General features: G+C 71.3%; 50 protein-coding genes and 2 tRNA genes (1 of these 52 cut by a window edge). 40 read left to right on the plus strand and 12 right to left on the minus strand.

The window, feature by feature from the left end:
- The first annotated feature begins 8 nt into the window (after positions 1–8).
- Positions 9–671, plus strand: a complete 663-nt coding sequence (locus tag ACIGO8_RS26565) for an ATP-dependent Clp protease proteolytic subunit (RefSeq protein ID WP_399735568.1) — start codon at positions 9–11, stop codon at positions 669–671.
- Positions 672–827: 156 nt separating this feature from the next.
- A complete protein-coding gene (gene clpX, locus ACIGO8_RS26570; protein ID WP_399735571.1) occupies positions 828–2,111 on the plus strand; it encodes an ATP-dependent Clp protease ATP-binding subunit ClpX in 1,284 nt (427 codons plus the stop codon).
- 79 nt (positions 2,112–2,190) lie between these two features.
- Here the strand turns inward: clpX and ACIGO8_RS26575 are convergent, their stop codons facing one another.
- Complete coding sequence (locus ACIGO8_RS26575) at positions 2,191–3,186, minus strand: hypothetical protein (RefSeq protein WP_399735574.1); 996 nt, start codon at positions 3,184–3,186, stop codon at positions 2,191–2,193.
- Between the two features lie 138 nt (positions 3,187–3,324).
- On the opposite strand from ACIGO8_RS26575, the gene ACIGO8_RS26580 reads away from it, so the two are divergent.
- The 19 genes from ACIGO8_RS26580 (at position 3,325) to obgE (ending at position 29,083) form a co-directional block, all read left to right on the plus strand.
- Positions 3,325–5,946 carry a valine--tRNA ligase gene (locus ACIGO8_RS26580; RefSeq protein WP_399735577.1) on the plus strand — a complete coding sequence of 874 codons (2,622 nt, stop codon included), beginning with the start codon at positions 3,325–3,327 and terminating at the stop codon, positions 5,944–5,946.
- A gap of 160 nt (positions 5,947–6,106) precedes the next feature.
- Entirely contained in the window at positions 6,107–7,243 is a 1,137-nt protein-coding gene (locus ACIGO8_RS26585) for a sensor histidine kinase (protein WP_399735580.1), read from the plus strand.
- A 123-nt stretch (positions 7,244–7,366) separates the two neighbouring features.
- Complete coding sequence (locus ACIGO8_RS26590) at positions 7,367–8,878, plus strand: bifunctional folylpolyglutamate synthase/dihydrofolate synthase (protein WP_399735583.1); 1,512 nt, start codon at positions 7,367–7,369, stop codon at positions 8,876–8,878.
- 5 nt (positions 8,879–8,883) lie between these two features.
- On the plus strand, positions 8,884–9,264 hold the full coding sequence (locus tag ACIGO8_RS26595; protein ID WP_399735586.1) for a DUF4233 domain-containing protein: 381 nt from the start codon (positions 8,884–8,886) through the stop codon (positions 9,262–9,264).
- Between the two features lie 65 nt (positions 9,265–9,329).
- A complete protein-coding gene (gene ndk, locus ACIGO8_RS26600; protein ID WP_399735589.1) occupies positions 9,330–9,743 on the plus strand; it encodes a nucleoside-diphosphate kinase in 414 nt (137 codons plus the stop codon).
- A gap of 281 nt (positions 9,744–10,024) precedes the next feature.
- Positions 10,025–11,044, plus strand: coding sequence for a rod shape-determining protein (locus tag ACIGO8_RS26605; RefSeq protein ID WP_356700707.1), 1,020 nt, complete (start codon positions 10,025–10,027; stop codon positions 11,042–11,044).
- Positions 11,045–11,155: 111 nt separating this feature from the next.
- Positions 11,156–12,238 carry a rod shape-determining protein MreC gene (mreC, locus tag ACIGO8_RS26610; RefSeq protein WP_399735592.1) on the plus strand — a complete coding sequence of 361 codons (1,083 nt, stop codon included), beginning with the start codon at positions 11,156–11,158 and terminating at the stop codon, positions 12,236–12,238.
- The gene (gene mreD / locus ACIGO8_RS26615; protein ID WP_399735595.1) at positions 12,235–12,903 is read left to right on the plus strand and encodes a rod shape-determining protein MreD; all 669 of its coding nucleotides are present in this window, start codon (positions 12,235–12,237) and stop codon (positions 12,901–12,903) included. Before mreC ends, mreD begins: the two co-directional genes overlap by 4 nt.
- Before the next feature lie 19 nt (positions 12,904–12,922).
- Complete coding sequence (mrdA, locus tag ACIGO8_RS26620) at positions 12,923–15,187, plus strand: penicillin-binding protein 2 (RefSeq protein WP_399735598.1); 2,265 nt, start codon at positions 12,923–12,925, stop codon at positions 15,185–15,187.
- A 4-nt stretch (positions 15,188–15,191) separates the two neighbouring features.
- Positions 15,192–16,391 carry a rod shape-determining protein RodA gene (gene rodA / locus ACIGO8_RS26625; protein WP_399735601.1) on the plus strand — a complete coding sequence of 400 codons (1,200 nt, stop codon included), beginning with the start codon at positions 15,192–15,194 and terminating at the stop codon, positions 16,389–16,391.
- Positions 16,392–16,410: 19 nt separating this feature from the next.
- Complete coding sequence (locus tag ACIGO8_RS26630) at positions 16,411–17,946, plus strand: CHAD domain-containing protein (protein ID WP_399735604.1); 1,536 nt, start codon at positions 16,411–16,413, stop codon at positions 17,944–17,946.
- A gap of 52 nt (positions 17,947–17,998) precedes the next feature.
- Positions 17,999–19,930 carry a TIGR03960 family B12-binding radical SAM protein gene (locus tag ACIGO8_RS26635; RefSeq protein ID WP_399735608.1) on the plus strand — a complete coding sequence of 644 codons (1,932 nt, stop codon included), beginning with the start codon at positions 17,999–18,001 and terminating at the stop codon, positions 19,928–19,930.
- Between the two features lie 69 nt (positions 19,931–19,999).
- Positions 20,000–20,635 carry a hypothetical protein gene (locus ACIGO8_RS26640; RefSeq protein WP_399735611.1) on the plus strand — a complete coding sequence of 212 codons (636 nt, stop codon included), beginning with the start codon at positions 20,000–20,002 and terminating at the stop codon, positions 20,633–20,635.
- A 230-nt stretch (positions 20,636–20,865) separates the two neighbouring features.
- The gene (locus ACIGO8_RS26645) at positions 20,866–21,657 is read left to right on the plus strand and encodes a TIGR03936 family radical SAM-associated protein (protein ID WP_399735614.1); all 792 of its coding nucleotides are present in this window, start codon (positions 20,866–20,868) and stop codon (positions 21,655–21,657) included.
- A gap of 237 nt (positions 21,658–21,894) precedes the next feature.
- The gene (locus tag ACIGO8_RS26650; RefSeq protein WP_399735617.1) at positions 21,895–25,707 is read left to right on the plus strand and encodes a ribonuclease E/G; all 3,813 of its coding nucleotides are present in this window, start codon (positions 21,895–21,897) and stop codon (positions 25,705–25,707) included.
- A 92-nt stretch (positions 25,708–25,799) separates the two neighbouring features.
- Entirely contained in the window at positions 25,800–26,756 is a 957-nt protein-coding gene (galU, locus tag ACIGO8_RS26655; RefSeq protein WP_399735620.1) for a UTP--glucose-1-phosphate uridylyltransferase GalU, read from the plus strand.
- 184 nt (positions 26,757–26,940) lie between these two features.
- Positions 26,941–27,261 (plus strand): 50S ribosomal protein L21, encoded by a 321-nt coding sequence (gene rplU, locus ACIGO8_RS26660; RefSeq protein WP_046905603.1) that lies wholly within the window; start codon positions 26,941–26,943, stop codon positions 27,259–27,261.
- Between the two features lie 14 nt (positions 27,262–27,275).
- Positions 27,276–27,530, plus strand: coding sequence for a 50S ribosomal protein L27 (rpmA, locus tag ACIGO8_RS26665; RefSeq protein ID WP_030494090.1), 255 nt, complete (start codon positions 27,276–27,278; stop codon positions 27,528–27,530).
- Positions 27,531–27,643: 113 nt separating this feature from the next.
- On the plus strand, positions 27,644–29,083 hold the full coding sequence (obgE, locus tag ACIGO8_RS26670) for a GTPase ObgE (RefSeq protein WP_399735628.1): 1,440 nt from the start codon (positions 27,644–27,646) through the stop codon (positions 29,081–29,083).
- 354 nt (positions 29,084–29,437) lie between these two features.
- Here obgE and ACIGO8_RS26675 read toward each other — a convergent pair whose 3' ends face one another.
- The 8 genes from ACIGO8_RS26675 to rfbB all read right to left on the minus strand — a co-directional run bounded on the left by ACIGO8_RS26675 (position 29,438) and on the right by rfbB (position 38,684).
- Positions 29,438–30,997: a hypothetical protein gene (locus ACIGO8_RS26675; protein WP_399735630.1), complete on the minus strand. Its 1,560-nt coding sequence runs from the start codon at positions 30,995–30,997 to the stop codon at positions 29,438–29,440.
- 60 nt (positions 30,998–31,057) lie between these two features.
- Entirely contained in the window at positions 31,058–33,325 is a 2,268-nt protein-coding gene (locus ACIGO8_RS26680) for a CDP-glycerol glycerophosphotransferase family protein (protein ID WP_399735633.1), read from the minus strand.
- Between the two features lie 48 nt (positions 33,326–33,373).
- Positions 33,374–34,282, minus strand: a complete 909-nt coding sequence (locus tag ACIGO8_RS26685; protein WP_399735636.1) for a glycosyltransferase family 2 protein — start codon at positions 34,280–34,282, stop codon at positions 33,374–33,376.
- Entirely contained in the window at positions 34,279–35,013 is a 735-nt protein-coding gene (locus tag ACIGO8_RS26690) for a glycosyltransferase family 2 protein (protein ID WP_399735639.1), read from the minus strand. The genes ACIGO8_RS26685 and ACIGO8_RS26690 overlap by 4 nt, the downstream gene beginning before the upstream one ends.
- Entirely contained in the window at positions 35,010–35,402 is a 393-nt protein-coding gene (locus ACIGO8_RS26695) for a DUF2304 domain-containing protein (RefSeq protein ID WP_399735642.1), read from the minus strand. The genes ACIGO8_RS26690 and ACIGO8_RS26695 overlap by 4 nt, the downstream gene beginning before the upstream one ends.
- Positions 35,403–35,554: 152 nt before the next feature.
- Positions 35,555–36,823 carry a lipopolysaccharide biosynthesis protein gene (locus ACIGO8_RS26700; RefSeq protein ID WP_399735644.1) on the minus strand — a complete coding sequence of 423 codons (1,269 nt, stop codon included), beginning with the start codon at positions 36,821–36,823 and terminating at the stop codon, positions 35,555–35,557.
- Positions 36,820–37,698 carry a dTDP-4-dehydrorhamnose reductase gene (rfbD, locus tag ACIGO8_RS26705; RefSeq protein WP_399735647.1) on the minus strand — a complete coding sequence of 293 codons (879 nt, stop codon included), beginning with the start codon at positions 37,696–37,698 and terminating at the stop codon, positions 36,820–36,822. The genes ACIGO8_RS26700 and rfbD overlap by 4 nt, the downstream gene beginning before the upstream one ends.
- Positions 37,695–38,684 carry a dTDP-glucose 4,6-dehydratase gene (gene rfbB / locus ACIGO8_RS26710; RefSeq protein WP_399735650.1) on the minus strand — a complete coding sequence of 330 codons (990 nt, stop codon included), beginning with the start codon at positions 38,682–38,684 and terminating at the stop codon, positions 37,695–37,697. Before rfbB ends, rfbD begins: the two co-directional genes overlap by 4 nt.
- A gap of 115 nt (positions 38,685–38,799) precedes the next feature.
- On the opposite strand from rfbB, the gene rfbA reads away from it, so the two are divergent.
- The 8 genes from rfbA (at position 38,800) to ACIGO8_RS26750 (ending at position 46,532) form a co-directional block, all read left to right on the plus strand.
- Positions 38,800–39,705, plus strand: coding sequence for a glucose-1-phosphate thymidylyltransferase RfbA (rfbA, locus tag ACIGO8_RS26715; protein ID WP_399735653.1), 906 nt, complete (start codon positions 38,800–38,802; stop codon positions 39,703–39,705).
- A 27-nt stretch (positions 39,706–39,732) separates the two neighbouring features.
- On the plus strand, positions 39,733–40,338 hold the full coding sequence (rfbC, locus tag ACIGO8_RS26720; protein ID WP_399735656.1) for a dTDP-4-dehydrorhamnose 3,5-epimerase: 606 nt from the start codon (positions 39,733–39,735) through the stop codon (positions 40,336–40,338).
- A 100-nt stretch (positions 40,339–40,438) separates the two neighbouring features.
- Complete coding sequence (galE, locus tag ACIGO8_RS26725; protein WP_399735659.1) at positions 40,439–41,428, plus strand: UDP-glucose 4-epimerase GalE; 990 nt, start codon at positions 40,439–40,441, stop codon at positions 41,426–41,428.
- A 77-nt stretch (positions 41,429–41,505) separates the two neighbouring features.
- The gene (proB, locus tag ACIGO8_RS26730) at positions 41,506–42,627 is read left to right on the plus strand and encodes a glutamate 5-kinase (RefSeq protein ID WP_399735662.1); all 1,122 of its coding nucleotides are present in this window, start codon (positions 41,506–41,508) and stop codon (positions 42,625–42,627) included.
- 176 nt (positions 42,628–42,803) lie between these two features.
- Positions 42,804–43,307: a hypothetical protein gene (locus ACIGO8_RS26735; RefSeq protein WP_399735664.1), complete on the plus strand. Its 504-nt coding sequence runs from the start codon at positions 42,804–42,806 to the stop codon at positions 43,305–43,307.
- Positions 43,308–43,406: 99 nt separating this feature from the next.
- The gene (locus tag ACIGO8_RS26740; protein ID WP_399735667.1) at positions 43,407–44,690 is read left to right on the plus strand and encodes a glutamate-5-semialdehyde dehydrogenase; all 1,284 of its coding nucleotides are present in this window, start codon (positions 43,407–43,409) and stop codon (positions 44,688–44,690) included.
- Between the two features lie 77 nt (positions 44,691–44,767).
- Positions 44,768–45,316 (plus strand): hypothetical protein, encoded by a 549-nt coding sequence (locus ACIGO8_RS26745; RefSeq protein WP_399735670.1) that lies wholly within the window; start codon positions 44,768–44,770, stop codon positions 45,314–45,316.
- Positions 45,317–45,443: 127 nt separating this feature from the next.
- Positions 45,444–46,532, plus strand: coding sequence for a hypothetical protein (locus ACIGO8_RS26750; protein ID WP_399735673.1), 1,089 nt, complete (start codon positions 45,444–45,446; stop codon positions 46,530–46,532).
- Here ACIGO8_RS26750 and ACIGO8_RS26755 read toward each other — a convergent pair.
- Positions 46,517–47,668 (minus strand): M48 family metallopeptidase, encoded by a 1,152-nt coding sequence (locus tag ACIGO8_RS26755; RefSeq protein ID WP_399735675.1) that lies wholly within the window; start codon positions 47,666–47,668, stop codon positions 46,517–46,519. The genes ACIGO8_RS26750 and ACIGO8_RS26755 overlap by 16 nt on opposite strands.
- A gap of 130 nt (positions 47,669–47,798) precedes the next feature.
- Here ACIGO8_RS26755 and ACIGO8_RS26760 point away from each other — a divergent pair, with 130 nt between their 5' ends.
- The 7 genes from ACIGO8_RS26760 (at position 47,799) to ACIGO8_RS26790 (ending at position 52,025) form a co-directional block, all read left to right on the plus strand.
- Complete coding sequence (locus tag ACIGO8_RS26760) at positions 47,799–48,002, plus strand: hypothetical protein (protein WP_399735850.1); 204 nt, start codon at positions 47,799–47,801, stop codon at positions 48,000–48,002.
- 110 nt (positions 48,003–48,112) lie between these two features.
- Positions 48,113–48,277, plus strand: coding sequence for a hypothetical protein (locus ACIGO8_RS26765; RefSeq protein WP_046905622.1), 165 nt, complete (start codon positions 48,113–48,115; stop codon positions 48,275–48,277).
- A 53-nt stretch (positions 48,278–48,330) separates the two neighbouring features.
- Positions 48,331–48,951 carry a nicotinate-nucleotide adenylyltransferase gene (nadD, locus tag ACIGO8_RS26770; protein ID WP_399735679.1) on the plus strand — a complete coding sequence of 207 codons (621 nt, stop codon included), beginning with the start codon at positions 48,331–48,333 and terminating at the stop codon, positions 48,949–48,951.
- 19 nt (positions 48,952–48,970) lie between these two features.
- On the plus strand, positions 48,971–50,689 hold the full coding sequence (locus tag ACIGO8_RS26775) for a LytR C-terminal domain-containing protein (protein ID WP_399735681.1): 1,719 nt from the start codon (positions 48,971–48,973) through the stop codon (positions 50,687–50,689).
- Positions 50,690–50,769: 80 nt separating this feature from the next.
- Positions 50,770–51,207 (plus strand): ribosome silencing factor, encoded by a 438-nt coding sequence (gene rsfS, locus ACIGO8_RS26780; RefSeq protein ID WP_399735684.1) that lies wholly within the window; start codon positions 50,770–50,772, stop codon positions 51,205–51,207.
- Positions 51,204–51,857 (plus strand): histidine phosphatase family protein, encoded by a 654-nt coding sequence (locus tag ACIGO8_RS26785; RefSeq protein ID WP_399735841.1) that lies wholly within the window; start codon positions 51,204–51,206, stop codon positions 51,855–51,857. The genes rsfS and ACIGO8_RS26785 overlap by 4 nt, the downstream gene beginning before the upstream one ends.
- Before the next feature lie 95 nt (positions 51,858–51,952).
- Positions 51,953–52,025: transfer RNA gene (locus ACIGO8_RS26790), tRNA-Ala, on the plus strand.
- 47 nt (positions 52,026–52,072) lie between these two features.
- On the opposite strand, the gene ACIGO8_RS26795 is transcribed toward ACIGO8_RS26790, so the two are convergent.
- Positions 52,073–52,933, minus strand: a complete 861-nt coding sequence (locus tag ACIGO8_RS26795; RefSeq protein WP_399735686.1) for a helix-turn-helix transcriptional regulator — start codon at positions 52,931–52,933, stop codon at positions 52,073–52,075.
- Between the two features lie 101 nt (positions 52,934–53,034).
- Here ACIGO8_RS26795 and ACIGO8_RS26800 point away from each other — a divergent pair, with 101 nt between their 5' ends.
- Positions 53,035–54,468, plus strand: coding sequence for an MFS transporter (locus tag ACIGO8_RS26800; protein ID WP_399735689.1), 1,434 nt, complete (start codon positions 53,035–53,037; stop codon positions 54,466–54,468).
- Positions 54,469–54,645: 177 nt separating this feature from the next.
- Positions 54,646–54,879 (plus strand): hypothetical protein, encoded by a 234-nt coding sequence (locus tag ACIGO8_RS26805; protein ID WP_399735691.1) that lies wholly within the window; start codon positions 54,646–54,648, stop codon positions 54,877–54,879.
- On the opposite strand, the gene ACIGO8_RS26810 is transcribed toward ACIGO8_RS26805, so the two are convergent.
- On the minus strand, positions 54,858–56,219 hold the full coding sequence (locus tag ACIGO8_RS26810) for a glycosyltransferase 87 family protein (RefSeq protein WP_399735693.1): 1,362 nt from the start codon (positions 56,217–56,219) through the stop codon (positions 54,858–54,860). The genes ACIGO8_RS26805 and ACIGO8_RS26810 overlap by 22 nt on opposite strands.
- A 146-nt stretch (positions 56,220–56,365) precedes the next feature.
- Between ACIGO8_RS26810 and ACIGO8_RS26815 the strand changes: the two genes are divergently transcribed.
- Positions 56,366–56,438, plus strand: a tRNA-Ala gene (locus ACIGO8_RS26815).
- A 263-nt stretch (positions 56,439–56,701) separates the two neighbouring features.
- Positions 56,702–57,671 carry the beginning of a leucine--tRNA ligase gene (gene leuS / locus ACIGO8_RS26820; protein WP_399735696.1) on the plus strand. It continues 1,901 nt past the right edge of the window, so the window shows 970 of its 2,871 coding nt (coding positions 1–970); its start codon is at positions 56,702–56,704; its stop codon lies off the right edge, out of view.

Genomic DNA, 57,671 nt, shown 5'->3' on the forward strand with positions numbered 1-57,671 from the left:
ACACCCAGATGCAGAACAACCTCTCCGCGAGCGGCCTCTACACCGGCGCGCCGATGGACAACCGCTACGTCGTCCCGCGCTTCGTCGAGCGCACCTCGCAGGGCATCCGCGAGTACGACCCGTACGCGAAGCTCTTCGAGGAGCGCGTGATCTTCCTCGGCGTGCAGATCGACGACGCCTCGGCCAACGACGTCATGGCGCAGCTGCTGTGCCTGGAGTCGATGGACCCGGACCGCGACATCTCGATCTACATCAACAGCCCCGGTGGCTCCTTCACCGCGCTGACCGCCATCTACGACACGATGCAGTTCGTGAAGCCGGACATCCAGACGGTCTGCATGGGCCAGGCGGCCTCCGCCGCGGCCGTGCTGCTCGCCGCCGGCACGCCCGGCAAGCGGATGGCCCTGCCGAACGCCCGGGTGCTGATCCACCAGCCGTCCGGCGGCACCGGCCGTGAGCAGCTCTCCGACCTGGAGATCGCGGCCAACGAGATCCTGCGCATGCGCAGCCAGCTGGAGGAGATGCTGGCCAAGCACTCCTCGACGCCGATCGAGAAGATCCGCGACGACATCGAGCGCGACAAGATCCTGACCGCCGAGGACGCCCTCGCGTACGGCCTGATCGACCAGATCGTCTCGACCCGCAAGAGCACGGCCGCCGCGGCAGCCTGACGCTCGACCTTCCCGCGTCGTGGTGGGCATGGCCGAATCCCGACCATGCCAACCACGCCAAGGGGGGCCCGAACGGGGGGCCCGGCAAGGTACCGTCGAATATGAGGCACCAGGAGTCGCTGAACCAAGCGCTCCCAGGCGAAGGGGAAGCACCTCGTGGCACGCATCGGTGATGGCGGCGATCTGCTCAAGTGCTCGTTCTGCGGAAAGAGCCAGAAGCAGGTGAAGAAGCTCATCGCGGGACCCGGTGTGTACATCTGCGACGAGTGCATCGACCTCTGCAACGAGATCATCGAGGAAGAGCTCGCGGAGACGAGCGAGGTGCGGTGGGAGGAGCTTCCCAAGCCGCGCGAGATCTACGAATTCCTCGAGGGCTACGTCGTCGGGCAGGAGCCCGCGAAGAAGGCCCTGTCGGTCGCGGTGTACAACCACTACAAGCGCGTCCAGGCCGGCGAGAACGGCGGCGCGCAGGGCCGGGACGACGCCATCGAGCTGGCGAAGTCCAACATCCTGCTGCTCGGCCCGACCGGTTCCGGCAAGACGCTCCTGGCGCAGACCCTGGCCCGGATGCTCAATGTGCCGTTCGCCATCGCCGACGCCACCGCGCTGACGGAGGCGGGCTATGTCGGCGAGGACGTCGAGAACATCCTGCTGAAGCTGATCCAGGCGGCGGACTACGACGTCAAGAAGGCCGAGACCGGGATCATCTACATCGACGAGATCGACAAGGTCGCCCGTAAGAGCGAAAACCCGTCGATCACCCGCGATGTCTCCGGAGAGGGCGTGCAGCAGGCCCTGTTGAAGATCCTGGAGGGCACCACCGCCTCCGTCCCGCCGCAGGGCGGCCGGAAGCACCCGCACCAGGAGTTCATCCAGATCGACACGACGAACGTGCTCTTCATCGTGGGCGGCGCCTTCGCCGGCCTGGAGAAGATCATCGAGTCGCGGGCGGGCGCCAAGGGCATCGGCTTCGGGGCGACCATCCGCTCCAAGCGCGAGATCGAGGCGAGCGACCAGTTCCAGGAGGTCATGCCGGAGGACCTGGTGAAGTTCGGGATGATCCCGGAGTTCATCGGCCGTCTCCCGGTCATCACCTCGGTGCACAACCTGGACCGCGAGGCCCTGCTGAAGATCCTCGTCGAGCCGCGCAACGCGCTGGTGAAGCAGTACCAGCGCCTCTTCGAACTCGACGGCGTCGAGCTGGACTTCGACCGCCCGGCCCTGGAGGCCATCGCCGACCAGGCCATCCTGCGCGGCACCGGCGCGCGCGGCCTGCGCGCCATCATGGAGGAGGTCCTCCAGTCGGTGATGTACGAGGTCCCGTCCCGCAAGGACGTGGCCCGCGTGGTCATCACGGCGGACGTGGTCCGCGACAACGTCAACCCGACGCTGGTCCCGCGGATCGTGCCGAACGACGGCCGGCACGAGAAGTCGGCCTGAGCCGCACGCGACGACGAGAAGGGGCGCCCCGGTCACCGGGGCGCCCCTTCTCGTGTGCGGTCGAACCGTGGCCGGGCGATCAGGCCTTGGTGCGCGCGGTGTTGTACAGCTTGGCGGTCAGGTCGGCCACCTCGGAGCTCGGCAGGGCCGCGCCGCCGGTCATCAGCGTCGACAGGTCGAGCAGGTTGGTCGCGCCGAGGGTGGAGTAGTCGGCCCAGATGCAGGTCGTGGCCTCCATCGACTTCGGGGTGAGGGCCGAGGAGCCGCTGCTGGAGGGCTTCTCGTTGGTCATCCTGATCTTCTGGCACTTCATCAGGGCGCCCTTGAAGCCGGCCGGCTCCATCGTCTCGGCGCTGCCGACGAGTTCGTACTTCACGCCCAGCTGCTTGGCCTCGGGGTTCTTGCCGATGCCGTCGAGGTAGTTGTCGATCGCCTGGTCCGGGTCGGCGATCTCGCCGTACAGACCGGTGAAGGTCAGCTGCTTGCCCTTGAGCGTGTCGGGGTTGTTCTTGTACTGGCGGCCGGCCTGGCCGGCGTTCTTCACGCCGATCGCCTCGGCCCGGGCCTTCTGCTCGCTGGTGAGCTGGCCGTTCTTCTCGTTCGGGTTCGGCACCTTGGCGTACTCGCCGACGTTCTCCGGAGCGGCCAGCTTGTAGCCCTTGGTGTCGTCGCCGACCGCGCTGTTGCCGCCGCCGAGGCCGCCGCCGTCGCCGAAGACGAAGTACGCGCCCGCGCCCAGCGCCGCGACCAGCACGACCGCGCCGATGACCAGGCCGGCCTTCGACTTCTTCGGGGCCGGCGGGTGGGGCACGTAGCCGCCGGGGCCCTGCGGGGCGCCGTAGGGCGGCTGCTGGGGCGGCTGACCGTAGGGGCCGGGCTGCGGGGGCTGCTGGGGATAGCCGTACGGTCCGGGCTGCTGCTGCGGAACGCCCTGCGGGGCCTGCGGGTAGCCGTACCCGGGCTGCGGGGCCTGCGGCTGCCCGTACGGACCCGGCTGCTGCGGCTGGCCGTACGGCCCCGGCTGCCCGTACGGGTTCGGCTGGCCGCCGTACGGGCCCGGCTGGTTGTAGCTCATCGACAGGTTCCCCTCACAAGATGTTTATGCGTAGCGAACATCCTGGCGGAAGCCGTGTCCCGCCGGGGCGCTGGGGGTCACACCGTTACGGAACAATCGTGTTTCAGGACCACCCCGTGACACCTCTAAACTGGCCCCGTGACCGAGAACACTCAGCAGCAGACAGCAGCCACCACCGAATTGCCGACCCAGTACACGCCGGCCGAGGTAGAGGGGCCGCTGTACGAGCGCTGGGTAGAGCGGGGCTACTTCGAGGCGGACGAGAAGAGCGACAAGCCGCCGTACACCGTCGTCATCCCGCCGCCGAACGTCACCGGCTCGCTCCACCTGGGCCACGCCTTCGAGCACACGCTGATCGACGCCCTCACCCGCCGCAAGCGGATGCAGGGCTACGAGACGCTGTGGCAGCCCGGCATGGACCACGCCGGCATCGCCACCCAGAACGTCGTCGAGCGCGAGCTCGCCAAGGAGGGCAAGTCCCGCCACGACCTGGGCCGTGAGGCGTTCGTCGAGCGCGTCTGGAAGTGGAAGGCGGAGTCCGGCGGGCAGATCTCCGGCCAGATGCGCCGCCTCGGTGACGGCGTCGCCTGGTCGCGCGAGCGCTTCACCATGGACGAGGGCCTGTCGCAGGCCGTCCAGACCATCTTCAAGAAGCTCTACGACGACGAGCTGATCTATCGCGCCGAGCGCATCATCAACTGGTGCCCGCGCTGTCTCACCGCGATCTCCGACATCGAGGTCGAGTACCAGGACGACGACGGCGAGCTCGTCTCCATCCGCTACGGCGAGGGCGACGCGTCCATCGTCGTCGCCACCACCCGTGCCGAGACGATGCTGGGTGACACCGCCGTCGCCGTCCATCCGGACGACGAGCGCTACCGTCACCTGGTCGGCACCGAGATCGAGCTGCCGCTGACCGGCCGCCGCATCCCGGTCGTCGCCGACGCGCACGTCGACCCGGAGTTCGGCACCGGCGCCGTCAAGGTGACGCCCGCCCACGACCCGAACGACTTCGAGATCGGCCAGCGGCACGACCTCCCGTCGATCGCCGTCATGGACGAGCACGCGGTCATCACCGTCCACGGCCCCTTCCAGGGTCTGGACCGGCTGGAGGCCCGTTCCGCCATCGTCGCCGCGCTGCGCGCCGAGGGCCGGATCGTCGCCGAGAAGCGGCCGTACACCCACTCCGTCGGCCACTGCTCGCGCTGCAAGACCACCATCGAGCCGCGCCTGTCCATGCAGTGGTGGGTCAAGGTCGGCCCGCTCGCGAAGGCCGCCGGCGACGCGGTCCGCGACGGCAAGGTCAAGATCCATCCTCAGGAGATGGAGAAGCGGTACTTCGACTGGGTCGACAACCTGCACGACTGGTGCATCTCGCGCCAGCTGTGGTGGGGCCACCGCATCCCGGTCTGGTACGGCCCGAACGGCGAGATCGTCTGCGTCGGCCCCGACGAGGAGCCGCCCGCCGGCGACGGCTGGCACCAGGACACCGACGTCCTCGACACCTGGTTCTCCTCGGGCCTGTGGCCGTTCTCCACGATGGGATGGCCCGAGCAGACCGAGAGCCTCGCGAAGTTCTACCCGAACTCCGTCCTGGTCACCGGTTACGACATCCTCTTCTTCTGGGTCGCCCGGATGATGATGTTCGGTCTGTACGCGATGGACGGCACCCCGCCGTTCCACACCATCGCCCTGCACGGCATGGTCCGTGACCAGAACGGCAAGAAGATGTCGAAGTCCTTCGGCAACGTGGTCAACCCGCTGGACTGGATGGACCAGTACGGCTCCGACGCCGTCCGCTTCACCCTGGCCAACGGCGCCAACCCGGGCGTCGACGTCCCGATCGGCGAGGACTGGGTCAAGGCGTCCCGGAACTTCGCCAACAAGATCTGGAACGCGACCCGCTTCGCGCTGATGAACGGTGCGACGATCGAGGGCGAACTGCCGCCGGTCGAGCGGCTGTCGGCGACCGACCGATGGATCCTGTCCCGTCTGAACGAGACGGTCGCCCAGGTTGACGCGCTCTACGAGGACTACCAGTTCGCGAAGCTCAGCGACGCGCTCTACCACTTCGCGTGGGACGAGGTCTTCGACTGGTACGTCGAGCTGTCGAAGACGACGTTCTTCGCGGGCGGCGAGCAGGCCAAGGTCTCCGGCCGGGTCCTCGGCGAGGTCCTGGACGTCATGCTGCGGCTGCTGCACCCGATCGTCCCGTTCGTCACCGACGCCCTGTGGACCACGCTCACCGGGCGCGAGTCGCTGGTCGTCGCCGAGTGGCCGAGCGACAGCGGCTTCCGCGACGAGGCCGCCAAGGCCGAGATCGAGAACCTCCAGCAGGTGGTCACCGAGGTCCGCCGCTTCCGCGCCGACCAGGGTCTCCAGCCCGGCCAGAAGGTCCCCGCCCGCCTCGAGCTCGACGGCACGCCGCTCGCCGCGCACGAGACCGCGATCCGGCAGTTGCTGCGCCTCCAGCCGGAGGGCGAGGGCTTCGCCGCCACCGCCTCCCTGCCGGTCGCCGGCGCCACGGTCTCGCTCGACCTGTCGGGCACGATCGACGTCGCCGCCGAGCGCAAGCGCCTGGCGAAGGACCTCGCGGCGGCCGAGAAGGAGAAGGCGCAGGCCGAGGCCAAGCTCGGCAACGAGGCCTTCCTCGCCAAGGCTCCCGACAACGTCGTGGACAAGATCAAGGGCCGGCTGGCCAAGGCGGACGAGGACATCGCCCGCATCCAGTCCCAGCTGGAGCGCCTGCCGCAGGCGTGACCGCCTGAGACACGTGCGGGAGGCCCCCGGAACCCGTCCCGGTTCCGGGGGCCTTTGCCGTCTCGCCATTCGGGCATTTCGCCCATAAGTGCCCGATCTCACATCAGACGGGACTTCAGGTCCGTCCACCCGGGACCAAGGACCCGGGATGATGGAGGACATGCTCCGCCTCCCCGCCCCGCCCGCGCTGCGCCGCCGCGTGGACCGGTGGGCCGGGTCGCCCCGGGCCATGGACGTCGTCGCCGCGCTCGCCGCCTTCGGCCTGATGCTCCTGGACGTCCCGGGACTCGCCCGCGCGGACAACTCGCTGACCGGCGTCACCGCGACGCTCGTGCTCGCGGCCGGCGCCGCCACGCTGGTGCCGCGCCGCAGGGCGCCGTGGCTGCCGTTCGCGGTGGCGGTCGTGCTGATGGGCTGGCTGCACGAATTCACCATGATCCAGTTTGCGCTGTACTCGCTGGGTCGCTTCCGGGGCCGGCGGACCGCCGTCCTGGCCACCCTGCTCTACGTCGCCGCCGCCTACGCGTACTTCAACACGCCCGGCTGGCCCGCCCGGCACGGCGACACCCTCAGCGACTTCCTCAGCCTCGTCGTCCCGATCGGCGTGCTCGCGGCGGGCGTCGGCATCGCCGCGTACCGCCATGACCTCGTTCGCGCCCTGGAGGCCCAGCGCCGCGAGGCGGCCGCCCGGCAGGCCGTCCAGGAGGAGCGGATCTCGGTCGGCCGGGACGTGCACGACCTGGTGGGACGGGAGCTGACCGTGCTCGCGGTGCGGGCCGAGGTGCTCGCCGTACGGGCCAGGGGAGAGGCGCACGAGAAGGACTTCGAGGAGCTCGCGGACACCGCCCGGCGCGCCCACCGCATGCTCAACGAGACCATCGTGCGGCGCGGCGACGAGCAGACGGCCACGCCGGGACTCGACGGGCTCGCCGCGCTCGCCGCGCAGAGCGAGCGGATGGGCAGCCCGGTGGACCTCACGGTCGCCGCGGCGGCGAAGGCGCTGTCGCCGCTGCGGCAGACGGCCGTGCACCGGGTGGTGCAGGAGTGCCTGACGAACGCCGCCAAGCACGCGCCGGGCCTGCCGGTGACGGTCGCGATCACCGTCGACGGCCCGTCCCTGCGCATCGAGGTCCGCAACCCGCTCGCCGCGGCCCCGCCGGACCGGGCGCCCGTGTCCACCGGCACCGGCCTGTTCTCCATGGACGAGCGCGTCACCAGCATGGGCGGCACCCTGAAGGCCCGCCGCGAGCACGGCGCCTACGTGGTGACGGCGACCCTCCCGTCGGGCCTGCGCTAGCCGCGCCCTCGAGGTCCCGCCTCCCGCCGGGCGGCCCCGCCCGGACCAGGGCGGGACCTGGGGCGAAAGTCCCGAAAGGGGTGGGTCCGCGGTCGTGTCGGTACGGCTCCGTAGACTGGGTGCGTGAGTGAGCCGAGCGATCCGCGCGACCCGAGCGACGACCTGTTCGACGACATCGTCGACAACGAGACCGACCGCGACCCCGACCTGGCGGTGATCGAGGCCGGCAGCCGCACCCTGCGCGCCGTGGCCGGCCCGCCGCAGGGCGACCCGGTGCCCTCCCGGCCCGCCGACCCCGAGGTCGACAAGGCGCTGCGCGAGGTCGAGACCGAGCTGTCCACCCGCTGGGGCGAGACCAAGCTGGAGCCTTCGGTCCGCCGGATCGCGGCCCTGATGGACGTGCTGGGCGAGCCGCAGCGCGCGTATCCGTCGATCCACATCACCGGCACCAACGGCAAGACCTCCACCGCCCGCATGATCGAGGCCCTGCTCGGCGCCTTCGACCTGCGCACCGGGCGCTACACCTCGCCGCACGTGCAGACCATCACCGAGCGGATCAGCCTGGACGGCGCCCCGATCGACCCGGAGCGCTTCGTCGAGACGTACCGGGACGTCAAGCCGTACGTGGAGCTGGTCGACGCCCGCGAGGAGTACCGGCTCTCCTTCTTCGAGGTCCTCACCGGCATGGCGTACGCGGCCTTCGCGGACGCCCCGGTCGACGCGGCCGTCGTCGAGGTCGGCATGGGCGGCACCTGGGACGCCACCAACGTCATCGACGGCTCCGTCGCCGTCGTCACGCCGATCGACCTGGACCACACCGACCGGCTCGGCGGGACGACCGCCGAGATCGCCGGCGAGAAGTCCGGGATCATCAAGCCGGGCGCGACGGTGATCCTCGCCCAGCAGCCCGTGGACGCGGCGCAGGTCCTCCTGAAGAAGGCCGTCGAGACGGACGCGACCGTGGCCCGCGAGGGCATGGAGTTCGGCATCGTCTCGCGCGAGGTCGCCGTCGGCGGCCAGCTGCTGACCCTGCGCGGCCTGGGCGGCGAGTACGACGACATCTTCCTGCCGCTGTACGGCGCGCACCAGGCGCACAACGCGGCCGTGGCGCTCGCCGCCGTCGAGGCCTTCTTCGGCATCGGCGCGCAGCACGCCCGGACCCTGGACGTCGAGACGATCCGCCGGGCCTTCGCCCAGGTGGCCTCGCCCGGCCGCCTGGAGGTCGTGCGTTCCTCGCCGACGGTGATCCTGGACGCCGCGCACAACCCGCACGGCGCGCGGGCCACCGCCGACGGCATCACCGAGTCGTTCGGCTTCTCGCGGCTGATCGGCGTGGTGTCCACCAGTGCCGACAAGGACGCCAAGGGGCTCCTGGAGGCCTTCGAGCCGATCCTCGCCGAAGTCGTGATCACGGCGAACTCCAACCCGCGGGCCACCGACGTCGACGCGCTCGCCGCGCTCGCCGTCGAGGTCTTCGGCGAGGAGCGCGTGGTGGTCGAGCCGCGGCTCGACGACGCCATCGAGGCGGCGATCACGCTCGCCGAGGAGCAGGACGAGTACGCCGGCGCGGGCGTCCTCGTGACCGGTTCGATCTTCACGGTCGGCGACGCCCGGCTGCTGCTCAAGAGGGGCTGACCTCGATGCGCGTGCTGTGTTCCTCGACGCTGATCGGCGAGTTCTTCGTCATCGGCTTCGCCGGTCTGGTCGCCATGAAGGACGACTCGCTGGCGACGGCGACGGTGTGGACGGTCTGCGGGATCGCGATGCTCCTTTCGGTGCTGCTGTGCGGGGCGATCACCCGTCCGGGCGGCGTCCAGCTGGGCTGGGCCCTGCAGATCGCCCTGGTGGCCAGCGGTTTCTTCGTGCCGGTCATGTTCTTCCTCGGCGCGGTCTTCGCCGTGCTGTGGTGGGCCTCGGTGCACTTCGGCCGGAAGATCGACACCATCAAGGCGGACTGGGCGGCGCGCCAGGCCGCCGAGCCGGCCGGGGCCCAGGGCTCCGTAGGGCCTGACGCTGCGTGATGAGGCCTGGTGCGGGCCCTGTAGATTCGTCAGTCCCGCACACCGTTGTTCCGAAGGAGTTCCCCGTGAGCCAGCGATCGCTCGTCCTGCTCAAGCCCGACGCCGTCCGCCGTGGCCTGATCGGCGAGATCATCGGCCGTATCGAGCGCAAGGCCGGCTGGACCATCAAGGCCCTGGAGCTGCGCGAGCTGGACCAGGAGACGCTGGAGCAGCACTACGGCGAGCACAAGGGCAAGCCCTTCTACGAGCCGCTGATGGGCTTCATGCAGTCCGGCCCCGTCGTCGCGCTGGTCGTCGAGGGCGAGCGGGTCATCGAGGGCCTGCGCACCCTGGCCGGCCCGACCGACCCGATCGCCGCGGCCCCGGGCTCCATCCGTGGCGACTTCGGCACCATCGTCCGCGAGAACCTGATCCACGCCTCGGACTCGGAGGAGTCCGCCATTCGGGAACTGAAGCTGTTCTTCCCGGGTCTTTCCTGACCCGGCGTCAGCCGATCAGCTCACGACCTGGGGGCGACCGAAGGAATTCGGTCGCCCCCAGGCATATGAACGCCGATCCCGGGAACGGATCGCCGCGTCATTCCGTCACCTATACAGAGGTGGAACGGGGTGGTCCGCCGCGCGGTATCCGGGCGGGCGGCACTACGATGGGAAAACTCCACGCCGCACCACCTTCCGCCACCACCTCGCCGACCTGAGAAGCCGTCAACGCTCCGCTAGGGAAGGCCCGACGCATCCTCATGGGAAACAAGGGGAACTCAATGTCGTTCATCGGCCGTGACATGGCTGTCGACCTCGGGACCGCCAACACGCTGGTGTACGTCAGGGGTCGAGGCATCGTTCTGAACGAGCCGTCCGTCGTCGCGATCAACACCAACACCGGCGGCATCCTCGCGGTCGGTGCCGAGGCGAAGAAGATGATCGGCCGGACACCCGGCAACATCGTCGCCGTCCGCCCGCTCAAGGACGGCGTCATCGCCGACTTCGAGATCACCGAGCGGATGCTCCGCTACTTCATCCTCAAGATCCACAAGCGCCGCTACCTGGCCCGCCCGCGCGTCGTGGTCTGCGTGCCCTCCGGCATCACCGGAGTCGAGCGCCGCGCCGTCATCGAGGCCTCCACCCAGGCCGGCGCCCGCCAGGTGCACATCATCGAGGAGCCCATGGCCGCCGCCATCGGCTCGGGCCTGCCGGTCCACGAGGCCACCGGCAACATGGTCGTGGACATCGGCGGCGGCACCACCGAGGTCGCCGTCATCTCCCTCGGAGGAATCGTCACGGCACAGTCGATCCGGGTGGCCGGCGACGAGCTCGACAACGCGATCATCCAGCACGTCAAGAAGGAGTACTCGCTCCTCCTCGGCGAGCGCACCGCCGAGCAGATCAAGATCACCATCGGTTCGGCCTACGACCTCGACCAGGACGAGCACACCGAGATCCGCGGCCGCGACCTGGTCTCCGGCCTGCCGAAGACCGTCGTCATCTCCGCCGCCGAGGTCCGCAAGGCCATCGAGGAGCCGGTCAACGCCATTGTCGACGCGGTGAAGACCACCCTCGACAAGTGCCCGCCCGAGCTCTCCGGTGACGTCATGGACCGCGGCATCGTTCTCACCGGTGGCGGCGCCCTGCTGCGCGGCCTCGACGAGCGGCTGCGCCGGGAGACCGGCATGCCGATCCACATCGCCGAGGACCCGCTGGACTCGGTCGCACTCGGCTCCGGCAAGTGCGTCGAGGAGTTCGAGGCGCTGCAGCAGGTGCTCGACGCGCAGCCGCGCCGCTGACCGTACGCACCGCCCCACCCGACAACTCCACACACCGTCACCACCCCCCGGGCTCCGGCCCGGGGGCCCCGCCACAGCCACGTCACAACCCGAAAGGCACGGCCGCCGCACGTGAGGGACACACGAGAGAGCCGGCTGCTCCTGGTGCTGCTGATCGCCATCGCGTTCGCACTGATCACGGTGGACATCCGAGGAGGCCAGGAGTCGCCGGTCGACGGTGCCCGGCAGGCCGCGGCCGCGGCCTTCGGCCCCGTCGAGAACGGAGTCGCCTCGGCGGTCGACCCGATCGGCAACGCGATAGGAGCGGTCCGCGACTCCGGGGAGCGGCACAACCGGATCGCCGTCCTGGAGCAGGAGAACGCCGCACTCAAGGCGAAGCTCGGCAGCGACGACCGCAACCGCAACCGGCTGCGCGAACTCGACGCCATGCTGAAGACCGCGGGCGCCGGCCAGTACGGCATCAAGGGCGCCGAGGTCATCGCCATAGGAGCCGCCCAAGGCTTCTCCTGGACCGTCACCATCGACGTCGGCGCCCGCGACGGCATCCGGCGCGACATGACCGTCCTCAACGGCTCCGGACTCGTCGGCCGCGTCACCACCGTCGGCCCCTCCACGTCGACCGTGCTGCTCGCCAACGACCCCGACTTCACCGTCGGCACCCGCATGGAGAAGACCGACGAACTCGGCTTCGCCACCGGCCAGGGCGACCGCCCGCTGCTCGTCCAGCTCCTCAACGGCAAGGCCAAGGTCAAGCCCGGCGACCGGCTCGTCACCTTCGGCTCGCAGGCCGACAAGCCCTTCGTGCCCGGCGTGCCGGTCGGCGAGGTCGTCCGCGTCGACCCGTCGGGCGGCGGCCTGACCCGTAACGTCTACGTCCGCCCGTTCGTCGGCTTCACCAAGCTCGACATCGTCGGCGTCGTCGTCCAGGCCCCGCGCACCGACCCGCGCGACATGGTGCTGCCGCAGAAGCCCAAGCCCGCGCCGACCGTCACCGTCACCGTCACGCCCACGCCGACGTCGACCGCACCCGACGGCACCCAGCAGGGCGTCAAGCCGGGCGACCAGGCCCAGGACCGGGCGCAGAACCAGGCCCAGGACCCGGCCCGGAAGCCCGACGGACAGAACCCGCCGCAGGACCCGGCACAGAACGAACCACAGGACCAGCCGCAGAACCCGGGGGAGGAAACGCCGTGAAGATCAACCGCATCCTCCTGTCGGCCGCCCTGGTCGTCGTCGCCCTCGTCGTCCAGGTCTCCGTCCTCGCCCGCCTCCAGCTCCCCGGCGCCGTCCCCGACCTCGTCCTGCTGACCGTCGTCGCCCTCGCCCTGGTCTACGGGCACGTCACCGGCGCCCTCGTCGGCTTCACCGCCGGCCTCCTCGCCGACCTCGCCCCGCCCGCCGACCACGCCGCCGGACGCTACGCCCTCGTGCTCTGCGTCGTCGGCTACCTCTGCGGCCTCGCCCGCCCCGACAACGGCCGGCTCAAGTCCGCCACCGGCCCCATGGCCGTGGTCGTCGCCGCCGCCCTCGGCTCCACCCTCCTCTACGCCGGCGTCGGCGCCCTGGTCGGCGACACCGCCGCCCGCCACGTCGGCCTCGGCTTCCTGCTGTTCACCGCGGCCCTCTACGACCTGCTCCTCGCCCCGTTCACCGTGCCGCTCATCATGGCGATCGCCCGGCGCGCCGAGAACGACCCGCTCGCCGGCACCGACGGGGCCAACGGAGCCGACGTCTCCTCCGGCTGGCTGTCCTCCGGCACCGGCCTGAGAATCGGCACCCAGCGCGGCGGCCTGCGCGTCAAGGCCGCCCGCAACCGCGCCTCACGCGCCGGACGCATCAAGGGAGTCAAGCGACTGTGACCAAGGGGGCAGCGGCAGCATGAGCAACATCCCCGAGACCGGACGGACCCCCCGCGTCCAGATCCGGCTCGTCGTCATCCAGGTCCTCGTCTTCTCCCTGCTCGCCACGCTCGGCGGACGCCTCTGGTACCTCCAGATCCGCAACGGCAAGGAGTACACCGACGAGGCCAAGAACAACCACGTCCAGCAGGTCGTCCAGCCCGCCGTCCGCGGCTCCATCCTCGACGCCCGCGGCGTCCCACTCGCCGACAACGAGACCCGGCTCGTGGTCTCCGCCTCGCGCACCGAGCTGATGAAGATGAAGGACGACGGCAAGGGCGTCCTCACCCGGCTCGCCGGCGTCCTCGGCATGAAGCCCGAGGACGTCGTCAACAAGATCCGCCTCTGCGACTCCAAGACGCCCAAGCCCTGCTGGAACGGCTCGCCCTACCAGCCGATCCCGGTCACCGACGAGGCCACCACCCAGCAGGCCCTGCAGATCCGCGAGCGCGCCGAGGACTTCCCCGGCATCACCGCCGAACCCGCCGCCGTCCGCCGCTACCCGGCACCCGGCAAGGCCCGCACCTCCCAGGTCCTCGGCTACCTCTCGCCCGTCACCGACCAGGAGATCGAGAAGGCCAAGGACAGCGACTCGCCCTACCTGCGCTCCGACATGGTCGGCCGCTCCGGCCTGGAACGCACCTACGACAAGCAGCTGCGCGGCAAGGCCGGCGTCACCCGCTACGAGGTCGACAACCTCGGCCGCGTCATCGGCCAGGCCAAGGCCGACCCCGCCGTCCCCGGCGCCAACCTCGTCACCTCCATCGACGCCCGCGTCCAGGCGGTCGCCGAATGGGAGCTGCACAACGCGATGGTCGAGGCCCGCAAGACCTTCGACCGCAACACCAACGAGAACTACAAGGCCGACGCCGGCGCCGTCGTCGTCATGGAGGCCAAGACCGGCCGCATCGTCGCCATGGCCTCCCAGCCCGACTACGACCCCAACGCCTGGGTCGGCGGCATCTCCGCCAAGGACTACGCGGCCCTCACCGGCAAGGACTCCAACCTGCCGCTGCTCAACCGCGCCATCCAGGGCCAGGCCGCCCCCGGCTCCATCTTCAAGGTCGTCTCCACCGCCGCCGCCGTCAACGCCGGCTACGACTTCGACGGCCGCTACCCCTGCACCAGCTCGTACTCCATCGGCAACCAGGTCTTCAAGAACTTCGAGTCGCAGAACCACGGCCCCATCAGCCTCGGCCGCGCCCTCGAAGTCTCCTGCGACACCGTCTTCTACGCCCTCGCCCACCAGCAGTGGATCAAGGACGGCGGCATGAAGCCGAAGAAGAACCCGGGCGACTGGTTCTACAAGACGGCCCATCAGTTCGGCCTCGGCGCCGAGACCGGCATCGACCTGCCCAACGAGGTCACCGGCCGCGTCCCCGACCGCCAGTGGAAGCAGAGCTTCTGGGAGGCCAACAAGGACTGGTGGTGCAAGAACGGCAAGAAGGGCGGCACCTACGTCCAGCAGCTCTCCTACGAGAACTGCCTCGAGGGCAACCTGATGCGCGCCGGTGACTCCGTCAACTACTCCATCGGACAGGGCGACACCCTCGTCACGCCCATCCAGATGGCCACCATCTACGCCGCCATCTCCAACGGCGGCACCCTGTGGAACCCCACCGTCGGCAAGGCCGTCGTCAGCGCCGACGGCAAGAAGGTCCAGGAGATCAGGCCCACCTCCCACGGCCGGCTGCCGTTCGACGCCCAGACCCGCGACTTGATAGACGAAGCCCTCGCGGGAGTCGCCACCCGCGGTACCGCCGCCTGGCGCTTCGCCCAGGTCGGCTGGCCGCAGGACAAGATCCCGATGCACGCCAAGACGGGTACCGCCGAGGTCTACGGCAAGCAGACGACCTCCTGGTTCGCCACGTACACCAAGGACTACGCGATCGTCATGACGATCTCCCAGGGTGGTACGGGCTCCGGCGCCTCCGGCCCCGCCGTGCGCAACATCTACGACGCGCTGTACGGACTCGACGACGCCGGCAACCAGGACCTGAAGCGGGCCCTGCTGCCGCAGCCGCAGAAGGCGCTGCCCAAGATCGAGACCGACGGCTCCATCGACGCGCCGAAGATCAAGCCGTACGACCCCGAGGCGCAGAAGGTCGACCCCGAGACCGTGAAGGCCGGCGCCACCCAGCCGCCCGCCGACCCGACACAGCCCGCCACCGACCCGACCCGGCCGGCGAAACCCGACGACGACCCGCTCGCGGGCCCGCCCGCCACCCGGCGAGGGAGGCTCTGAACCGATGACCGCACCCCACGGCTTCTCCGTCTCCCGCTACGCCCCCCGGCGCGGCGCCCTCGCCCGGCTCACCGCCCGCGACTCCGCGCTGCGCCGGCTCGACTGGCCCATCCTGCTCTCCGCGCTCGCCCTGTCCTTCCTCGGCTCGCTGCTCGTGTGGTCCGCCACCCGCGGCCGCACCGAGCTCAACCAGGGCGACCCGTACTACTTCCTGTTCCGGCACGTCCTCAACACCGGCATCGGCCTCGCCCTGATGATCGGCACGGTCTGGCTCGGCCACCGCACCCTGCGCGGAGCCGTGCCGATCCTCTACGGCATCTCCGTCCTGCTGATCCTCGCCGTCCTCACCCCGCTCGGCGCGACCATCAACGGCGCCCATGCCTGGATCGTCATCGGCGGCGGCTTCTCGCTCCAGCCCAGCGAGTTCGTCAAGATCACCATCATCCTGATCATGGCGATGCTGCTGGCCGCCAAGGTCGACGCCGGCGACCAGCTCCACCCCGACCACCGCACCGTCGCCAAGGCCCTTGCCCTCGCCGCCCTCCCCATGGGCATCGTCATGCTGATGCCCGACCTCGGCTCCGTCATGGTCATGGCCGTCATCGTCCTCGGCGTGCTCCTCGCCTCCGGCGCCTCCAACCGCTGGGTCCTCGGCCTGATCGGCGCCGGCGTCCTCGGCGCCGTCCTCGTCACCGCCCTCGGCATGCTCGACGAGTACCAGATCAACCGCTTCGCCGCCTTCGCCAACCCCGACCTCGACCCGGCCGGCGTCGGCTACAACACCAACCAGGCCCGCATCGCCATCGGCTCCGGCGGACTGCTCGGCGCCGGCCTCTTCAAGGGCTCCCAGACCACCGGCCAGTTCGTCCCCGAACAGCAGACCGACTTCGTCTTCACCGTCGCCGGAGAGGAACTCGGCTTCGTCGGCGCCGGCTTCATACTCTTCCTGCTCGGCGTCATCCTCTGGCGCGCCTGCCGCATCGCCCGCGAGACGACCGAGCTCTACGGCACGATCGTCGCCGCCGGCATCATCGCCTGGTTCGCCTTCCAGTCCTTCGAGAACATCGGCATGACCCTCGGCATCATGCCGGTCGCCGGCCTCCCGCTGCCCTTCGTCTCCTACGGCGGCTCCTCGATGTTCGCCGTCTGGGTGGCCATCGGACTGCTCCAGTCGATCCGGGTGCAGCGACCCATAACGGCCTGAGGACCGCTAGATTCGAGGCATGGCCGAGACGAAACGCGAGATCGAGCGGAAGTACGAAGCCACCGGGGACACCGAGCTGCCCGACCTCACCGGCGTGCCCGGGGCCGGCTCGGTCACCCACGAAGGCGTCACCGACCTCGACGCCCTCTACTACGACACCCCGGACCTCCGGCTCGCCGCCGACTCCCTCACCCTGCGCCGCCGCACCGGCGGCGCGGACGAGGGCTGGCACCTCAAGTTCCCCGTCGCCGTCGGCATCCGCGACGAGATCAGAGCCCCGCTCTCCGAGACCCTCCCGGCCTCGCTGGCGGGGCTCCTGCGCTCCCGCGTCCGCCACGCCGACGTCGTCCCCGTCGTCCGCCTCCGCTCCTCCCGCGACGTCCGCCACCTGCGCGCCGCCGACGGCACCCTGCTCGCCGAGATCTCCCACGACACCGTCCACGCCACCCGCCTGCCCGGCGGCGAGACCGCCACCTGGACCGAGATCGAGGTCGAACTCGCGGACGGCCTGGACGACACCGGCGACCGTATCCTCGACGCCGTCGAGGAACAGCTCGCCCAGGCCGGCATCCACCCCTCCGATGCACCGTCCAAACTCGCCAGGGCCCTGCACGAGACCGGCCCGGGCCCGGCCGGACACCGGCCGCCGCACGACGACGCCCCGAAGGACGGCACCGCCGGCGCCGCCGTGCTCGCCTACGTACGCACACAGGTGGACGCCGTCGTCACCCTCGACCCCGCCGTACGCCGCGACCTGCCCGACGCCGTCCACAAGATGCGCGTCGCCTGCCGACGCCTGCGCAGCGCCTTCAAGACCTACCGCAAGGTGCTCGACCGCACCGTCACCGACCCCGTCGCCGACGAGCTCACATGGCTCGCCGGCGAGCTCGGCACCGCCCGCGACGAAGAGGTGCTGTCCGAACGCCTCGCCGCCCGCCTCGACGACCTCCCCGACACCCTCCTCCTCGGCCCCGCCCGCGCCCGCCTCACGAGCCGCACCGCCCGCCGTGCCGAAGACGCCCGCCGCACCGTGCTCGCCGCCCTCGACTCCGACCGCCACCTCGCCCTCCTCGACACCCTCGACGCGCTCCTCGCCGCCCCGCCGCTGCGCGAGGCCGCCACCCACGAGGCACCCCGCGTCCTCGCCCGCGCCGTCCGCAAGGACTTCGACCGCCTCGCCACCCGCGTCGAGCACGCCCTCGGCCTCCCACCGGGCCACGACCGCGACCTCGCCCTCCACGAGGCCCGCAAGGCCGCCAAACGCGCCCGCTACGCCGCCGACGCCGCCAAACCCACCCTCGGCAAGCCCGCGAAACGCTTCTCCCGACGAGTGAAGGCCGTCCAGTCCCTCCTCGGCGACCACCAGGACAGCGTCGTCGCCCGCGCCGCCCTGAAGGAGACCGCCGGCCAGGCCCACGCCGCCGGCGAGACCGCCTTCACCTGGGGACTCCTCTACGGCCGCGAGGAGGCCGCCGCCGCGGCCGGCGAACGCGAGCTGCCCGAGGTCTGGGCCCGCGCCGCGGCCCCGAAGCTCCGGGCGGCGCTGGGTCACTGAGCACCGGGGTACGCTTGAGAGTCGCCCCCCTGCCAGCTCACGAAGGTTCGAGATGTCTGCTGCCGAGTCTGTCTTCCCGCAGCTCGAAGCTCTGCTCCCGCACGTGCAGAAGCCGATTCAGTACGTCGGTGGAGAGCTGAACTCCACGGTCAAGCCGTGGGAGTCCGCCGACGTCCGCTGGGCGCTGATGTACCCGGACGCGTACGAGGTCGGCCTGCCCAACCAGGGCGTCATGATCCTCTACGAGGTACTGAACGAGCGCGAGGGCGTCCTCGCCGAGCGCACCTACAGCGTGTGGCCCGACCTCGAAGAGCTGATGCGCGAGCACAACGTGCCCCAGTTCACCGTGGACAGCCACCGCCCGGTCGGCGCCTTCGACGTCTTCGGCCTGAGCTTCTCCACCGAGCTCGGCTACACCAACATGCTCACCGCCCTCGACCTCGCCGGCATCCCGCTGGAGTCGAAGGACCGCACCGTCGACCACCCGATCGTGCTCGCCGGCGGCCACGCCGCCTTCAACCCCGAGCCCATCGCCGACTTCATCGACGCGGCGATCATCGGCGACGGCGAGCAGGCCGTGCTCGACATGACCGAGATCATCCGCCGGTGGAAGGCCGAGGGCCGGCCCGGCGGACGCGACGAGGTCCTCTTCCGCCTGGCCAAGACCGGCGCCGTCTACATCCCGCGGTTCTACGACGTCGAGTACCTGCCCGACGGCCGCATCGGCCGCGTCGTCCCCAACCGGTCCGGCGTGCCGTGGCGCGTCTCCAAGCACACCGTCATGGACCTCGACGAGTGGCCCTACCCCAAGCAGCCGCTCGTCCCGCTCGCCGAGACCGTGCACGAGCGCATGTCCGTCGAGATCTTCCGCGGCTGCACCCGCGGCTGCCGCTTCTGCCAGGCCGGCATGATCACGCGCCCCGTGCGGGAGCGAAGCATCACCGGCATCGGCGAGATGGTGGACCGCGGTCTGAAGGCGACCGGCTTCGAGGAGGTCGGCCTGCTCTCGCTGTCCTCCGCCGACCACTCCGAGATCGGCGACATCGCCAAGGGCCTCGCCGACCGCTACGAGGACGACAAGATCGGCCTGTCGCTGCCGTCGACCCGCGTCGACGCCTTCAACGTCGACCTCGCCAACGAGCTGACCCGCAACGGCCGCCGCTCCGGCCTCACCTTCGCCCCCGAGGGCGGCTCCGAGCGCATGCGCAAGGTCATCAACAAGATGGTCTCGGAGGAGGACCTGATCCGGACCGTCTCCACCGCCTACGGCAACGGCTGGCGCCAGGTGAAGCTGTACTTCATGTGCGGCCTGCCGACGGAGACCGACGAGGACGTCCTGCAGATCGCCGACATGGCGATGAACGTGATCGCCGAGGGCCGCAAGGTCTCCGGTCAGAACGACATCCGCTGCACCGTCTCCATCGGCGGCTTCGTGCCCAAGCCCCACACCCCGTTCCAGTGGGCCCCGCAGCTGTCGGCCGAGGAGACGGACGAGCGCCTGGCCAAGCTCCGCGACAAGATCCGCGGCGACAAGAAGTACGGCCGCTCCATCGGCTTCCGCTACCACGACGGCAAGCCCGGCATCGTCGAGGGCCTCCTCTCCCGCGGCGACCGCCGCATCGGCGCCGTCATCCGCGCCGTCTACGAGGACGGCGGCCGCTTCGACGGCTGGCGCGAGCACTTCTCGTACGACCGCTGGATGGCCTGCGCCGAGAAGACCCTGCCCGAGTACGGCGTCGACGTCGCCTGGTACACCACCCGCGAGCGCACCTACGAGGAGGTCCTGCCCTGGGACCACCTGGACTCCGGCCTCGACAAGGACTGGCTCTGGGAGGACTGGCAGGACGCCCTCGACGAGACCGAGGTCGAGGACTGCCGCTGGACGCCGTGCTTCGACTGCGGCGTCTGCCCGGCCATGCAGACCGAGATCCAGGTCGGCCCGACGGGCAAGAAGCTGCTGCCGCTGTCCGTGGTGAACAAGTAGCCGCGTAACGCTCTGATGACGGCTCGGCGAAGGGGAAACCCTTCGTCGGGCCGTCTCGTCGTTTCGGGCATGAACACGGAAAACCCGGGCTGTCTCACCGGCGTGGCGCGAGCCGTCGCCCTGGTGGTCGTCCTGCCCGTCCGGCTCGTCTGGGACGCGCTCGTCTGGTGTCTGAAGCAGCTGTGGCGGTGGATCCTGGCGCCGCTCGGGCGGGCCCTCGGATGGCTGATCCACCATCTGGTCCTGGTGCCGCTGCGGTGGCTCTGGGAGTGGGTGCTCGTGCCGGTCGGCCGGGCCCTGTGGTGGCTGATCGACCTGCTGGTGGTCACACCGCTGGCCTGGCTCTGGCGCTGGGTGCTGCTTCCGGTCGGCAAGGCCGTGTGGTGGGTGGTGGACCTGCTGCTGGTCACGCCGCTGGCCTGGCTCTGGCGGCAGGTGCTCGCGCCCGTCGGCCGGGCGGTCGGTGCCGCGCTCGCCTGGGCCTGGGAGGTGGCCGGGCGGGTCTCGCGGGCCGTCGGGCGGGTGATCGGCTGGGTGCTGTGGAACGTGGTCGGCCGGCCCCTCGCCTGGGTGTACCGGGTGATCCTCACTCCGGTCGGCCACTGGCTGCGGGCCTGGGTCTGGCGGCCGGTCGCCGCCGCCGCGCGGGCCGTGCGCGCCGCCGCCCGGGAGGTGCGCCAGGCGCTCTTCGGCGGGCTCGGCTGACCTGCCCGGGGAACCGGAGGTGGCCCGGGCGCGTACTCTGGGTAGTACAACGAACGTTCCCGGCGCGGCGCCCGCACCCGAGATCTCCCCGCAGACGCGGGGGTGAGCCGGGCGGGTCCCCCGGGGCACCACCGCATTTCGAGGGCGGTGCGCCACCCGCGCCCGCCCCGCACCGAGGAGAAGAACCACTGGGCAAGCGACAGCCCGAAGGCCCGCCGCCCGCACCGGCGGTGCAGCGCATCCGACTGCGCTACACCAAGCGCGGCCGCCTCCGGTTCACCAGCCACCGTGACTTCCAGCGCGCTTTCGAGCGTGCGCTGCGCCGTGCCGAGGTGCCCATGGCGTACTCGGCCGGGTTCACCCCGCACCCGAAGGTGTCGTACGCCAACGCCGCCCCGACGGGTACGGGCTCCGAGGCCGAATACCTGGAGATCGCGCTCACCGAGACCCGTGACCCGGAGGCTCTGCGGGCGATGCTCGACGAGTCGATGCCGAGCGGTCTCGACATCGTCGACGCCGTCGAGGCCCGGACCTCCGGTCTCGCCGACCGGCTCACCGCCTCCGTGTGGGAGCTGCGGCTCGACGGTGTGGACGTCGAGGACGCGCGGAAGGCCGTCGAGGCGTTTCTCGCGGCCGAGACGGTGGAAGTACAGCGCAAGACCAAGAACGGCCTGCGCACCTTCGACACCCGCGAGGCCGTCGTCGAGCTGACCGCCGGCCCGGCCCCGGGCGATCCCCAGGGTGATAGGCCGCTGGACAGCGCCTGTGCGATACTGCGGCTGGTTGTTCGGCACGTGACACCTGCCGTGCGACCCGACGACGTCCTGTCCGGTCTCCGAGCTGTGGCCGACCTGGCGCCGCCGGTCCCCGCTGCGGTGACCAGGCTGGCGCAGGGGCTCTTCGACGAGGAGTCCGGCACGGTGACCGACCCGCTCGCGCCCGACCGCGAGGCAGCCACGGCCGCTCCATCCACGGCCGCCGCGACCGCCTCAGCGACGGCGCCGGGTGTCGGTACCGCGTAGGGAGCGGTCGTTGTAGCGCCGCCCTGGTACTCGGGAGCCACCTGGGTCGGGCAGCGCACTGACACCAGGAGACTTTCGCCAGGCCGTACGCACAGGGCGTACGGAACCGGCGAGCCAGACACTGAGCTCCCGTGCGGCGCCCGCGCCCCGGACGGCGGCACCGCGCTTCACGCGCGTCCGTGCCGCCGGACCGGAACCAGACGCGGCGCCCGGGAGCGTGACGGGAGAACCGCCCGCATGCTCGAACAGCCCGAAGAGAACGAGAACAACAACGCACCCGGTGACAAGCTGCCGCCGCGCCGTCGGCGCCGCGCCGCTTCCCGCCCGGCCGGCCCGCCGGTGACGGCCGAGGCCGCCGCCACCGACACGACCGAGACCGCTCCGGCCGTCGAGCCCGCCCCGGCTCCCGCCGAGGAGCCGGCGCCCGCGCGTCCGCGCCGCCGCGCCACCCGTAAGGCCACCGCGCCGCAGACCGCTCCGGCCGCCGAGACCGCCGAGGTCGCTCCGGCCGCCGAGGTGGCTCACATCGCCGAGCAGGCCGAGGAGCCCGCCGCGCCCGCGCCCCGTACCCGTCGCCGCGCGACCCGTGCCGTCGCGACTCCGGAGCCGGTCGCCGAGACCGCCCCGGCCGCCGAGAGCACCCCGGCTGCCGAGACGGCCGCTCCGGCTGCCGAGCAGGCCGAGGAGCCCGCCGCTCCGGCGCCCCGTACCCGTCGCCGCGCGACCCGTGCCGTCGCGACTCCGGAGCCGGTCGCCGAGGCCGCCCCGGCCGCCCCGGTCGCCGAGACGTCCGCCCCGGCTGCCGAGCAGGCCGAGGAGTCCGCCGCGCCCGCGCCCCGTACCCGTCGCCGCGCCACCCGTAAGGCCACCGCGCCCGAGGTGACCACCCCGGCCGCGGCCGCCGAGATCGCCGCCGAGACCTCCGGCGAGGCGCTGCCCGAGGACACCGTCGAGGAGATCGCCTCGCACGCCGCCGACGTCGCCGCCGCCGAGCAGGCCGCCACCCGCGGCCGCGGCCGCCGTCGCGCCGCGTCGCCGCAGTTCACCGCCGAGCCGTCCGCCGCGGCCGAGGAGGCGCCGCGCTCGCGCCGCGCCACCCGCCCGGCCGTCCCGGTCTTCCAGGCCCCGGTCTTCACCGAGCCCATGTTCCAGACCCCGGAGACCGCCGCCATCATCGCGGCCGCCGAGGCCGAGGAGGAGGAGCCCGAGGAGGAGACGGCGGAGACCACCGCGGCCGCCGAGCCCGCCGAGGCCGTGGAGCGCGCCGAGACCGGTGCCCGCCGCCGCCGTCGCCGCCGTGGCGAGCCCGTCGCCGTCGAGCCCGTCCCGGCGACCGTCGCCGACGAGCCCGAGGTCGAGTCCACGCCCGAGGCGGAGGCCGAGGTCGAGGCCGAGGCCGGCGCCGAGGAGACCGACGAGTACGAGGACCGCCCGTCCCGCCGTCGCCGCCGTGGCGGCCGTCGCCGTCGCCGTGGCGAGCTGACCGAGGCCGAGGAGACCGAGGCCGAGGACGAGGGCGAGGAGCCCCACGCCGAGGAGGCCGAGGCCGACGAGGCGGAGGAGACCGAGGACGAGGGCGCGGTCGGCGGCTCCAGCAGCTCCCGCCGTCGCCGTCGCCGTCGCCGCCGCAGCGGTGACAGCGCCGAGGCCGAGACCACCGAAGAGGACGGCGTCCGCACGGTCGTCAAGGTCCGCGAGCCCCGCCCGGCCCGTGAGAAGTCCGAGCCGTCCGACGAGGTGCAGTCCATCAAGGGCTCGACCCGTCTGGAGGCCAAGAAGCAGCGCCGCCGTGAAGGCCGTGAGCAGGGCCGCCGTCGCGTCCCGATCATCACCGAGGCCGAGTTCCTGGCCCGCCGCGAGGCCGTCGAGCGGGTGATGGTCGTCCGCCAGAACGGTGAGCGCACCCAGATCGGCGTCCTGGAAGACAACGTGCTCGTCGAGCACTACGTCAACAAGGAGCAGGCCACCTCGTACGTCGGCAACGTCTACCTGGGCAAGGTCCAGAACGTGCTGCCGTCCATGGAGGCCGCCTTCGTCGACATCGGCAAGGGCCGCAACGCGGTCCTGTACGCCGGCGAGGTCAACTTCGAGGCGCTCGGCATGGCCAACGGCCCGCGCCGCATCGAGAGCGCCCTGAAGTCCGGCCAGTCGGTCCTGGTGCAGGTCACCAAGGACCCGATCGGTCACAAGGGTGCCCGTCTGACCAGTCAGGTCTCCCTCCCCGGCCGCTACCTGGTGTACGTGCCCGAGGGCTCGATGACCGGCATCAGCCGCAAGCTCCCGGACACCGAGCGCGCGCGTCTGAAGAGCATCCTCAAGAAGATCGTTCCCGAGGACGCGGGCGTCATCGTGCGCACCGCCGCCGAGGGCGCGAGCGAGGACGAGCTGCGCCGTGACGTCGAGCGGCTGCAGGCGCAGTGGGAGGACATCCAGAAGAAGGCGAAGAGCGGCAACGCCCCGACCCTTCTGTACGGCGAGCCGGACATGACCGTCCGGGTGGTCCGCGACATCTTCAACGAGGACTTCTCCAAGGTCATCGTCAGCGGTGACGACGCCTGGGAGACCATCCACGGCTACGTGAACCACGTCGCCCCGGACCTCACCGACCGGCTGTCCAAGTGGACCAGCGAGGTCGACGTCTTCGCCACGTACCGGATCGACGAGCAGCTGATGAAGGCGCTGGACCGCAAGGTCTGGCTGCCGTCCGGCGGCTCGCTGGTGATCGACAAGACCGAGGCGATGGTCGTGGTCGACGTCAACACCGGCAAGTTCACCGGTCAGGGCGGCAACCTCGAGGAGACCGTCACCAGGAACAACCTGGAGGCGGCCGAGGAGATCGTCCGGCAGCTGCGCCTGCGTGACCTGGGCGGCATCGTCGTCATCGACTTCATCGACATGGTCCTGGAGTCCAACCGCGACCTGGTGCTGCGCCGCCTCCTGGAGTGCCTGGGCCGGGACCGGACCAAGCACCAGGTGGCCGAGGTCACCTCGCTCGGCCTGGTGCAGATGACCCGCAAGCGGGTCGGCCAGGGCCTCCTGGAGTCGTTCTCGGAGACCTGCGTCCACTGCAACGGCCGCGGTGTCATCGTCCACATGGAGCAGCCGGCCACGCACGGCGGCGGTGGCGGCGGCAAGCGCTCGAAGAAGCGCGGCCGCGGCGGTGCCGAGCACGAGCACGTCCACGAGCACGAGGCCGTTGAGGCCCCGGCCGAGGCGGAGGCCGCGGCCGGCACCGAGGTCGAGACCGAGGCCGAGGTCGCGGCGGAGCTCGCGGCGCCGGTGGCGCTGCCCGAGCCGATCGCCCCGGACGAGGAGCTGTACGGCAGCGTCGCGGAGGCCGAGGCGGCCGCCACGCGCGGTCGTGGCCGCCGCCGTGCCACCCGCCGGGTGTCGGCGCCGGTGTCCTCGCCGGCCGTGACCGAGACGGAGACCTTCGAGGTCGTCGTCCCGGAGACGAAGCCCGGGAAGCCCGAGGCGAAGCCGGAGGCCGAGGCGGAGCCCGTCGCCGAGCCGGCCGTGGCCGAGGAGGAGGCCGCTCCGGCGCCTCGTGGCCGCCGCCGTGCCACCCGTAAGGTGTCGGCCCCGGTGGTCTCCACCGAGCCGGCCGCCGCGGAAACCGTGGTCGAGACCGTCGTCGCCGAGCAGGCCCCGGCCGTCGCCGAGGCGCCCGCGGCCGAGCCGGTCGCCGAGCCCGTCGCCGAGGAGGCCCCCGTGGCCGCCCCGCCGAAGGCGCGCCGCCGGGTGGTCCGCAAGGCCACCGCTCCCGCCGGTGCGCCGGCCGGTGCCGAGGAGGCCGCCGTGGTCGTGGTGGCTTCCGCCGCCCCGGCCGAGGCCGAGACCGCCGAGACCTCCGAGGCCGCGGCCCCCGAGGCCGAGACCGCCGAGGCCACGGCTCCGGCGGCCAAGAAGGCGGCCCGCAAGACCGCCAAGAAGGCCACCGCGAAGAAGGCCGCCACCAAGAAGACGGCGGCGGCCAAGAAGACCGCGGCGAAGAAGACCACGACGGCGAAGAAGGCGGCGAAGAAGACCGCCGCTCCCGCGCAGGACTGACCCAGTCCCCGACGTGACCCGTGTGGACCGTCCTCCCGCCGAGGACGGTCCACACGGCATTGCCCCCGGATCGGAAACCAGGAACCAGCCCGATGAACAACACCCCCACTCCCCGCGTGCGCAAGGCAGTCATCCCGGCCGCCGGTCTCGGCACGCGCTTCCTTCCCGCCACCAAGGCGACGCCGAAGGAGATGCTGCCGGTCGTCGACAAGCCGGCGATCCAGTACGTCGTGGAGGAGGCGGTCTCGGCGGGGCTCTCGGACGTCCTGATGATCACGGGCCGCAACAAGCGCCCGCTCGAGGACCACTTCGACCGGAACTACGAGCTGGAGGAGGCGCTCACCCGCAAGGGTGACGAGGAGCGCCTCGCACGGGTCCAGGAGTCCAGCGAACTCGCCACCATGCACTACGTACGCCAGGGCGACCCGCGCGGCCTCGGCCACGCCGTCCTGTGCGCCGCCCCGCACGTCGGCGACGAGCCCTTCGCCGTCCTGCTCGGCGACGACCTGATCGACCCGCGCGACCCGCTGCTCGCCCGCATGCTGGAGGTCCTCGGCGAGTCCGGCGGCAGCGTCGTGGCGCTCATGGAGGTCGACCCGGCGCAGATCCACCTCTACGGCTGCGCGGCCGTCGAGCCGACCGGCGACGCCGACGTCGTACGCATCACCGGCCTGGTCGAGAAGCCGGACCCGGCCGAGGCGCCCAGCAACTACGCGATCATCGGCCGTTACGTCCTCGACCCGGCCGTCTTCGACGTGCTGCGCGGGACCGAGCCGGGCCGCGGCGGCGAGATCCAGCTCACCGACGCGCTCCAGAAGATGGCCGCCGACGAGCGCCTCGGCGGCCCGGTGCACGGTGTCGTCTTCAAGGGCCGGCGTTACGACACGGGTGACCGCGGCGACTACCTGCGGGCCATCGTGCGGCTGGCCTGCGAGCGCGAGGACCTCGGCCCGGACTTCCGCGCCTGGCTGAAGGGCTTCGTCGCCGAGACCGAGGCGACGGCCCAGGCCGCCGCGACGGCCGAGGCCGCCGGGCCCGCCGGAATTTGACCCCTTACGGGGCCCGCCCGTAACCTAGACCGTCGGCGTGTCTGATGCGCGCCACACCTCTGAGCACCTCCCTCCCGGTCCGCCGGGAGAGGCCGCTCGTCCGATCCCGGATCGCCGCAGGCCCTCGGCCCGCGTGGGCGGCTGGCATCAGAGGTCCCGAATTCCGAGTGAGAGAGAGATCCGCGTGTACGCCATCGTGCGCAGCGGTGGTCGCCAGCACAAGGTTGCTGTCGGCGACATCGTCGAGGTTGACAAGATTTCCACCGCCAATGTTGGCGACACGGTCGAGCTCTCGACCCTGCTCGTTGTCGACGGCGACGCCGTGACCAGCGACCCGTGGGTCCTGGCGGGCATCAAGGTCCAGGCCGAGGTCGTGGACCACCACAAGGGCGCCAAGATCGACATCCTGCGCTACAAGAACAAGACCGGCTACCGCCGTCGCCAGGGTCACCGTCAGCAGTACACGGCGATCAAGGTCACGTCCATCCCGACGGCCGCGAAGTAAAGAGGGACTGAGCAATGGCACACAAGAAGGGCGCATCGTCCACCCGGAACGGTCGCGACTCCAACGCCCAGCGGCTCGGCGTGAAGCGCTTCGGCGGTCAGGTCGTCAACGCGGGTGAGATCCTGGTCCGCCAGCGCGGCACCCACTTCCACCCGGGCTCGGGTGTCGGCCGTGGTGGCGACGACACGCTGTTCGCCCTGCAGGCCGGTTCGGTGCAGTTCGGCACCTTCCGTGGCCGCAAGGTCGTGAACATCGTTCCGGTCGCCTGATCGGACACTTCGCGTGAGGCGGACCTCACTTCCCGACCAGGGAAGCGGGTCCGCCTTTCGCGTGTTACTAGATAGACATTCCCACCCATAAGTTTTTCTGGAGGCACAGAACCATGACCACCTTCGTGGACCGCGTCGAACTGCATGTCGCCGCGGGTAACGGAGGCCACGGCTGCGCCTCCGTCCACCGGGAGAAGTTCAAGCCGCTCGGCGGCCCGGACGGCGGCAACGGCGGCCGTGGCGGTGACGTGATCCTGGTCGTCGACCAGTCCGTCACCACGCTCCTCGAGTACCACCACTCGCCGCACCGCAAGGCCACCAACGGCAAGCCCGGCGAGGGCGGCAACCGCTCCGGCAAGGACGGCCAGGACCTCGTCCTCACCGTGCCCGACGGCACCGTCGTCCTCGACAAGAAGGGCAACGTGCTCGCCGACCTGATCGGTGAGGGCACCACGTACGTCGCCGCCCAGGGCGGCCGCGGCGGCCTCGGCAACGCGGCGCTGGCCTCCGCCCGCCGCAAGGCGCCCGGCTTCGCGCTGCTCGGCGAGCCCGGCGACCTCGAGGACATCGTCCTGGAGCTCAAGACGGTCGCCGACGTGGCGCTGGTGGGCTATCCGAGCGCCGGCAAGTCCTCGCTGATCTCCGTCCTGTCGGCCGCCAAGCCGAAGATCGCGGACTATCCCTTCACGACGCTCGTCCCGAACCTCGGCGTGGTCACGGCCGGCTCGACCGTCTACACCATCGCCGACGTCCCCGGCCTCATCCCCGGCGCCAGCCAGGGCCGTGGCCTGGGCCTGGAGTTCCTGCGGCACGTCGAGCGCTGCTCGGTGCTCGTCCACGTCCTCGACACGGCGACGCTGGAGTCCGACCGCGACCCGGTCACGGACCTCGACGTCATCGAGGAGGAGCTGAAGCAGTACGGCGGTCTGGACGACCGCCCGCGCGTCGTCGTCCTCAACAAGATCGACATCCCGGACGGCCAGGACCTCGCGGACATGATCCGCCCGGACCTGGAGGAGCGCGGCTACCGCGTCTTCGAGGTGTCCGCGGTCGCCCGTACGGGCCTGAAGGAGCTCTCCTTCGCCCTGGCCGAGATCGTCGCGAAGGCGCGCGCGGCCAAGCCGAAGGAGGAGGCGACCCGGATCGTCATCCGCCCGAAGGCGGTCGACGACGCCGGCTTCACCGTCACCTACGACGAGCACGAGGACGTCTACCGCGTGCGCGGCGAGAAGCCGGAGCGCTGGGTCCGCCAGACCGACTTCAACAACGACGAGGCCGTCGGCTACCTCGCGGACCGGCTCAACCGCCTCGGCGTCGAGGACGAGCTGATGAAGGCCGGCGCCCGTGCCGGCGACGGCGTAGCGATCGGCTCCGAGGAGAACGCGGTCGTCTTCGACTGGGAGCCCTCCATGGTCGCCGGCGCCGAGATGCTCGGCCGCCGCGGCGAGGACCACCGTCTCGAGGCCCCGCGTCCGGCCGCCCAGCGCCGCCGCGACCGCGAGGCGGAGCGCGACGACGCCCAGCGCGAGTTCGACGAGTTCAACCCGTTCTAACGGCCTCCACGACGGGCCCCTGCCGGACTTCTCGTCCCGGCGGGGGCCCTTCGCGTCGCCGGACGGAGTCCGGCGCCACGGGCGCCGTTCTCACGGCTTCCAGGAGCTTCGCGGGCCTCCGGTCGGGCCCTCTCGTCCCGGCGGGGGCCCGTTCCCTATTTTTCGGCGGCAGGCCGGGCATGCATCGTGTGGCTCGGGGTACGCGGACGGCGACGGCCCCCGTTCGTCCCCCCGGCGGGGGCCGCCTGCGGCGTCGGATCTGGGTGCTCCGGCGTCAGGGTCGGGTATGGCAGACGGGCCCCGTCCTCCTCGCGAGAGGAGGACGGGGCCCGTCGTCGTGCCGGTGCCGGGCGGTCAGGCGACCGTGGCCGGTGCGGGCTCCGGGTCCGGGTCCGCGTCGGTGTCCTGCTTCTCCGACTCCTGCGGCGAGGCCGCCGGCTTCTCGTCCGGCCGCGCGTCGAAGCGGGGCTTCGCGCGCAGCAGCGGGAGGGTCAGGATGCCGATGAAGATCGGGCCGATCATGTAGCGCCACAGCGGCGCCGGGTTCGCGGCCAGGACCGTGAGCTGGAGGCCCAGGGTGACCGACAGGAGCGCCAGCGTGCCCTTCGCCTTGGTGCGGCGGCGGAACAGCAGCACGATCGCGTACGTCGCGTAGCACCAGATCGCGCCGCGGAAGAGCAGCCACTGCAGCTGCGGCACCTTGAACGCGCGCCACGAGAAGTCCGCGACGCTGTGCAGCGGCTCCGACAGCGGACGGATCTTCAGCTTCGGCCGGTACGGGCTGTGCTTGATGTCCTCGTTCCACTTGAGGTAGCTGAAGAGCGTCTTCGACGTCTTCGGGTCGCTCAGCAGCGTGTCCGCCCGCAGCTCCTTCGGGCCCGGGAAGATCGCCCACGCGATGTGCGCCCGGCACACCCGCGCGCCGATGACGAGGTCCGGCGTCCGCTTCAGGACCCGCTTCCACAGCGCCATGAGCTCGTCGTTGCGCTGGGCGGCGAGCGGCCGGTTCATCGGCGGCGACTCCATCGCCCAGTCCGCGTTGTAGCAGTTGGCGGCGTGGCCGCCCCAGTGGGACAGCGGCGCGATGGAGGACATCAGCGCCTTGTCCTCCTTGGTGAAGTAGCCCGGGTGCTGGCCGTAGGCGACGGCGATGTCCGCGTAGAAGAAGGCGTACACCGCGTCCTTCGGCGGCGTCTTCACGCCGGCCGCCGGGTAGATCACGCTGGTCAGCAGGCCGAAGATCAGCACCGGCACGGCGGTCGCCGCCAGCACCCAACGCCGCATCGACGGCAGCGCGATCAGCAGGATCGGCGCGGCGACGACGGCGACGAGCATGCCGTTGTTGCGGAACACCGCGAGCATCAGGAAGCCCAGGAAGAGCAGCCCGACCGTGCGGTAGAAGTCGCGGTCACGGACGGCCTGCCGGCCGCGGGCCCGCCGGGCGGCGAGCCGGCCCGCCGCGCCGAAGGCCAGGATCGCGCCGAGGACGAACGGCACGTCCTTCCACACGAAGATGATGAAGACGGCCGTCGGCGGCAGCAGCGCCGGCACGGACGCGGCGACGGCCGCCCACCGCTGCCGTACACCCCACTCCCGCAGGGTGACGGAGCAGTAGGCGAGCACCGCCGACGCCACGACGGTCTGCGCCAGCGTCAGGATCCACAGATCACCCGTGGTGTTGAGGGACAGCCACACCAGGGAGTCGTAGGCCACCGAGTGGTTGGACTCCCAGTGGTTGGTGGTGACGTGCCACACATAGGTGATCGAGTCGTAGCTCAGGGCGCCGGGGAAGAACGCCGCCCACCACAGCAGGAAGAGGATCTGCGTCGTCGCGTAGACCGCGACGGGCAGTCGGCGCTTCTCCGGGATCCTCTCCCACTGCTTGCTGAGAAAGGCGTTGCGCGGGAGTTTCAACTCGGCTCCGCTGGGCTGATCGGGGATGGACGTTCGGAACGTTCGAACAGACTAGTCGGTTCAGACGGTCTCGCGGTCGCGCGGCCTGGTCGCCTCGGAGAGCTCCTGCCGGCCCGGACGCGGCGGCACGGGACGCTCGTCGAGCGGCAGCACCGGCGGGACCTCGTCCTGCCCGAGGAACACCTTGCGGACCACGCGCTCGGCCGCCCGGCCGTCGTCGAACTCGCAGAAGGTCTTGCGGAAGGCGGCGCGGGCCTCGTCCGACTCGGCGCTGTTCCAGCGGCCGGAGGTGAAGGCCTCGGTGAGCTCGGCCTCGGTCTGCACGGTCAGGCCGGGGGAGTCGACGGTGATGTCGAAGTAGGTGCCGCGGGTGGTGCGGTACACCTCCCAGTCGTTCGCGTAGATCACGATCGGCCGGTCGAGGTTCGCGTAGTCGAACATCACCGACGAGTAGTCCGTCAGCAGGCAGTCCGCGGCGAGGTACAGCTCCTCGACCGAGGGGTGTGCGCTCACGTCGACGAGGCGGGCGCTGCCGCTCGAACCGGACGCCAGCAGGCTCTGGTCGTAGAAGTAGTGCGCGCGCACCAGGAGCGTGAAGCCGTCGCCGAGGGCCTCGGCGAAGCGCTCCAGGTCCAGCATCTGCTTCGGGGCGTCGTGGTAGTCGCGGTGGGTCGGCGTGTAGAGGATCACCTGGGTGTCCTCGGCCAGGCCGAGCTTCTTGCGGGCCGCGGCCACGTCCGCCGCCGTCGCGTTCACGAGCTGGTCGTTGCGCGGGTAGCCGTACTCCAGCGCCTCGTAGTACGAGGGGTAGGCGCGGTCCCAGGCGGCGGTGGAGAAGCTGTTGGAGGTGAGGCTGTAGTCCCAGCGGTCCACGCGGTCCATCAGGCGGACCAGGTTCATGCCGCGGCGGCCGACCGGGTACTCCGCCAGGTCGACGCCCATGCGCTTGAGCGGGGTGCCGTGGTGGGTCTGGAGGTGGACCTGGCCGGGGCGCTTGACCACGCTGGGCGGGAAGTTGACGTTGTTGACGAAGTACTTGCCGCGCGCCATGACCTTCCAGAACCCGAGCGAGCCGGGGTGGACGGTCGGGACGCCCTTCGGCGGCCGGCTGGTGGCGTCGTTCTTGAGGACCCACACCGCCTTCATGCCGGGGGCGAGTTCCGTCATCTTCTGGTGGATGGCGGCCGGGTTGCAGGAGTACGACCCGTTCCAGTACGCGGCGAAGACGGCGACGTCCTGCTGGACGGGCAGCATGCGCTGGGCCCGGTAGTAGGCCTGGAGCAGACGACTGCGCAGCTTCTTCTTCAGCTTGGCCGGCACGGACTTCTTGGCGCGCAGCGAGCGGACCGTCTTGCGGGCCTTCTCGCGGCCCTTGCCGGTGATCAGCTGGCCCTTGGGCTTGGGCGCCGTGTGGCCCTGCGGGCGGTGGCGGGCGTCGGCCTCGGCCCAGCGCTGGCGGAACTCGGCGCGCGAGTCGTCGGGGAGGCGGCCGGGGGAGACGTCCACGACGCGGAAGTGGTTGACCATCCGCTCGTAGAGCGCGGCCCGGTACTCCTCGAACTGCGGGTTGTCGGCGAGGAACTTGAAGACCAGGTCGTACTGGTCGAACACGTCGAAGTGCTTGCGGCTGGTGCTGTGCAGGATGCTGCCCTGGCGCCGCTGGCGGTAGTAGACGCAGACGCGGTCGAGGACGGCGATGGTCTCCGCCGCGATCATGACCGGGTAGGTCCAGGGGGTGTCCTCGTAGTAGCCCGACGGGTACTGGAAGCCCCACTGCTCGACGAAGTCCCGGCGGTACGCCTTGTTCCACGCGACCTGCAGCAGGTTGAGCAGCTCCGGCTGGTCCTTCAGCGCGAAGACGCCCTGCTGGGCGGCCTTGGCCAGCACGTCGGCACGGGCGTTCGGCGTGACGCGGCCGTCCCAGTGGGTGCGGGAGTAGTCGAAGATCACCAGGTCCGGGTCGTCGGACTCGGCGATGCGGCGGGCGATGGCCTGGAGCGAGCCGGGCAGCATCGTGTCGTCGCTGTCGAGGAAGAGCAGGTACCTGCCCTTGGCGCGGGCCATGCCGGCGTTGCGCGCCCGGCCGAGGCCGACGTTCTGCTCCAGGTGCATCGCCACGACACGGGAGTCGGCCTTGGCGTAGTCGTCGATGATCTCACCGCAACCGTCCGGCGAGCAGTCGTTGACGACCAGGAGCTCGTAGTCCCGGAACGACTGCTCCAGCACCGAGTCCAGACAGTCCCGCAGGAACGCCTGCACCTTGTAGGTGGGAACGATGATGCTGAACAGGGGGGCTTCGGAACCGGAGGAGGGTTGCGTCTGTGTCATCTCAATACCGTGGAATCTGACGTGGGAGACAGGGCCGTGACCGCCGGGTCAGCGCTGGCTCGTGGACAGGGCGTAGCCGAGGAGGGTGCGTATGGTCTTCGACTGGCCGTGGCGCAGCGCCCCCGGAACCATTGTCAGCGCGTGCAGCCGCATCGAAAGGTGCCGACGCGCGGCGCGGGCGGCCTTCGGCCAGCCGTGCCGGTCGAGGTCGTCGGCGACCTCGTGGAAGAACCGTACGGCCTCTCCGAAGCGGGCGCCGGTGACCGCTTCGGCGGAGGACAGGCTGCCCGAGTGACGCCGGTAGTGGAACGTGGTGGTGGGCTCGACGACGAGCTTCTCGCCGCGCCGGATCAGCTCGATGATCAGGGCCAGGTCCTGGATCACCGACAGGTCCTCGCGGAAGCTGACGGCCTTGACGGCGTCGGCTCGCCACACGATGGAGGGGAAGTAGAGCCAGTTGCCGCCGAGCAGGTTCGCGGCGAGCGACTCGCCGGAGAGCACCAGTCGGCGGTCGGTCCGCTTCGGCGCGTACAGGCGCTTCTTCACCTCGTCGCCGAGGGTGGTGACCGGCTTGCCGTGCTCGTCGATGACGTCGACGCCGGGCTGGTAGATCGCCGCGTGGGGATGGGCCGCGACGGCGGCGCGCATCGTCGCGACGTAGTTGGGCAGCAGCAGGTCGTCGCTGCCGAGCATGCTGAAGTGGGTGGACTCGACGAGGTCCACGCACTTGCGGAAGTTCTTCGTGATGCCGAGGTTCTGCTCGTTGCGCAGATAGCGGACGCGGCTGTCGCCGAGGGAGGCGAACCACTCGGGTACGCCCGGCTCCTTGCCGTCGTCCACGACGGTCAGCCGCCAGTCCTTGTCGGTCTGGTCGAGGACGCTGCGCACCGCGGCCTGCATGAGGGCGGTGTCCCCGTAGTGCGGCAGCATGATGTCCAGGGTCTGCACCGCGGTCACTTGGCCTTCCTCTTGGGGCCGAGGGCCGAGCGGCGGCTGAGCGCGAGCAGCAGGATCATGCCGATGCGGCCCAGGTAGAGCGTCGCCTTCCAGGGCGACTGGCTCGGCGTGCCGGTGGCGCGCGGGCGCATGGCGACGGGCACCTGCTCGATGCGGTAGCCGGCCCGGACGACGGCGATGGAGGACTCCACCGTGTCGCCCAGGTACTCGACCGGGTACCAGTGCGCGAAGACGTCGATCAGGTCGCGGTTGGAGGCGCGGAAGCCGGAGGTGACGTCGGTGAGCTTGGTCTTCGCCATCCGCGACAGCCAGAAGGCGAGCACGACCATGGCCCACTTGCGCGGGCCGCGGGTCTCGTAGTCGCCGGTGCCGGCGAAGCGGGCGCCCATCACGAGGTCGGCGCCGGCGTCGAGGCGGGCGAGCAGCTCGGGGACGTTGCGCGGGTCGTGCTGGCCGTCGGCGTCGACCTGGATGGCGACGTCGTAGCCGCGGTCGTGCGCGTAGCGGTAGCCGGCTCGCATCGCGCCGCCGACGCCGAGGTTGTACGGGAGGGTCATCACGGTCGCGCCGGCGGCGCGGGCCACCCGGCTGGTGTCGTCGGCCGAGCCGTCGTCGACGACCAGGACGTCGGCACCCGGAAGCGTGGTGTGGACCTCCTTGATGACGTCGGCGACGCCCTCGGCCTCGTTCCACGCGGGCATGATGATCAGTACGCGCTTGCCGTCGATCACTTGGTGCTCCCCTGACCGGCCCGGTCGGCCGTCTCCCCGCCCTGCGTCTGCTCGGCGAGCTGCGTGCGCAGCTCCTGCACGTCGATCCGGAGCAGGGCCACTTCCTCCGAAAGGGTGCGGCCCTCCTCCTCCAGGTGTCCCACTTCCCAGCTCAGCTGGAGGCAGACGATGAAGAGGAAGGCGACGCTGAGGAAGAGGAGCAGGCTGACGCCGGAGCGGACGCCGACGGCGCGGGCGACCGAGTCGAGGCCGCTCGGGAAGAAGCCGAGCGGAATGATCACGAGTCCGGTGAGGACCCACAGGAACGCGTACTTCTCCTTGAGCTTGCGACGGCGCAGCAGCTCGATGATGCACGCGACGAGAAAGACTCCGGTGACCGAAGTCAGCATCCACAACTTCACGCCAGGCTCCGGTGTATCGGACGACTCATGGAAAGGCCCTGTCTACTCTTCCAAGAATGGGCGGCTGGCGAAGGAGCCACCGAATTGCAGTCCACTGTCCGCCGCGATGGTCACGGAGAGTGAGGGAATGGTGATCATTCCTATGAGTGCACCGAACGGTAGCCTACACGAGAGCGAAGAACGACCGTCATGCAGGTGACCACCGCGAGCGACCCCACAGCGTAGGCGATTTCGACCCTGCTGCGCAGCTCCAGAGGACTGAGAGTGACCGCCGCGAGGACGACCGTACCCACGATCCAGGCCACCAGCTGAAGACGCGCCGCGCCGCTCGTGAGCAGCGCCTGGCCGAGCACCATCGCCAGCATGTAGAGGACGGTGCCGAGCGCCAGCCACGCGAAGTCCACCGGCCCGAGCACGTCCGGCGAACCGAACAGCACCGGCAGCAGCACGGGACCCAGCGCGACCGCGCCGATCCCGAAGACCGCGCCGAGGCCGGCCGTGATCCCGCAGGCCCGCAGCAGCATCCGCCGGTAGCCCGCCGTGTCGCCCTCGGCCTGCGCCGTCGACAGACCCGCGAGCAGCGAGGCCTGGAAGGCGCCGAAGGCGAACAGCGGCACCCGCGCCAGGACCAGCGCCGACAGCAGCGCCGCCACCAGGGCGCTGTCGTCCGTCGCGATCAGCTTGGTGCTGATCACCGCGATGTTCACGAGCACCTGCGCGAGCAGCGTGGAGCCGATCAGCAGCCCCAGGTGCTCGACGAGAGCGCCCCACTGCGCCGTCGACCCGGGCCGCGCCCCGCGCAGCACCGGCGGCAGGGTGACGACCACCGCGATCAGCGGCGCCACCGTCATCACGGCCGCGAACACGAACGCGGACGTGACACCGGCCACGGCCAGCGCCACGGACAGCACGATCCGCAACAGACCGTCGAGGCCCAGCTGCAGTCCGTACGCCTCGAACCGGCCGAGCCCGGCCAGCACGCCACGCGTCACGTAGGAGCACGCCAGCGCCGCGAAGGCGCCGCCGAGCGCGGCCACGAGACCGCGGTCGCCGTGGAAGAAGAGGTCGGCGAGCGGTCCCGCGAACAGCGCGAGCGGTACGAGGACCACGGCGAGCAGCCCGAAGGCCAGCGTCGCGCCGCGCCGCAGCACGGGCAGCGCGCCGTCGCCGGCCACCACCCGCGCGGCGACCACCCGGGTGATCTCCTGTTCGACCGGGAAGAACAGGCCGAGACCTATGGAGGCCACGACCGTCCACAGCACGGAGAAGCTCGCCATGTCGTCGACGGAGAGCGAGTGGCCCGCCGCCGCGAGATGCACGTAGTTGGCCCCGCCGAGCAGCGCGGTGCCGACACCCACGAAGGCGGTGCCGCGCGGCAGGGCCGTGGTGATGCGGTCGAGCAGACTCACGCGCCGGAACCGCCCGGTGCCATGGTCACCAGAGCCTCGGCGAGCTGGTCGCGCCAGTGCGGCTGGACCGCGACGCCCGCCTCGGCCCACCGGTCGTGCGCCAGCACGCTGAAGGAGGGCCGGCGCGCGGGCCGTACGAACTTCTCCGAGGTGGTCGGCCGCACCCGCTCCGGGTCCAGGCCGGTCAGCTCGAAGGCCGCCCGGGCCAGGTCGAACCAGGTCGCCGTCTGCGAGGCCGTGCCGTGGTAGACGCCCGCCGGGGCGCTGCCCGCGAGGGCCGCCTCACCGAGGTCGCGCAGCTGGCGGGCCAGCGCGCGGGTCCAGGTCGGCTGGCCGCGCTGGTCGTCGACGACGTCGACGGTCTCGCGCTGCGCGGCCAGGCCCAGCATGGTCGACACGAAGTTGCGGCCGTGCGCGCCGTACAGCCAGGCCGTCCGCACCACGTAGCCGCGCTCCGGCAGCAGCTCGGTGACCGCCTGCTCGCCGGCCAGCTTGCTCCGCCCGTAGGCGTTGACCGGGGAGGTCGGGGCGTCGTGCGGGTACGGCTCGGTGGCGTCGCCCGGGAAGACGTAGTCCGTCGAGACCTGCAGCAGCACGGCGCCGCTGTCGGCGCAGGCCGCGGCGAGGACGCGCGGGCCGTCGCCGTTGATCCGGGTGGCCGCGGCCTCCTCGGTCTCGGCGCCGTCGACGTCGGTCCAGGCGGCCGCGTTGACGACCACGTCGTGGCCGGCGACGGCGGCCCGGACGGCCTCGGCGTCGGTGATGTCGAGTTCCTTGCGGGTCAGCGCGGTGACGTCCGCGCCGGCCTCGGTGAGGACCTCGGTGAGGTCGCGGCCGAGCATCCCGGCCGCACCGGTGATCAGCCAGCGGCTCATGCGGACAGCGCCGCCTTCGCCTTCAGCGGCTCCCACCAGGCGCGGTTGTCGCGGTACCACTGGACGGTGTCGGCGAGACCCTGCTCGAAGGTGACCTGCGGCGTGTAGCCGAGCTCCTCCTGGATCTTGGCGATGGACAGCGAGTAGCGCAGGTCGTGGCCCTTGCGGTCCTCGACGTGCTCGACCATGTCCCAGCCGGCGCCGCAGGCGTCGAGGAGGAGACCGGTGAGCTCCTTGTTGGTGACCTCGGTGCCGCCGCCGATGTGGTAGACCTCACCGGCGCGGCCGCCGCGCAGCACCATCTCGATGCCACGGCAGTGGTCGGAGACGTGCAGCCAGTCGCGGATGTTCAGGCCCTCGCCGTAGAGCGGCACCTTCTTCCCGTCCAGCAGGTTCGTGGTGAACAGCGGGATCATCTTCTCGGGGAAGTGGTACTGCCCGTAGTTGTTGGAGCAGCGGGTCACGACGACGTCCATGCCGTGCGTGCGGTGGTACGAGAGGGCCAGCAGGTCGGAGCCCGCCTTGGAGGCCGAGTACGGGGAGTTCGGCGCGAGCGGCCAGTCCTCGGTCCACGAGCCCTCGGAGATCGAGCCGTACACCTCGTCGGTGGAGACGTGCACGAACCGGCCGACGCCGTGCCGCTTGGCGGCGTCGAGCAGCACCTGGGTGCCGAGCACGTTCGTGGTGACGAAGGGCGAGGAGTCGAGGATCGAGCGGTCCACGTGGGACTCGGCCGCGAAGTGCACGACCGCGTCCTGGCCGCGCATGGCGTCGTCGACGACCGCGTAGTCGCGGATGTCGCCGTGGACGAAGGTGTAGCCGGGCTTGTCCGCCACCGGGGCGAGGTTGGCCTCGTTGCCCGAATACGTCAGGTTGTCCAGGACGGTGACCTGGGCGCCTTCACCCGAGGGCAGCTCTCCGGAGAGCAGTGCCCGCACGAACTGTGAACCGATGAACCCGGCGCCGCCGGTGACGAGAATCTTCATAAGAGCCACCATTCTATGGGCTGGGCTTCGCGCGCCGTTCCGTGGCCGTTCTCACGGCGGTGATGACGGCCGGGATGGTGAGCGGCCCCGCGGGCCTGCCGTAGGCTGCGTGCCCATGCGTGGAATTTTGCTTGCCGGTGGTACCGGCTCCCGACTGTGGCCGATCACCCGAGCCGTGTCGAAGCAGCTGATGCCGGTCTTCGACAAGCCGATGATCTATTACCCCCTGTCGACGCTCGTGATGGCGGGCATCAGGGAGATTCTGATCATCACGGGGCCCGAGGAGCGGCCCCAGTTCGAGCGGCTTCTGGGCGACGGGTCCGATTTCGGCCTGGACATCCAGTTCGCCACGCAGGAGCACCCGAACGGAATTGCCGAGGCATTCGTCATCGGCGAGGAATTCATCGGTGACGACCCGGTCGCCCTGATCCTCGGCGACAACATCTTCCACGGCGTCGGCCTCGGCCGTCAGCTGGCGAAGTACGCGCAGCCCGAGGGCGGTGTCGTCTTCGCCCACGCCGTCTCCGACCCGACCGCCTACGGCGTCGTCGACTTCGACGAGAACGGCGTCGCCCGTTCCATCGAGGAGAAGCCGAAGAACCCCAAGTCCCGCTACGCGGTGCCCGGCCTGTACTTCTACGACAGCCGGGTCGTCGAGATCGCCAAGGGCCTCAAGCCCAGCGGCCGCGGCGAGCTGGAGATCACCGACGTCAACAAGCACTACCTCGACCGCGGCGAGCTCCAGGTCTCGGTCCTCGACCGCGGCACCGTCTGGCTGGACACCGGCACCTTCCAGTCCCTCGTGCAGGCCTCCGAGTACGTCCGCGTGGTCGAGGAGCGCCAGGGCATGAAGATCGGCTGCCTGGAAGAGGCCGCCTGGCGCGCCGGCTTCATCGACGACGCGCGGCTGCGCGCGCTCGCCGAGCCGCTGACCAAGAGCGGCTACGGCGACTACCTGCTCAACCTGCTCGCGTACGAGGCCGAGAAGGCCGAGCTGGCCCTGACGGCCGACGAGGCCTGAGGCCCGAGAGAGGACCGGACCCTTTTCATGAAGGTCAACCCGCTTGGCATCGAGGGTGCCTGGGAGCTCGTCCCGCAGCAGCACGGGGACGCCCGGGGCCTGTTCCTCGAGTGGTACAAGGCCGAGACGCTCGCCGAGGCCGTCGGCCACCCGCTCGGCCTGAAGCAGGCCAACCTCTCGGTGTCCGCCGCCGGCGTCGTGCGCGGCATCCACTTCGCCGACGTGCCGCCCGGCCAGGCGAAGTACGTGACCTGTGTGCGCGGCGCGGTGCTCGACATCATCGTCGACGTCCGGGTCGGCTCGCCGACCTTCGGCCGCTGGGAGGCCGTGCGCCTCGACGACCAGGAGCGCAAGGCCGTCTACCTCTCCGAGGGCCTCGGCCACGGCTTCTGCGCGCTGACGGACGACGCGACCGTGACGTACCTGTGCTCCGAGGGCTACGCGCCGCAGCGTGAGCGCACCGTCTACCCGCTCGACCCGGAGATCGGCATCGAGTGGCCGGTCGAGGGCGAGCCCGAGCTGTCCGCCAAGGACGCCCAGGGCCCGACCCTCGCGCAGGCCCGCGAGGCCGGCATCCTGCCGGTGTACGAGGAGTGCGTGGCCTTCCGCCGCTCGCTGGCCGAGCGCGGCTGAGGCTCCTGCCCGTGGCGGCGGCCCGGCGGTCCTTCCAGGAGCGCCGGGCCGCCGCGTTCGTTTTTCCGACCTCTGTCCCCGTTCGCGTTAGGCTGCCCGAATGACGTGGCTCATCACCGGCGGCGCCGGCTACATCGGTTCCCATGTCGTCAAGTCCATGGCCGAGGCCGGCGAGCGGGTGGCCGTCCTGGACGACCTCTCGACCGGCGACCCGGCCCGGGTCCCGGCGGGCGTCCCGCTCGAACGCGGCAGCGTCCTCGACCGCCCGCTCCTCGACCGGGTGCTGCGCGAGCACCAGGTCCGCGGGATCGTCCACCTCGCCGCGAAGAAGGCCGTCGGCGAATCCGTCGAACTCCCGCTCCTCTACTACCGCGAGAACGTCAGCGGCCTCCAGGTGCTCCTGGAGGCGGCGGCCGCCGCCGGCGTCGGCAGCTTCCTCTTCTCCTCCTCCGCCTCCGTGTACGGGATGCCCGACACCGACCTGGTGACCGAGGACACGCCGTGCGCGCCGCTCAGCCCGTACGGCGAGACCAAGGTCGCCGGCGAGTGGATGGTCCGCTCGACCGGGCGCGCCCACTCCATGGCCACCGCCTGCCTGCGCTACTTCAACGTGGCCGGCACCGCCGCTCCCGAACTCGCCGACACCGGCGTCAACAACCTCGTGCCGATGGTCTTCGCGCGGCTCGACGCCGGGCTGCCGCCGCTCGTCTTCGGCGACGACTACCCGACGCCCGACGGCACCTGCGTCCGCGACTACATCCACGTCGCCGACCTCGCCGACGCCCACCTGGCCGCCGCCCGCCGGCTCGGCGAACTGGCCGCCGCCGGCGACTTTCGCGACCTCACCCTCAACATCGGCCGCGGCGAAGGCGTTTCGGTAGCCGAGATGATCGACCTGGTCCGCGAGGTCACCGGCCGCGACATCGCGCCCGAGGTCGTCGCCCGCCGGCCCGGCGACCCGGCGAAGGTGGTCGCCTCCGCCGAGCGGACCGCCGCCGAACTGGGCTGGAAGGCCCGTCACGACGTCCGCTCCATGATCGCCTCCGCCTGGGAGGCGCACACCGCGGCCGCGGTCCAGCCGGTGGAATAGGCGGGCGGCGCCCCGCGCCGCTCGCGTAGATTGCCAGCCGAGCGAGAGCACGAGCAGGAACGGCGAGGACGACGCAGGTGACAGTGGCCAGGCAGTACGTGACGGAAGCCCGCAGGATCGTCGTGAAGGTCGGCTCGTCCTCGCTGACCACCGCCTCCGGCGGCCTCGACGCCGACCGCGTCGACGCCCTCGTCGACGTCCTCGCCACCGTGCGCAGCGGCGGCGAGAAGGAGATCGTCCTGGTCTCCTCCGGCGCCATCGCCGCCGGCCTCGCCCCGCTCGGCCTCACCCGCCGCCCCAAGGACCTGGCCCGGCAGCAGGCCGCCGCCAGCGTCGGCCAGGGCCTGCTCGTCGCCCGCTACACCGCCTCCTTCGCCCGGTACGGGGTGCGCGTCGGCCAGGTGCTGCTCACCACCGACGACACCAGCCGCCGTGCCCACTACCGCAACGCCTACCGGACGCTCGACCAGCTGCTCGCCATGGGCGCGCTGCCGGTCGTCAACGAGAACGACACCGTCGCCACGGACGAGATCCGCTTCGGCGACAACGACCGCCTCGCCGCCCTCGTCGCCCACCTCGTCCGCGCCGACCTGCTCGTGCTGCTCTCCGACGTGGACGGGCTCTACGACGGCGACCCGGCCAAGCCCGGCACCTCGCGGATCGACGAGGTGCGCGGCCCGGCCGACATCGCCCACGTCGAGATCGGCTCGGCCGGCAAGGCCGGCGTGGGCACCGGCGGCATGGTTACCAAGGTCGAGGCGGCCCGGATCGCCGCCGCCGCCGGCATCCCGGTCGTCCTCACCTCCGCCGTCCGCGCCGCCGACGCCCTGGCGGGCCGCGACACCGGCACGTACTTCCACCGCACCGGCCGCCGCTCCGCCGACCGGCTCCTCTGGCTCGCCCACGCCTCCACCCCGCAGGGCGCACTGACCCTCGACGACGGTGCCGTGCGGGCCGTGGTCGAGGGCAAGAAGTCGCTGCTCGCGGCAGGAATCGCCGCCGTCGAGGGCGAGTTCACGGCCGGCGACCCGGTCGAGCTGCGCGACACCGCCGGCCGCGCCGTCGCCCGCGGACTGGTCAACTTCGACGCCAAGGAGATCCCCCAGCTGCTCGGCCGCTCCACCCACGAGCTGGCCAGGGAGCTCGGACCCGAGTACGAGCGCGAGGTGGTCCACCGTGACGACCTCGTCGTGATGTGAACCGAAACGGCTGAAAGTCTGGTCATCCGGTAGGGACCTTTACCAAAACCGCCCCATGCGCCGCCGCGGGCTGGTGGACTTTGTCCTGGGGGCAAGGAGGGGCGGGGACAGAGCACGCGCAGCAGCGCGGCACAACGCAGCAGCACGCAGCACAGGCATCACACAGGAGGCCGCCGGTGAGACGAGCGCGCCCAGGGGCAGTGCCCCGCGGGACGGCCGAACGCGCCCTGACGAGCGTCGAGGCCGGAGCCGACTTCGACAAGGAACGCGACAAGGAGACCGCCGACGGGGCGTCCTTCGACAGGGAGCCCGAGAACACGCGGACACGGGACCGGGAGGTGTCCAAGCTCTGGCACATCACCCTCAGCGTCTCCGGTGCGGCGGCGCCGCTGAAGGAGGTGCGCCGTGCCCTCGAGCAGCTGGCCCACGACCATCCCTTCCTGCTGACCAGCCGCTATGCCGCCGACCATGCCGAGATCCGGTACTGGGAGGAGGCCCGCGACCTGCACGACGCCGCGGCCGTCGCCCTGCGTCTGTGGGGCGAGCACCGCCAGAGCGCGAAGCTGCCGCCGTGGGAGATCGTCGGCCTGGAGGTCATCGACCGGGAGACCTACCACCAGCGGATCGCCGAGGGCTACGGCCCGCCGCCGGCCGCGCCGGTCGGCGTCCACCCGTACTGACCTCGCCAGGCGCCCGGCCCGTGACATGCCCGTCTCGCAGTACGGGACGGGTGGGAGATACGTGAGGGATGTCCGCAGCGGTGCCAGTACCCTGCGGACATGACCTCGCTCACCCCCTTCGACAACATGTCCCCGGTCGCCCAGGCCGCCTACCGGGCCCGTGGCGCGGCCGCCGAAATCGCGCCACTCCCGCGCGCGGCCAAGGACGACGCCCTGCTCGCCGTCGCGGACGCCCTCGAGGTGCGCACGGCCGAGATCGTCGAGGCCAACGCCGAGGACATCGCCCGCGCCCGCGAGGCCGGCACCAGCGAGGCCATCATCGACCGGCTCACCCTGACGCCCGAGCGGGTGCGGGCCATCGCCGCCGACGTCCGGCACGTGGCCGCCCTGCCCGACCCGGTCGGCGAGGTCGTGCGCGGCTCCACCCTTCCCAACGGCATCGACCTGCGCCAGGTCCGGGTGCCGCTCGGCGTCGTCGGCATCATCTACGAGGCCCGGCCCAACGTCACCGTCGACGCCGCCGCCCTCTGCCTGAAGTCCGGCAACGCCGTCCTGCTGCGCGGCTCCTCCTCCGCGTACTCCTCCAACACCGCCCTGGTGAAGGTCCTGCGCGACGCCGTCGGCGGGGCCGGCCTGCCCGCCGACGCCGTCCAGCTCGTCCCCGGCGAGTCCCGCGACTCGGTGCGCGAGCTGATGCGCGCCCGCGGCCTCGTCGACGTCCTCATCCCGCGCGGCGGCGCCTCCCTGATCAAGACCGTCGTCGAGGAGTCCACCGTCCCGGTCATCGAGACGGGCACCGGCAACTGCCACGTCTACGTCGACGCCGACGCCGACCTCGACATGGCCGTCGAGATCCTGATCAACTCCAAGGCCCACCGGGTCAGCGTCTGCAACGCCGCCGAGACCCTCCTGGTCCACCAGGACATCGCCGACGCCTTCCTGCCGCGCGCCCTGGACGCCCTGGCCGAGGCCGGCGTCACCGTCCACGCCGACGAGCGCGTCCTCGCCCGCGCCGAGGGCACCAAGGCCACCGTCGTCCCCGCCACGCCGGAGGACTGGGAGACCGAGTACCTCTCCTACGACATCGCCGCCGCCGTCGTCGACTCCCTCGACAAGGCCGTCGAGCACATCCGGCTGTGGACCTCCGGCCACACCGAGGCCATCGTCACCACCTCCCAGGCCGCGGCGCGCCGCTTCACCCAGCTGGTCGACTCCACCACCGTCGCCGTCAACGCCTCCACCCGCTTCACGGACGGCGGACAGTTCGGCTTCGGCGCCGAGATCGGGATCTCCACCCAGAAGCTCCACGCCCGCGGCCCCATGGGCCTTCCCGAGCTCACCTCCACGAAGTACATCGTGACCGGCGACGGTCACGTTCGGTAACGGACACCTTCCGGTGCGGGCAGGGAGGCTTCGCGCTCTCCCTGCCCAAAACCACCTCCCGGGTCTACTCTGAATCCGTGCCGGACGACGTGGGGGGCAGGCCGTTTCCTGACGGCGGGGACCCCGAGGACTCTGTCGACCGCGGAGGCGCCGACGAGGACTTCGCCACCGTGGTCTTCGACGAGGACTTCGTCCGGGCCGCCACGGTCCACGAGCCGACCGCCGTCGAACGCCTCCTCGCCGCCGCCCAGGCCCGCGCCGAGGCCGAGGCCGCCCGGGCCCGGGCCGTCGCCGGTCTCGCCGACGAGGACCTCTACGAGGACGGCTACGACCCCGCCCGCTTCCCCGACGGCTACGACCCGGACACCGCCGACGACGACTTCGACCCGTACGGCCCGCACGGCGGCGCCCTGCGCCCCTACCGCGGCAGCGCCCGCTGGCACCGCCCGGTCGCCTGGGTGCTGGCCCTGGTGATGGGCGTCGGCATGGTCGCCCTCGCCTTCAGCGCGGTCTACCGCGGCGCCTCCGCCAACCGCCAGGACCAGATCCCTCCGCCGGCCACCAGCGGCGTCGACAAGCCCCGCACCGTCCCTTCCGCGGTCCCCGCCTCCCCGGCCGCACCCTAGAGCCGTCCGGCCGCCCCGGACGCCGGGACGGGCCCGTCGCCCGTTCGCCGCAGCCGCGTCCGAATTCTTCGGAACTTGTCGTATACCTGGGCGTTTACGGGAGCTTCCGCCGACCTACCCTGAAGATATGGCAGGGCGTGGCGACCCGCCTGAGGGGACTCCCGAGGGACTCCCCGGCGGTGAGGACGAGTACCGATCCGTCGTCTTCGACGAGGCGTTCGTCCAGGCTGCCCGCCTCCAGGAGTTCTCCGCCCAGGAGCGGATGGGCGAGCACGCCCAGGCCGTGCGGTCCCGTCCGGCCTGGGAGGGCCGGGGCGGCGGTGGCTCCCGGCAGGCCCTGATGCTCGTCCTGCTGATCCTGCTCGCCTTCGGCACCGCCGTCTATCTCGGCGTCCGCAACCCCTACCAGCCTCCCGTCGACCAGCCGGCCGAGGCACTGCGGACCACCGTGGTCCCGCTCGCCCCGCAGGGCCCCGTCCCGGGCGGCGAGCCCGCCGGTCTCTTCGCCCACAGCCCCGCCGCCGAACACCGCACCGGCGCCTCCGGCATCAACCTGCCCATGGCCGCCCGCACCACCCACTTCTCCGAGAGCCAGGTGGTCGCGGCCCTCGGCATCGCCAAGGACTACCTCGTCGCCTCCTCCCTCGAACCCGACGTCCTCGCCGGCCTGACCGTTCGCCCGCCCCGGCTCCTGATCGATCCCGACCAGCTGGAGCAGTTCGACCACAGCGTCGCCTCGCCCAAGGACGACGGCCGGCACGCCGTCGGCGCCTGGCTGGTCCGCTTCGACCCTCGCCGGGTCGTCCTCGCCGACCCGTCCGTCCGGGTCCAGGGCACCCTGCGCTTCGCGGAGATCAACGCCGACGTCCTGGAGGTCACGGCGGACCACACCTTCACCTACGCCGTCCGCCCCGCCTCCACCGGCAGCACCGGCCCCCAGGCCCGGGCCTCGCTGTTCACCGTCCACCGCGAGCTGCGCTTCCGCTTCGACCGCGACGACCTGCGGATGCACCGCGCCGAGCTGCTCACCAGCACCGTGCAGGCCGGGCCGCAGTCCTGCGACGGCGACACCACCGGCTCGCTGCGGCCGCTGCTCGCGGGCGAACGGGCCGCCGGTCCCGAGGCGCGGGCGGTCACCGACCCGTACGCCACGAGCCGGCCCGCCACGTCCTCCCTCTGCGGCACGCTGGCCCCGGGCGCTCAGCCCTCGTTCTGACCCCGCTCGCCCGGCCGGCCCCGCTCGTCGGAGCCGCCGCCGGCCTGGCCGCCGGCCTGACCGTCGCCGTCGGTGCCGCCGGCGCCGTTTCCGGCGGCCCCGTTGCCTGCGCCGAAGCGGCCGAAGAGCTTGCCGCCCAGGTCGCCCGCGAGGTCGCCCGCGCCGCCGGCTATGTCGCTGACCAGCTTCATCAGCGGATCCTTGCTCGTGCGCACCGACTCCGCGTAGTGCCGGCCCGACTCGCGGAAGGAGTCGGTCACCGAGGTGTCCTTGTCCTCCGACCGCTTCGGGTAGTGGCCGTCCATGAGCCGCTGGAAGTCGCGGGTCTCGGACCACTTCTTCAGCTCGGCCGCCCGCACCGTCGTGAACGGGTGCGAGCGCGGCAGCACGTTCAGGATCTTCAGCACGGAGTCGCGCAGGTCGCCGCCCTTCTCGTACTCGTCGGCCTGGGCGAGGAAGGCGTCCACGTTCATCTCGTGGAGGTGGTTGCCGCCCGCGATCTTCATCAGACCGCGCATCGAGGCCTGCAGGTCCTGCCCCACGAGCAGTCCCGCCCGGTCGGCCGACAGCTCCGACTTGCGGAACCACTCGCGCAGCGCCGTCACGATCGCCATGACCGCGACGTTCCCCAGCGGGATCCAGGCGATCTTCAGCGCCAGGCTGGTGAGGAAGAGCAGGATCGTCCGGTAGACCGAGTGACCCGAGAGGGCGTGGCCGACCTCGTGTCCGACGACCGCGCGCATCTCCTCCTCGTCGAGGAGCTCCACCAGACCGGTGGTGACCACGATGATCGGCTCGTCGAGACCGATGCACATCGCGTTCGGCTTCGGGTCCTGCGTGACGTACATCGGCGGGACCTTCTCCAGGTCCAGGATGTAACAGGCGTCCCGCAGCATGTCGTTGAGATGCGAGAACTGCGCGTCGCTCACCCGCACGGAGTCGGAGAGGAACAGCAGCCGCAGGCTCCGCTCGGGCAGCAGCCCGCTCAGTGCCTTGAAGACGGTGTCGAAGCCGCTCAGTTTGCGCAGCGCGACCAGCGCCGAGCGGTCGGCCGGATGCTCGTAGGCCCGCGAGGAGATGCCCGGGAAGCGCCTGCGCTGCCTGCCCGGGAGGTTCCCCTGGTGGTGCTCGGTCATGGATGCCCCCTGTTCGTACGAGTCGGTGCTCGTCCCCCTGACGCGACCCAGACTAGGCGAGCGGGCTACCGTGTGCCGGAGTGCCTGTGGATAACTCGGGCGCTGTGGACGACCGAGGAGCACGACCACCATGACGGACACCGCGGCCACCGCCGTCACCACGCTGCTCGCCGCGCCGGCGCAGCAGGGCCCGGGCGACACGCTCCGCATCGTGCTGCTCGTGTCGATCGTCGGCGCCGCTCTGCTCGCCTGGTTCCTGCTGCGCGGCTACCGCCGCGACGCCGACGACGCCACGGACACCTCCGACGCCACGGACGCCTCGGACACCAGGTGAAACGACGCCGGTGACGCCAACGCCTGAGTCGGCGTGAGCGCTCCGCGACGTCCCGCATACGATGTGCGCGAAGTCTCCGCTCCCATCCCCGATCGAAGGTCCTGCCGAAGATGAGCCTCCACGCCACCGCCGCCAACCTGGTCACGCTCGCGAACGAGGGTGCCGAGCACGGCGGCAACCACGAAAGCCTCAGCCCGTACGTGACGGGTGGCGGCGCCCTGCTCGCCCTTCTTCTGCTGCTCTGGATCACCACCCGCTTCAACCGCGACCGCTGAGCCGGGAGGCCGCTGATCCGGCGTCCGTCGCCGTGCCAGTAGGCTCTGCACGCATGGGAGAGCAGGAAATGCCTACTGGCGGTCGCGGCAAGCGCCGACTCGGCGTGATGGGCGGAACGTTTGATCCGATCCATCACGGACACCTGGTGGCCGCCAGCGAGGTGGCCGCCCTGTTCCACCTCGACGAGGTGGTGTTCGTGCCGACCGGGCAGCCGTGGCAGAAGAGCCACAAGGCCGTCTCGCCGGCCGAGGACCGCTATCTGATGACGGTCATCGCCACGGCGTCCAACCCGCAGTTCTCCGTCAGCCGCATCGACATCGACCGGGGCGGCGCCACGTACACCATCGACACGCTGCGGGACCTGCGCTCCCTCAACAGCGACTCGGACCTCTTCTTCATCACCGGCGCCGACGCGCTGTCGCAGATCCTCACCTGGCGGGACGCCGAGGAACTGTTCTCGCTCGCCCACTTCATCGGCGTCACCCGCCCGGGCCACGACCTCACCGACGACGGACTGCCCAAGGGCGGCGTGTCCCTGGTCGAGGTTCCCGCGCTCGCCATCTCCTCCACCGACTGCCGGGCGAGGGTCGCGCAGGGCGACCCGGTCTGGTACTTGGTTCCGGACGGTGTGGTGCGCTACATCGACAAGCGCCAGTTGTACCGCGGCGAGTGAGCCTCGGGGAGGGGCACCGGTGAACGATCAGCACAACCCGTACGACCCGTACCACCCGCAGCCGCAGATCATCGGCTACGACGCGTACGGGCAGCCGGTGTACCAGCAGCAGGTCCCGCAGCAGCACTACGACCCGTACGGACAGCCCGTACAGCAGCAGCCTGCCCCGCAGCAGCAGGACTACGGCTACGACCCGTACGGGCAGCAGCAGGCCCCGCACGCGCCGCAGCCCCACGCCCAGCCCTACCAGCAGCCGCAGTACGACCCGTACGCGCAGCCGCAGCAGCCGGCCTACGACTACCCGCAGCAGTACGACACCGGTCAGCAGTACGACACCGGTCAGCAGTGGGCCGTGCGGACCGAGCAGGCACACGCGCCGCAGGTACCGGCCCCGGCCGCCGAGCCCGCCGCGCCGCCGGCCCCGGCCGCCGGCGTGCCCTCCCAGCGCCCCGCGCCGGACGACGACGACCGGGCCTACCGCACCGAGCAGTTCTCGTTCATCGAGGAGCCCGACGAGGACTCCGAGGACGTCATCGACTGGCTCAAGTTCACCGAGAGCCGCTCCGAGCGGCGCGAGGAGGCCCGCCGGCGCGGCCGCAACCGCGTCGTCGCCCTCGTCGTCGTCCTCGCGCTCGCCGTCGCCGGCGGCGTCGGCTACCTCTGGTCGGCCGGCAAGCTGCCCGGCATGTCCGGCGACGACCAGCGGCAGAACACCGCCACCGGTCCCCAGCAGCGGGACACGATCGTCGTCCACCTCCACGACACCAAGGGCGGCGGCACCTCCACCGCGCTCCTCGTGAACAACGCCACCACCCACCAGGGCACCACCGTCCTGCTCCCCAACTCGCTCGCCGTCGCCGACGCCGAGGGCACCGCCACCACCACGCTCGCCAAGTCCGTCGAGGACGACGGCTCCGGCGGCACCCGCGAGGCGATCGGCAACCTCCTGGGCACCAAGATCACCGGTACCTGGCGGCTGGACACCCCGTTCCTGGAGAACCTCGTCGAGCTGGTCAGCAACATCGACATCACCACCGACACCGACGTGCCCGGTGACAAGCCCGGCGCCGAGCCGCTGGTCAAAAAGGGCGAGAACCAGACCCTGGGCGGCCGCGCCGCCGTCGCCTACGCCACCTACCGGGCGCCCGGCGAGGCCGAGGCCAAGCAGCTCCAGCGGTTCGGCCAGGTCATGTACGGCGTGCTGCGGAAGATCTCCAGCGATCCCAAGGCCGCCACGACGACCATCGAGACGCTCGCCCAGATCCTCGACCCGTCCCTGCCCGAGAAGGACCTCGCCGCCTCGCTCGCCAAGCTCGCCGAGCACGCCAAGGTCGGCGACTACAAGACGGCGCTGCTGCCCGTCGAGCCCGACGGCTCGCTCAGCGAGGCCACCGGCGACAGCGTCGTCAAGGACATCCTCGGCGGCAAGGTCAGCGCGCCCGAGCAGGGCGCGGCGACCCGGGTCGCGATCCGCGACGCCAGCGGCAAGGACGCCACGGAGGCGGCCCGCGTGGTCCTGGTCAACGGCGGCTACGCCGTGATCGGCGGCACCCGGGCCGGCACCGAGGACAGGTCCCAGGTCCTCTACGGCGACGACGCCCAGAAGGCGAGCGCCGCCGAGGTCGCCAAGACCCTCGGCCTGCCGGCCGGATCCGTCGCCAAGGGCAAGACCGCCGGAAACGCCGACGTCACCGTCGTTCTCGGCCAGGACTACAAGATCCCCGGAGCGAAAAGGTGACGCTCCGATAATCGTTTTCGGGCCCGTCGGCGGTACATGAGACCCTTGAGGTGACTCAGACCGCCGACGAAAGCCTGCCTGTGACCGCCACGGACCGCGCCATCGAGCTCGTCAGCACCGCCGCCCAGGCGGCGGCCGACCGGCTCGCTCACGACATCATCGCCTACGACGTCAGCGATGTGCTGTCGATCACCGATGCCTTCCTGCTCGCCTCCGCTCCCAACGACCGCCAGGTCAAGTCGATCGTCGACGAGATCGAGGAGCGCCTCCTCAAGGAGCGCGGCGCCAAGCCCGTGCGCCGCGAGGGCGACCGGGACGCCCGCTGGATCCTCCTCGACTACGTCGACATCGTCGTCCACGTGCAGCACAGCGAGGAGCGTGTCTTCTACGCCCTGGAGCGGCTGTGGAAGGACTGCCCCGAGCTGCCGCTGCCCGAGGACGCCCAGAAGACCCGCGGCAAGGCGCAGGAGCACGCCCGGCTCATGGGCGTCGACGGAGCGGACGGTGAGCTGAGCTGACCAGCGGCAAGGGCGGCACCGGCCGCCGCATCGTGCTGTGGCGTCACGGCCAGACCTCCTGGAACCTGGAGCGCAGGTTCCAGGGGTCCACGGACATCGAGCTGACGGAGGCCGGCGTCGCCCAGGCGCGCCGGGCCGCCCGGCTGCTCGCCGCGCTGAAGCCGGACGCCATCGTCGCCTCCGACCTCAAGCGGGCCGCGGCCACGGCCGCCGAGCTGTCCGCGCTCACCGGCCACGCCGTCGCCCACGACTCCGCTCTGCGCGAGACGTACGCGGGCGACTGGCAGGGACTGACCCACGACGAGATCACCGCGCGGTTCGGCGAGCAGTACGCCGCCTGGAAGCGCGGCGAGCCGGTGCGCCGCGGTGGCGGCGAGCTGGAGACCGAGGTGGCCGACCGGGCCGCTCCGGTGGTCCTGGCGCACGCCGAGAAGCTGCCCGTGGACGGCACCCTGGTCGTGGTCAGCCACGGCGGCACCATCCGCACCACCATCGGCCGGCTCCTCGGCCTGGAGGCCCGGCACTGGGAGGGCCTGGGCGGGCTCTCCAACTGCTGCTGGTCCGTCCTCGGCGAGGGAGCGCGCGGCTGGCGCCTCCTGGAGCACAACGCCGGCACCCTGCCCGAGCCCGTCCTCGGCGACGACGACTGAGCCCCGCGGGCGGCCTGCCGGACCCGGATTTCACTTTCCGGCAGGTCACAGGCTAAAGTTCTTCTTGTTCGCAGCGCGGAGCGCGAAGAACACGAGGGGCTATAGCTCAGTTGGTAGAGCGCCTGCATGGCATGCAGGAGGTCAGGAGTTCAATTCTCCTTAGCTCCACAGTCACCGAATCCCGTCCCCGCCAGGGGGCGGGATTCGTCGTTCCGTCACCTTCTTCCGGGCAGGCGGCCGATGGCCGTACGGCTCTCCTCGTCGTTCGGCGTGTACGTGACGATCCGGCACTCCGGCATCCCGTTGATCGACAACGAGACCGAGGTCATCCGCACCTCGCCGATCAGCTCGTGCCGGAACGCCTTCACCCGGGTCCCGGGCGGCACCACGTCGCCGCTGCGCCACAGCTCCGCGAAGTACGGACTGGCCTCGCTCAGCACCCGTACGAACGACTCCCACGCCGGCTCGCCGACATGGCGGCCGTACGCCCCGCGCAGCTGCGCCACCATCAGCGGCAGCTCGATCCGCCGGTTGAGCACCGGGCAGCGCGGCTCGGGCACCGTGAACAGGCTCCACAGCACGTTGCGCACGCCGAGCGGGCCCACCATCGGGAAGTCGTCGTGGACGAACAGCAGGTCGTACGTCGCGTTGGTCGCCAGCACGTCGTAGCGCGCGTTGTACACCACCGCCGGATGGGGCACCAGGGCGTCGAGGATGCCCTGAATCTCCGGGCTCACGCCCGTCACGTCCGCGGGCGCCGCCTCGGCCTCGTACGGCACCTCCGCCAGGTGGTACAGATGCTCCCGCTCCGGCCGGTCGAGCCGCAGCGTGCGGGCCACCGCGTCGAGCACCTGCGCCGAGGCGTTGATCGGCCGCCCCTGCTCCAGCCATGTGTACCAGGTCACGCCCACGCCGGAGAGCTGCGCCACCTCCTCGCGGCGCAGCCCGGGCGTGCGCCGTCTCAGCCCCGGCGGCATGCCCACGTCCTCAGGAGTCACCCGGGCCCGGCGGCTGCGCAGGAAGGCCGCCAGCTCCGGCCTGCGCCGCGCCCCAGTCGGTACTGCCACAGTCGTCACACCCCCATGGTCGAGTCCCCGTGCCCGCGTTGCCAGGTGCTGTCGGTACCAGCATCGGCGGGCTCTCGTTACCCGTATCGGATCGGCGTCACGCTCCTGGCATGACGACGACCACCCCACCTCCCGCACTCAGTAAAGACCCTGCCACCGACAACCGCCGCGGTCCGCTGCTCGCCGTCGTGCTCACGGCCCAGTTCATGGCCCTGCTCGACGTCTTCATCGTCAACGTCGCCGCGCCCACCATCCGTACCGAACTCGCCGCCACCGGCGCCGGAATCCAGCTCGTCGTCGCCGGATACACCATCTCCTACGCGGTGTTGCTGATCACCGGCGCACGGCTCGGCGACCTGATCGGCCACCGGCGCGCCTACCTCGCCGGGCTCGCGCTGTTCACCGCCGCGTCCCTCGCCTGCGGACTCGCCGTCGGCACCGGGCAGTTGATCGCCTTCCGGATCGCCCAGGGCGCCGGATCGGCCCTGATGATCCCGCAGGTGCTCAGCCTCATCCAGCGCAACTTCACCGGCGAGGCCCGGGTCCGCGCGCTCAGTGCCTACTCCGCCGTCCTCGCCACCGGCGCGGCAGCCGGCCAGGTCCTCGGGGGCGTCCTCGTCAGCGCCGACCTCTTCGGCACCGGCTGGCGCCCGGTCTTCCTGGTCAACGTGCCGCTCGGACTCGTCCTCCTCGTCCTCGGCGCGAAGACGTTGCCCCGCGACTCCCGCCACGAGGCCGAGCGGGCCCGCGGACTCGACCTGCCCGGGCTGCTGCTGCTCGCCGCCTCCGTCTCGCTCCTCACGGTCCCGCTCGTCCTCGGCCAGGAGGAGGGCTGGCCGCTGTGGACCTGGCTGTCCCTCGGCGCCTGCGTGCTCCTGTTCGCCGCCTTCTTCGCGTACGAGACGCGGCTCGCCCGCCGCGGCGGCAGCCCGCTCATCGCGCCCCGGGTGCTGCGCATCCCCGGCATCGGGCGGGCCGTCTTCCGGATCGCCGCCGTGATGGCCGTCAACGCCGGCTTCCTCTTCACCCTCACCCTGCACCTCCAGGGCGGTCTCGGGCACAGCGCCCTGCGCGCCGGGCTCACCTTCGGGCCCACCGCCGCGGTCTTCGGGCTCGTCGGGCTCACCTGGCGGCGCTGGCCGGCCCGCTGGCAGCCGTTGCTGGTGCCGTCCGGTTTCCTGCTGACGGCCGCCGCCGCGGTCGGCGTGGGCGCCGTCCTCAGGGACGGCGGCACCGGAGGCTGGGCGCTCTACCCGGCGTTCTTCGCCATGGGCGCCGGTCTCGCCCTCGCCTTCAGCCCCGCCCTGACCGGCGCGCTCGCGGCCGTACGGCCCGAGGACGCCGCCGACGCCAGCGGGCTGCTCGCCACCGTCACCCAGCTCGGCCAGCTGATCGGGGTCGCCGCCTTCGGCAGCCTCTTCCTCGGCGACATCACCGCACCCGGGCCGCTCGTCTCCGCCGAGGCCCTGTGGAGCTGCACCCTCGCACTGGCCGCGGCGGCCGTCCTGGGCTGGTCGGCGAGCCTGCTCCGTCGACGACGCTGACCCCCTTGCGGGGCCATGGCAGAATCGGACCGCCGGAGGGGAACGAGGGTCCGGGCGGGAGGGAGCGCGCATGGCCGTGGACGGTGCCGAGGAGGCCGAAGCCGATGCCGTCGCGGAATCCGCTCCCGGGTCACAGGCCGGCCGTGCACGTCCCGCGCTCACGTCTGGAGCCGAGTGATGGGTGCCCACAGGCGGAAGTGCGACTGGTGCGGCAGCGGCACGCCCATCGTCCGTGACATGGACCCGGTCAACACCGCGTTCCAGTACTGGTGCGAGGAGTGCGCGCGGGCGCTGATCATAAAAGGCGACCCCATCGAGACCTACCGCGAGCTCGAAGGCGAGCCGATCTACGGCCGGCTCCTCGACGAGCACTGCACCCTGAAGCGGTTCTACTCCTTCGCCACGGCCTGAGAGGCCTCCGCCGGCTCACGCGACGGCTCCTCCGCCTGTGCCTGAGCCGGCTCCCGCCTCCGGTCCCGCGCCGGCTCCCGCGTCCGCTCCGGGACGACGGCCCGCGGCTCCCGCGCCGCGCGGCGCAGCGTCAGCGCGTAGCCCGCGAAGACCGCGAGGGCGGTCAGCGGATAGACCGCGGAGAGCAGCATCTGCCCGGCGTTCTGGTCGAGTTCGGGACGGCCCGGGTCGTGCGGCACCCACCACAGCGCGAACGAGGCGAAGGCCAGCGCCACGGCGCCCGTCACCGGCCACGCGCGCGTGGCGCGGTCGTACAGCAGGATCAGCAGCGGCACGCACCACACCCAGTGGTGGGACCAGGAGATCGGGCTGATCATCAGCGCCGTGAACGCCGTGATCACCACGGCCACCGCCCGGTCGCCCCGTACCGCCGCCCGGACCGCGAGCGCCATCGCCGCGGCGCCCAGAAGGCCCGCCGTCGCCACCCACCACAGGCCGGGCGCGTCGGTGTGCAGCAGCCGGGCCAGGACGCCGCTGAGCGACTGGTTGGCGGTCTCCTCCGCGTGGCCGACGCGGCCCGTCTCGAACAGCGTCCGCGTCCAGAACGTCCGCGAGTCGGCCGGCAGCGCCAGCGCCGTCGCCAGCGTCACCGCGAGGAAGACGCCGGTCGCCGTCAGGGCCGTCCGCAGCCACTGGTTCAGGCGCCGGTCCCGCCGCCACAGCAGCAGGCCCGCGGCGAACAGCAGCACCACGAACAGGCCCGGGGTGAGCTTCACGGCGGTGGCCAGCCCGATGCCCGCGCCGGCCCAGCGGGCGCCGCGCCCGCCCTCCCGGCGGGTCAGGTCCCAGAGCACCGCCACCGCGACGAGCAGATTGATCTGCCCGTACCGCAGCGTCGTCCACACCGGCTCGCACCACACCACCACCGCGGCGATCCACAGCGCCGAACGCCACAGATCGGCGCGCGCACCCGGCCGGGACAGCGCCGGGCGGACCAGCCGCAGCGACAGCACCACCAGGGCCGCCACCAGGAGCAGGTTTCCCGCCGTGGTCAGCGTCCGCATCAGCGGGACGCCGACCAGGGTCAGCGGCAGGAAGAGCACGGCGGCGAACGGCGGATAGGTCATGGCGAGGTTCGCCGACGTGGCGCGCATCGCGTACAGGTCGTCGCCGGCCCGCAGCGTCTCGGCCTCGGCCCGGTAGACCATCACGTCGAGCATGTTCACGTGGGCGAGGCGTTGCGCCACCCAGAAGGCAGTGAACGACAGCAGACAGACCGCCGCGGCGGTGGCCAGGGGCCACGGCCGGGCGCGGGTCGGGGAGGGCGCGGAGACGGACACAGTCGGCGACCCTACCCGGAGGCCCTCAGGGCCCTGGAGAACCGATTTGGTGATCCGGCGGTGGTCCGGTTAATGTTCTGTCTGTCGCCGCGAGGGAAACCGGAACGGAAACGGGTACGGAAGACCGGGGCGGAGACGAAAAGCAAGGGGCTATAGCTCAGTTGGTAGAGCGCCTGCATGGCATGCAGGAGGTCAGGAGTTCAATTCTCCTTAGCTCCACAGAAAAGAAGCGGGTCATCCGGATCGGATGGCCCGCTTCTTCGTGTGTCACACGGCGGAACGCCGGTGCGGCCCCCGCAGGCCCTGCGGTACCCTGACGCCATGCGTGCCGTACGCCTTCTGCTTAGCGAGCCGCGCTGATCAGTCCCGACGGATGAAGATCCGGTCGGCATCGGCGCGGCGTCCCCTCCTGTGCGAGGGGATTTTTCATTTCGTGGCAGTGCTGGCAGTGGGCAGAGACGATCGATGGAGCTTCAAGGATCATGACCGAGATCAACACGGCTGCCGAGACGGCGGCCCCGCATCGCTACACGGCGGCCGTGGCCGCCGACATCGAGGCACGCTGGCAGGACGTATGGGACGCCGAGGGCACCTACGAGGCGCCGAACCCCAGTGGTGACCTGGCCGGCGACGCCGCCGTCGCGGCCCGCCCCAAGAAGTTCATCATGGACATGTTCCCCTACCCGTCGGGCGCGGGCCTGCACGTCGGCCACCCGCTGGGCTACATCGCCACCGACGTCTTCGCCCGCCACGCGCGCATGACCGGGCACAACGTCCTGCACACCCTGGGCTTCGACGCCTTCGGCCTGCCGGCCGAGCAGTACGCCGTGCAGACCGGCACGCACCCGCGCGTGTCCACCGAGGCCAACATGGAGAACATGAAGGTCCAGCTGCGCCGGCTGGGCCTGGGCCACGACAAGCGCCGGTCGTTCGCCACGATCGACCCGGAGTACTACAAGTGGACCCAGTGGATCTTCCTGCAGATCTTCAACTCCTGGTACGACACCGAGGCCAAGAAGGCCCGCCCGATCGCCGAGCTGGTCGAGCAGTTCGAGAACGGCACCCGTGAGATTCCCGGCAGCACGCGCGCGTGGAGCGAGCTGAGCGCGACCGAGCGCGCCGACGTCCTGGGCGAGTACCGCCTGGCGTACGCCTCCGACGCGCCGGTCAACTGGTGCCCCGGCCTGGGCACCGTCCTGGCCAACGAGGAGGTCACCGCCGACGGCCGCTCCGAGCGCGGCAACTTCCCCGTCTTCAAGGCCAAGCTGCGCCAGTGGAACATGCGCATCACCGCCTACGCGGACCGCCTGCTGGACGACCTGGACGCGCTGGACTGGCCCGAGGCCATCAAGCTGCAGCAGCGCAACTGGATCGGCCGCTCCGAGGGCGCCCGCGTCGACTTCCAGGTCGGCGACACCGGCGCCATCACCGTCTTCACCACCCGCCAGGACA

Origin of the sequence: Streptomyces sp. NPDC053493, from assembly GCF_044544825.1 — a bacterium.
In the GTDB taxonomy this organism is placed as follows: Bacteria; Actinomycetota; Actinomycetes; order Streptomycetales; family Streptomycetaceae; genus Streptomyces.

Coding starts and splice junctions, on each gene's coding strand:
- ACIGO8_RS26575 (WP_399735574.1), bottom strand. CDS start 3,186: ATGAGCTACAACCAGCCGGGCCCGTACGGCGGCCAGCCGAACCCGTAC.
- mrdA (WP_399735598.1), top strand. CDS start 12,923: ATGAGCAACATCCCCGAGACCGGACGGACCCCCCGCGTCCAGATCCGG.
- ACIGO8_RS26680 (WP_399735633.1), bottom strand. CDS start 33,325: ATGACACAGACGCAACCCTCCTCCGGTTCCGAAGCCCCCCTGTTCAGC.
- ACIGO8_RS26740 (WP_399735667.1), top strand. CDS start 43,407: ATGACCTCGCTCACCCCCTTCGACAACATGTCCCCGGTCGCCCAGGCC.
- ACIGO8_RS26605 (WP_356700707.1), top strand. CDS start 10,025: ATGTCGTTCATCGGCCGTGACATGGCTGTCGACCTCGGGACCGCCAAC.
- rfbB (WP_399735650.1), bottom strand. CDS start 38,684: ATGAAGATTCTCGTCACCGGCGGCGCCGGGTTCATCGGTTCACAGTTC.
- ACIGO8_RS26595 (WP_399735586.1), top strand. CDS start 8,884: ATGCGCGTGCTGTGTTCCTCGACGCTGATCGGCGAGTTCTTCGTCATC.
- obgE (WP_399735628.1), top strand. CDS start 27,644: ATGACCACCTTCGTGGACCGCGTCGAACTGCATGTCGCCGCGGGTAAC.
- ACIGO8_RS26800 (WP_399735689.1), top strand. CDS start 53,035: ATGACGACGACCACCCCACCTCCCGCACTCAGTAAAGACCCTGCCACC.
- ACIGO8_RS26765 (WP_046905622.1), top strand. CDS start 48,113: ATGAGCCTCCACGCCACCGCCGCCAACCTGGTCACGCTCGCGAACGAG.
- ACIGO8_RS26640 (WP_399735611.1), top strand. CDS start 20,000: ATGAACACGGAAAACCCGGGCTGTCTCACCGGCGTGGCGCGAGCCGTC.
- ACIGO8_RS26585 (WP_399735580.1), top strand. CDS start 6,107: ATGCTCCGCCTCCCCGCCCCGCCCGCGCTGCGCCGCCGCGTGGACCGG.
- nadD (WP_399735679.1), top strand. CDS start 48,331: ATGGGAGAGCAGGAAATGCCTACTGGCGGTCGCGGCAAGCGCCGACTC.
- ACIGO8_RS26750 (WP_399735673.1), top strand. CDS start 45,444: ATGGCAGGGCGTGGCGACCCGCCTGAGGGGACTCCCGAGGGACTCCCC.
- ACIGO8_RS26805 (WP_399735691.1), top strand. CDS start 54,646: ATGGGTGCCCACAGGCGGAAGTGCGACTGGTGCGGCAGCGGCACGCCC.
- ACIGO8_RS26565 (WP_399735568.1), top strand. CDS start 9: ATGCAGAACAACCTCTCCGCGAGCGGCCTCTACACCGGCGCGCCGATG.
- rfbD (WP_399735647.1), bottom strand. CDS start 37,698: ATGAGCCGCTGGCTGATCACCGGTGCGGCCGGGATGCTCGGCCGCGAC.
- galU (WP_399735620.1), top strand. CDS start 25,800: ATGAACAACACCCCCACTCCCCGCGTGCGCAAGGCAGTCATCCCGGCC.
- rodA (WP_399735601.1), top strand. CDS start 15,192: ATGACCGCACCCCACGGCTTCTCCGTCTCCCGCTACGCCCCCCGGCGC.
- rfbC (WP_399735656.1), top strand. CDS start 39,733: ATGAAGGTCAACCCGCTTGGCATCGAGGGTGCCTGGGAGCTCGTCCCG.
- ACIGO8_RS26760 (WP_399735850.1), top strand. CDS start 47,799: ATGACGGACACCGCGGCCACCGCCGTCACCACGCTGCTCGCCGCGCCG.
- galE (WP_399735659.1), top strand. CDS start 40,439: ATGACGTGGCTCATCACCGGCGGCGCCGGCTACATCGGTTCCCATGTC.
- rpmA (WP_030494090.1), top strand. CDS start 27,276: ATGGCACACAAGAAGGGCGCATCGTCCACCCGGAACGGTCGCGACTCC.
- ACIGO8_RS26630 (WP_399735604.1), top strand. CDS start 16,411: ATGGCCGAGACGAAACGCGAGATCGAGCGGAAGTACGAAGCCACCGGG.
- ACIGO8_RS26695 (WP_399735642.1), bottom strand. CDS start 35,402: ATGCTGACTTCGGTCACCGGAGTCTTTCTCGTCGCGTGCATCATCGAG.
- ACIGO8_RS26755 (WP_399735675.1), bottom strand. CDS start 47,668: ATGACCGAGCACCACCAGGGGAACCTCCCGGGCAGGCAGCGCAGGCGC.
- rfbA (WP_399735653.1), top strand. CDS start 38,800: ATGCGTGGAATTTTGCTTGCCGGTGGTACCGGCTCCCGACTGTGGCCG.
- ACIGO8_RS26650 (WP_399735617.1), top strand. CDS start 21,895: ATGCTCGAACAGCCCGAAGAGAACGAGAACAACAACGCACCCGGTGAC.
- ACIGO8_RS26635 (WP_399735608.1), top strand. CDS start 17,999: ATGTCTGCTGCCGAGTCTGTCTTCCCGCAGCTCGAAGCTCTGCTCCCG.